The organism is Roseobacter sp. SK209-2-6, assembly GCF_000169455.1.
GTDB lineage: Bacteria > Pseudomonadota > Alphaproteobacteria > Rhodobacterales > Rhodobacteraceae > Pseudophaeobacter.
Window position 1 is genome coordinate 1 of sequence record NZ_AAYC01000002.1, and the last position, 57136, is coordinate 57136.

Sequence of the window (57136 nt, forward strand, 5' to 3'; positions counted from 1 at the left end):
CTGGCCCAAGGCCGTTCAGGTAGGGGCGGCAAAGCTGGCCCTGCGTGCGGGCGCGGGAGGATCTGCCTTTAGGTTATTGGAAGAAAACCAATAATTGGGAGGGGCAGGAGTTTCAGGACCGCGATAGGTTGCCTTTCCTCTCCAAGGCCCTCAGCTTCTGGGGCCGGTTTACCCCTTGGGGGTCAACATGCGCCGGTACAGAGTTTCCAGGTACTCGGGAGCGGCATCAAAGGGGTCTTCCTCACCCATAAGCGTGCGCACCTGTACGTCAAAATCCGCATAATGCTGTGTCAGGGACCAGATCGAAAACAGCAAATGCTTGGGGTGTGCGCGGTTGATTTTTCCGGCATCCATCCAGCTTTGTAGCAACTGGGCCTTCTCTTCGACCAAATCCGAAAGGTCCCCGGCGATTACCTCATGTAGCCGGGGCGCCCCCTGGACAATCTCATTGGCATAGAGGCGGCTTTCGCGTGGGAAATCTCGGCTCATCTGCAGTTTGCGTTGGACATAGGCCAGGATTTCTTCCAGCGGCTCACCCTCTGGGTCAAGTGCTCGAAGGGGGTCCAGCCAGGTGCCCAAAAGCTCCGCCATCAACTCGTTGAAGATCGCTTCCTTGGAGGGGAAATAGTAAAGCAGATTGGGCTTGCTGAGCCCCGCAGCCTTTGCAATCTGATCCACAGTGGAGCCGCGAAACCCATGGGTAGAGAAGACATCCAAGGCGGCCTCCAGAATGGCTGCGCGATTCTTTTTCTGAATGCGGGTGGGCGAACGGTCTTTTGGCATTGTGAAAAAGCGATCCTATCTGGACGAATTGCTCGTGATTTGCGCGTTATGCCCCGAATTCGGGAGTTTTCGGAACCATTGTGACTCAATTTCTTGACTGGTGCCATTCCCGTGATAGCGTGAGTTTGACCAGTTGGTCAAATCCCGTGACGGCAAAGCCGACAAATGGAAGGGCCAACGCTTCAAAGCCACCTCTGGTGCCAAGCCAGGATGAACCCGCGCTTTAGACGGGATGAACAGGAAGGAAGCTGCGATGACGTCTTTGGGACAGAATCTGAAAATCAATGGGGATCGGCTGTGGGACAGCCTGATGGAGATGGCAAAAGTCGGCCCGGGTGTTGCAGGTGGCAACAACCGCCAGACCCTGACCGACGAAGACGCCGAGGGGCGCGCCCTGTTCCAGAAATGGTGCGAAGAGGCTGGCTGCGAGATGGGCCTCGATCAGATGGGCAATATGTTTGCCACCCGCCCTGGAACCGATCCTGAAGCACTGCCGGTCTATGTGGGATCGCATCTGGACACCCAGCCCACCGGCGGCAAATATGATGGGGTGCTGGGGGTGCTGGCGGGGCTGGAGCTGATCCGCTCGCTCAATGATATGGGCATCAAGACCAAGCACCCCATCGTGGCCACCAATTTCACCAATGAAGAAGGCACCCGGTATGCGCCGGCCATGCTTTCTTCCGGGGTCTTTGCGGGTATCCATACCCAGGACTGGGCTTACGACCGCGAAGATGCGGAAGGCAAGAAATTCGGTGATGAGCTGAAACGCATTGGCTGGCGCGGTGATGAGGAAGTCGGCGCGCGTAAGATGCATGCTTTCTTTGAACTGCACATTGAACAGGGCCCCATTCTGGAGGCCGAGGGCAAAGACATCGGTGTTGTCACCCATGGCCAGGGCCTCAGCTGGACCCAGGTGACGGTGACCGGAAAGGACGCCCATACCGGATCTACTCCGATGCCGATGCGCAAGAATGCAGGCCTTGCCATGGCGCGCATCCTTGAGTGCGTGGATGAAATCGCCTGGGGTCATGCCCCCCATGCGGTCGGTGCGGCCGGTCATATCGATGTGTATCCGAACTCGCGCAATGTGATCCCCGGCAAAGCAGTCTTTACCGTTGATTTCCGCAGTCCGGATCTGGACGTGATCACCGATATGGAGAAGCAGCTGCGCGAAAAGGGACAGGAGATCGCCGATGCCATGGGTGTCAGCATTGAGTTTGAGAAAGTCGGCGGCTTTGACCCCGTGGCCTTTGACGAGACTTGCGTGACTGCGGTGCGCAGCGCAGCGGAACGGCTGGGCTATTCACATCACGATATCATCTCCGGCGCAGGCCATGATGCCTGCTGGATCAACGGGGTGGCGCCGACCGCGATGGTGATGTGCCCCTGCGTTGACGGCCTCAGCCACAATGAAGCTGAAGAAATCAGCAAGGAATGGGCCGAGGCCGGCGGCAATGTTCTGTTCCACGCGGTGGTAGAGACGGCAGAGATCATTTCGTGATCCGACTGCGCGCAGGGCGTCTTGGCTTTCTTGGGGTCTTCCTTGTTCTTTCGGCCTGTTTGCAGGCGGAGACGCGGGAAGAACCGGTAGAGGCCGGTTGGAGCGGTATCTCTGATAAGGCGCGTGCTGCGCTGCCTGATCATATCGGCCCCGAGGATGTGCTGCGCGACAACACAGGCTGCTATGCGATCTTTGATCGCGGTGACAATTGGGTCCGCCCCCTGCTGAATGCAGAAGGGGACCAGATCTGCGACTAGCCCGCCAAGAGGCAAAGTCGCTTTCGAAACAGGGAGTTTTGAACCATGAGCAAAGTCATCAAGAACGGCACAATTGTGACCGCTGACCTGACTTATAAATCCGATGTCTTGATCGAAAACGGGGTTATCACCCAGATCGGTCCCAACCTGAAAGGCGATGAGGAGCTGGACGCCACCGGCTGCTACGTCATGCCCGGCGGCATCGATCCCCATACCCATCTGGAAATGCCCTTTATGGGCACCTATTCCTCGGATGATTTTGAAAGCGGCACCCGTGCGGGCCTGGCAGGCGGCACCACCATGGTGGTGGATTTTGCCCTGCCCAATCCGGGTGAGAGCTTGCTTGATGCGCTGAAGCGCTGGGACAACAAATCCACCCGTGCCAATTGCGACTATTCCTTCCACATGGCGGTGACCTGGTGGGGTGAGCAGGTCTTTGACGATATGAAGACCGTGATCGAGACCCGCGGCATCAATACTTTCAAGCACTTCATGGCCTACAAGGGCGCCTTGATGGTGAACGATGATGAGCTCTACTCCAGCTTCCAGCGCCTGGCAGAGCTGGGCGGTATCGCCATGGTCCATGCGGAGAACGGCGACGTGGTTGCCGAGCTTTCGGCGAAACTCCTGGCCGAGGGCAACAATGGACCGGAGGCCCACGCTTATTCCCGTCCGCCGCAGGTGGAGGGCGAGGCCACCAACCGTGCGATCATGATCGCTGATATGGCGGGCGTGCCGCTTTACGTGGTGCATACCTCCTGTGAGGACAGCCACGAGGCCATCCGCCGTGCGCGCATGCAGGGCAAGCGCGTCTGGGGTGAGCCGCTGATCCAGCACTTGACCTTGGATGAAAGTGAGTATTTCAACCAGGATTGGGACCACGCTGCGCGCCGGGTGATGTCGCCGCCCTTCCGCAATAAGCTGCATCAGGATAGCCTGTGGAATGGCTTGCAGTCCGGCTCTCTCTCGGTGGTGGCAACGGATCACTGCGCCTTTACCACCGAACAGAAACGCACCGGGGTGGGCGATTTCACCAAGATCCCCAATGGCACCGGCGGTCTGGAAGACCGGATGCCGATGCTTTGGACTCATGGCGTTGCAACCGGTCGGCTGACGCCGAATGAATTTGTCGCCGTGACCTCGACCAATATCGCCAAGATCCTGAACTGCTACCCGAAAAAAGGTGCAGTATTGGTTGGCGCCGATGCGGATCTGGTGGTTTGGGATCCGGAAAAGAGCAAGACCATCGCAGCCGGCACCCAGCAGAGTGCGATCGACTACAACGTCTTTGAGGGCCATGAGGTCAAAGGCCTACCGCGCTTTACCCTGACACGGGGACAGGTCGCGGTGCATGACGGTGAGATCCGCACCCAGGAAGGCCACGGCCGCTTTGTCGAGCGCGAGGCCAATGCCACGGTGAACAAGTCGCTTTCCACCTGGAAAGAGCTGACCTCCCCGCGCCCGGTAGAGCGTTCTGGCATTCCGGCAACCGGCGTTTAAAGAGAGCAGGGCTGCTGCAGCATTGCGGCGGCCCCCTCACAGTCTGAGCAAGGCAAACACATGAATACTCAAACGACCACCCAGGCCCATGCCATCGCAGATGCACCCGAGGCTGTCGTTGAAGCGAAGAACCTCGATCTGGTTTTTCCCACCAATGACGGACCGGTGCAGGCGCTGAAGGATGTGAACCTCACCATCAACAAGGGCGATTTTGTCAGCTTTATCGGCCCCTCTGGCTGCGGCAAGACCACCTTTTTGCGGGTTATGGCTGCGCTGGAGCACCCCACCGGCGGTAGCATTACCGTCAATGGCATGACCCCGGACGAGGCGCGCAGGAACCGCGCCTATGGCTATGTGTTTCAGGCGGCAGGGCTTTACCCTTGGCGCACCATTGCCAAGAACATCAAACTGCCGCTGGAGATCATGGGATACTCCAAGGCAGAGCAGGACAAGCGCGTCCAGGAGGTGCTGGAACTGGTGGAGCTTGCGGGCTTTGGCGGCAAATACCCCTGGCAGCTTTCGGGGGGCATGCAGCAACGGGCCAGCATCGCGCGGGCGCTGGCCTTTGATGCGGATATCCTCCTAATGGATGAACCCTTTGGGGCGCTGGACGAGATCGTGCGCGATCACCTCAACGAGCAACTGCTGAAGCTCTGGGCGCGCACCAACAAGACCATCGGCTTTGTCACTCATTCGATCCCCGAGGCGGTCTATCTGAGCACAAAGATTGTGGTGATGTCCCCGCGTCCGGGCCGCATTCACGATGTGATCGACAGCACCCTGCCACGCGAACGCCCCCTGGATATCCGAGACAGTCCCGAGTTCATCGAGATCGCCCATCGCGTGCGCGAAGGCCTGCGGGAAGGCCATGCGGATGACTGAAGATTCGGTTAGAAGGGCGACAGAGGCCGATATTCCTGCCATGGCTCAGATCATCTTTGATTGGGAAGAGGCGACAGAATGGATGCCAAAGACCTATAGCCTAAAGGAGTCTGAGGATTTCATTCGGGAGATCATGCCAAAACGGGAAATCTGGGTCTCGGGCGAGCCTGTCAAAGGCTATCTTTCATTTGATCCGGAAAACCAAAGAGTTGGCATGCTTTATTGCAGTGAACGCGGCAAGGGCCATGGCAAATCCCTTATGGATCGCGTGAAAAACGGACGCGGCTTTGTCTGGCTGACCACACAGGCGTGCAATCAGGCGGCGCAGAGCTTCTACAAGCGGGAAGGCTTTGCTGAGACTGGTCCGCACGCGGTAGATCTACCCAACCAGTTGCCGGAAACCCGGATGGAGTGGCGGACATGAAAAGTTTTCTAGCTGTTCTAACCGTTGTCGCCACAATCGTGGTGATCTGGTATCTCGCCTGTATCCCGATGAACATAAAAGGCGTGTTGGATGCGGCCGAACGGGCAGAGGAGCAGGTCATGCCTGCGACTGCCAAGGAACGCCGCAATGCCTCTGCCCTGGGGTTGGTGGCGAAAAACACCTTTGCCATCAACCGGGTCTGGTCGGTGGAGCGCCCGCGTCTGCCCGCACCGCATCAGGTGGCGCAGGAGCTGTGGAAGACCACCGTGCAAAAGAAGATCACCTCAAAGCGCAGCCTGATCTATCACGGCCAGGTGACGCTTTCGGCAACTCTGTTGGGCTTTGTCATCGGCACCGGGCTGGGGATCCTGCTGGCTGTGGGCATCGTGCATTCCAAGGTGATGGATATGTCGGTGATGCCTTGGGCCATCGTTAGTCAGACCATCCCGATCATCGCGCTGGCGCCGATGATCATCGTGGTGCTCTACTCGATCGGGGTGCAGGGGATCATCCCCAAGGCGATCATTTCGGCCTATCTCAGCTTCTTCCCCGTGGTGGTCGGCATGGTCAAAGGGCTGCGTAGTCCTGACGCCATGCAGTTGGATCTGCTGAAGACCTATAGCGCCTCGACCAGTCAGGGGTTCTGGAAACTGCGGCTGCCTTCTTCGATGCCCTATCTCTTTGCCTCGCTGAAGATCGGTATCGCCGCTTCCCTGGTGGGTGCCATCGTGGGGGAGCTTCCAACCGGCGCGGTTGCTGGCCTAGGTGCGCGCCTTTTGGCAGGCAGCTACTATGGGCAGACGGTGCAGATCTGGTCAGCCCTCTTCGCGGCAGCCATTCTGGCGGCTCTGCTGGTGGCGTTGCTTGGCTTTATTGAACGTAACGTGCTGCAGCGGATGGGGATGAGCGCATGACTTTGGTTCTTCTCGCAGTTCTTGCCTGGTGTGCAGGCTGGTGGATCAATAGCCGTCTGGCCAATAGTCCAGCGGCCAAGACCCGCGCGGTGCAGCTCTTGGTGCCTGTAATCTTTGGCGTGACCATTCTGGTGGTCTGGGAACTCTTGGTGCGCGGCCTTGAGGTCTCTCTGGTGATCCTGCCAGCCCCAACACTGATCGCGGAGCGTTTTGCCTCTAGCCTGCCGATCCTCTGGCAGGATTTTGCCCAGACCTTCCTCAAAGGCGCCTTGTCCGGCTACATCATGGGCTGCGGGGCAGCGTTGTTGATGGCGGTGGCGGTTGATCGCAGTGACTTTCTGCGCCGGGGACTGCTGCCGGTGGGCAATTTTGTTGCGGCCTTGCCCATTGTCGGCACCGCGCCCATTCTGGTGATGTGGTTCGGTTTTGACTGGCAGTCCAAGGCGGCAGTGGTTGTGGTAATGGTCTTCTTCCCGATGCTGGTCAATACCGTGGCTGGCCTGCGTGAGACCTCTGCCATGCAGCGCGATCTGATGCAGACATATGCGGCCAGCTATTGGCAAAGCTTCTTTAAACTGCGCCTGCCGGCGGCACTGCCCTTTATCTTCAATGGTCTGAAAATCTCCACCACCTTGGCGCTGGTCGGCGCGATCGTGGCTGAGTTCTTTGGCTCACCCACCGTGGGTATGGGCTTCAGGATCTCCACCAGTGTGGGGCAGCTTGCGCTGGATATGGTCTGGGCCGAGATCCTGGTTGCGGCCCTTGCCGGGTCGCTCTTTTATGGGGTTATCGCTCTGGTTGAGAAGAGCCTGACCTTTTGGCACCCGTCGCAACGGCGTTGATGAGACTACCCCATCCGGATCAGTTGCCGGGTGGGGAGGACCAGAGAGGCGATCTGGTCCGGTGCCTGCGCCGCCTGTGCTAAAAGCGGGCTTTCACCAAAACACGCGCCTCATGCTTGTGCAAAAGGGTAGGATGCTGAAATAAAACAAATAAAAATCTTTGATCGAAGGGTCAAATTCGCGCAAGCTTTTGTCATAACCAATAGGGAGAACATACCAATGAAACACATTTTGACAGCAGCCGCTCTGGCGCTGGGTGCAGCAGGTGCAGCACAAGCGGCAGATGATGTGAAGCTGCAGCTCAAATGGGTGACACAGGCACAGTTCGCTGGCTACTACGTGGCGCTGGACAAGGGATTCTATGAAGAAGAGGACCTGAATGTCACCATCCTGCCCGGTGGTCCGGACATCGCGCCGACCCAGGTGATCGCCGGTGGCGGTGCCGATGTGACGGTTGAATGGATGCCAGCCGCTTTGGCGGCGCGTGAAAAGGGGCTGCCGCTGGTCAATATTGCCCAGCCCTTCAAAAGCTCGGGCATGATGCTGACCTGCTGGAAAGACACCGGCATTGCAGAGCCCAAGGATCTGGCCAACCGCACCTTAGGTGTCTGGTTCTTCGGCAATGAATTCCCCTTTATGAGCTGGATGAGCCAGCTGGGCATTTCCACCGAAGCCAAGGGCGAGGCGGGTGTTGAAGTTCTGAAGCAGGGCTTTAACGTGGATCCGCTGCTGCAGCGCCAGGCCGACTGCATCTCGACCATGACCTACAACGAATACTGGCAGGTCATTGATAGCGGCGTTGGCGCTGATGAGCTGGTCACCTTCAAGTATGAAGATCAGGGGGTCGCAACCCTGGAAGACGGTCTTTATGTTCTGGAAGAGAACCTGAGTGACGCTGCCTTTGTCGGCAAGATGGAGCGCTTTGTGCGTGCCTCTATGAAGGGCTGGAAATATGCCGAAGCACATCCGGATGAGGCGGCTGAAATCGTGCTCGACAATGACGCCTCCGGTGCCCAGACCGAGGTGCACCAAAAACGCATGATGGGTGAGATTGCCAAGCTGACCGCGGGCAGCAATGGCGCCCTGGACCCTGCCGACTATGAGCGCACCGTAAAGACCCTGCTGGATGGTGGATCCTCACCGGTTATCACCAAAGCGCCGGAAGGGGCTTGGAGCCATGTGATCACAGATGCAGCACTGAAGTAAGAATACGAACTTCTAGTGTCAAAGTGAGCCGCCAAGCCTCAAAGCTTGGCGGCTTTATCGTGGCTTTCGAAAAGCTTGCGCAAAAACGAATCAGAATTGAAAATCCTTGAAGCCGAAATCTCCCAGCGTGCTACATTTGCTGTGGGAGATGTGGCATGCGGATAAGCGCAACAAAAGGCAGAGCTCAACCCAGAGACACCGAGGAAGCAAAACAACCGTTCTGCTCCGCAGAAGTGAAACGGCTATGTATCTGCGGGTGTTGTGATTTTGAAACTTTGGATGCGGCGGCGCTGACGCAGAAACGTTACCTCTCGCGTGAATGGCGGCAGCATTCGCGACGCAACTGGTCCACAGATCCCGAAAGCAGCGAGAGAGATCAGCTGGTCTTGCAACAAATTGATGAGATTTGCCGCTCCGCTGCTGTGCGTCGGCAATCGGGGGGGGAGACGCAGATCCTTATATTGCTCCTTCCCGGAGGCAAGCGCCTTTTGGGCCTGTCTACTGGGGGAGAGCCCACGGTTTTTCAAAAACTGAACGCGCTCGCCGCTTCCAATCGTGTGTTTCTGACTTTGTTGGAGATTTGTGACCCCGCGGAGCTGAGCCATCAGGAGCTGCTCTTTATGCTGACAGCTGGGTTTGACCAGGTTTGGTTACAAAGCACCAAGGTGGAAGACGAAATCTCTCCTCAGCGAAGAGAGGTTTCGCTGGCTGCCAGTTTCAGTGGGCGGGGGCGGATTTTCTTGTTTTCGGCACTGACCGGTTTGCTTTCTCAGATCACGTCTGCAGCCCCCTTGTCCCGTCGAGATCGATTTCGCGGCGGAGCAAAGGGATGTAGTTCCAAAACCGTGTGGGAGATGGTTCGCATTCTGCAACCAGAGGGTACTGACCAGGTGGTTCTTCCCAATTTTGCGCCCTATGGGCACATCCGATTGCAAGAGCAGAATTGCAATATGTGCCGGGCCTGTGTCTGGCTTTGCCCGACAGGTGCTTTGGGTCTTTCTGCGGAAGATGGCAGATTGACCCTGACCGAAAACAGCTGCGTGCAATGTGGGATTTGTGTTTCAGCCTGCTCCCAGAAGGCGCTGGATCTCACGCCGGCGCTCTCTCTACAAAAGAGCGCATTGGAAGCGAGACCTCTGAAAACTTCGATGCCCAGCGTTTGTAGTCGTCCAAGCCCCCTTCGGGACCAAACAGCCAGGCAGACCAATGAGGAAGCAGAGGAGGATGTTGACCTCATGACCTGGTCCACAGCTCAATGGGGTTTTTAGAGAGATCGCCGGACGCGCGGTTAGCGCTGGCATGCCAGGGGGAGTGCAGCTTTATCGAGAACTAGGGCTGCTCTAGAAAACCGCCATATTGCCCGCGTTTAAAGATCAAACCCTTTCCAGGTGTGGTGGTTACTGACGTGACCTCTCCCAGAATGATGGTATGATCCCCGCCTGGATAGTCGGCGAATTTCTTGCATTCAAAACGGGCAATAGCACCGGGAAGATAGGGGGTTTTCTCCGCGCTCAGATGCCAATTCACCGTGTCAAAAGCTTCGCCGTTTTTTGCAAAATGCTGAGCCATTTCGAATTGTCCTTCTGCCAGAACATGAATGGCGAAGCGTTCCGCGTTGACAAAGGTGTCATGGCGCAGCGAGCTTTGTGCCGGGCACCATAGCAGAAGCGGAGGGTCCAGCGAGACAGACGTAAAGCTGTTGACAGTAATGGCAAGGGGGCCATCCACAGTCTGCGTGGTGATAACGGTAATGCCAGTGCCAAAGCAGCCCAGGGCATCACGGTAGGCACGGTGGGAGTCCGGGCCGGGAACAAAGGTGACTTCAGGCATGTCGCGCGCCTCGTATCAGGTGGTCGCGTCTGCCTGCCATGTGCTGCCGTGATTGTCCACAGGGTTCAGGTCTTCCAGTAAACGCCCGTGTTGCCGCGTTTGCTCCAGAACCTCGTCCAAGGTTGTAAATCCACGCGCTTCCAGCATGGGCAGCATCCGCAACAGTGCTTCGGCAGTGGCCTGTGCATCCCCCATTGCCGTATGGCGCAGGGCCTCAGGAATGTTAATCTCCAGACGGTCGCAGAGCGCATCCAGAGTATGAGGGACCGAAGCGCCAAAGATCACCGCACTCAGCAAAACAGTGTCGAGAACCATATGATTCCAATCAACTCCTGAAGATTTTGCATGACGCCGCAGGAAAGCGATATCAAAGGGCGCATTATGCGCAACTAAAACGCTATCCTTGCAAAACTGGTGAAAAGCTGCCCCAGCGGTTTTTATCATTGGGGAATTGCGCACCATCTCGGTGGTTACACCATGCACCGCAGTAGAGGCCGCAGGAATGTCAAAGCCGGGGTTCACCAGAGTTTCAAAACCCTCACCATTAACCAAGCGCCCATTGACTACCCGTAGTGCCCCAATCTGAACGATCTCATCCTTGTGAGGCAGCAAGCCTGTGGTCTCGGTGTCAAAAACGGTAAAACTCAGACTCCGGAGGGGCCTTGTTCGCAGACCATTCGTTTGTGTGGCAAGCAGGTCGAAATCATAGACCAATGGGCGTGACTCTTCTGGCGCGATCTCCAAGGAGACGTCTGAAAAGACCAAGACATATCCATTGCCCGCGCCCAATGGCCGCAGACGCAGGTCAAACTGGACCTTCCGCCCGGTGGCTTTTACCTGGGTTTTGACCTCTTTGCCTGTTGCATTCATACAATCATGAGCTTTGATCAGGGCATCTTTCTCTAGGTAGTCGAAAAGGGATGCCGCAAGGCGCGGGGGAGCAACCTGCGCCAAGACAGATGCCGCCTGCATATCATAGAGAACGATCTGATGCTGCGGGCTGATCAGGGCGGTGGCGACTGGGATCTCGCTCAGCAAAGCTGTCAAGTGCTGCTTTTCTGCTTCCAACCTTTGGGTTTCGACCGCGATGCTTTCTGCCGAACGCAAAGAGGCAACCCCCAGCTCTCCGGCCAGCCCCGCAGCCGCAGGGGCTAGGTCGCCCAGGTATCGCGCAGCATCGCTGTCCATCTTGCGGGTTACACCCGCATGCGCCCGGCTGCGCATCTCTGCCGCCAGCATCTCGATGGGTTTGGCGACATGTTCGTCAAACAGGAGCCAGATGCCGGCAACCAGGCCCAGGACTAGAAAGCTGCTCAGCAGCCCGGCAAAGACAAAGGGATCAAGCGGCGTGCCTTCTGCTGCACGTTGGTAGCCACTCCACAGGGCGCCTGCAAAAACCAGCAATGTCCCCATCGCAATCAGGCAAAAGAACAAAAAGACCCTGAGACGCAGGCTGAGCCTATTCAACATGTTATCCCTCCTGGCAGGCTGCCTTTAGCAGGCTGTCCTCTTCTTCTCCCTGGATCCAATCCACCCCTTTGATCGCGCCATCTGTGGTAAAATCCGCCTCTACAGTGATCAGGGCACGGCGCCATTCTTGGCAGTCCATCGCGGCCTGAACCTGATTGACCGGGGCCCATCTGCCAAAGAAGTAAAGGGTTGTCAGCTTGGTTCCCGGATGGGAGCGGTGCTCTTGCAGGTTGAAGGTATCTATTGCCGCAAAGCGATCATAATAGGGAACCAGATAGGTCCAGGGGCGATAGAGGCTCTGGTTTTCAACCTTCTCGACCACCACAAAACCTTCAGGCAGGGCCTGGGCGTTGCGTTGATACCAACCGTATTCGGAAAAAATGGTAGCGGCGATCATGCCAAGACCGGCTGCAACCGGGGCAGACCAGCGTGGCAGCCGCCCACCTGTCACCTTGTTCAGCAACATCACCAGCCCCGCGAGGGCAATACCTGCAAAAATCACCGCGATGAGTTCTAGAAACATCGAAATCCTCGAATCTGCCTTACTGATCTATTGGTCATAGGCTCGGCACATCCGGCCTCTGACGCATTCCACCTAGCTTAGCATTCCTTTTCCGTGGCCCAGGGCCGATTGCATTGTTTTTACCACGACAAAGGCATCCCGAAGATGACTTCGCTCAAAGTCTGAGAGGCTGGAAGGGGAAAGATAGTTATCGGGCGCTTCACCGCGGCGCACCAGGGTGGCTTGATGCTCCAACCGGGTCTGCTGGATCAGGTCATAGGCATCCAAAAGGTCCTGCGCACCGCTGGGGCTTATGGCGCCCAACTCTGCGCCTGCTTCCAGCCGGGCCCTTGTGTTCGCCGCAGTGATGCCGGTTTGTAGGGCATAGATCCGGGCCAGATCCGTTACGGGAACGACCCCGTTGTGTTTTAGATCCAGAGTATTGCGGTGCTCTCCCGACCGAATGGTTGCGAAACCGCGCAGCAACCCCAAGGGAGGCGTATGTTTCAGCGCATTGGAGGCCATATGAGCGGTGAAGATCGAATTGGCACCTGCAAGCGCCAGGACTTCGGCCTGTAGCCCCTCAAACAGGCTCTTGTCGCCGCCGATGGGGCGCAGGTCGAACATGACCGAGGCCAGCATCTGTGCTTCGGGACCGGGCTTGCGGATCCACCCTTCGAAGTAGCCACGCCAAACCGACAGTCGCTGTCTCCAGCGCGGGTTGCTGGCCATCATATCCCCAGGACAAAAGACATAACCGCAGGTGTTGAGACCGTCGCAGACAAAATCCGCCAGGGCTTTGAAATAGGCTTCGTGGTCCGCCGCATAGCGATCATCCAGGATCAGGCAATTGTCTTGATCCGAAACACCGGTCTGCTCCTGACGACCCTGACTGCCGCAGGCCAACCAGAGATAGGGAACCGGGGGCGCTCCGAGAGCCTCTTCCGCCAGAGTGAGCAAACGCCGGGTGGCGGCATCTGCAATGTCAGTGATCAAACGGGTTACAACTTCGTGTCGATTTCCTGCGGCGACCAGTTGCACCAAAAGTTGCGGGATTTCCGCCGTGGCGAGGGCCATTTCGGAAGCACTGCTGGCACGGGCCACGCGGGAAACCAGTTCAGCCGAGTTGACCGCCTGAAAACGGGTCAGGTCGGTCTGGGTCACAATGCCAACAATCTCCTTGCCCTGGGTGATGGGGACATGGCCAATGTGGTGCTCCATCATCGCATGCAAGACATCAGAGCCCAGGGCTGAAGGGGGCAGGGTGATTGGCGCTTGGGTCATCACTTTTGAGACCGGGGTCGAAAAGGGCAGCCCCTCGGCCAGTAATTTCTCAGTCAGATCGCGAGTGGTCAGAATGCCCTGCAGTCCGGCATCTTCGGTGACGCAGAGGCACGAAATATGATGTTGGCGCATCAGTTGCGCGGCACTTTGGCAGGTGAGACCGGTCGAGCAGGTGACCGGATCTTTGGCCATGAAATCCGCGGCGCGGGTTGTGGTGAGGCCGCTGTATTGCGCAGGTTCCGGGCGGCGACGATCAAAAAAACGGGCAACACTGCGCTGCGCCGCCATGAGAGAGAAAAAACCCTCTTTGGGCAGGAGCAACAACAGGCAATCCTCGGTGGCCCGGGCAGAGGTGACGGCCAGTCCATCGCGGATCAGCCCGCGTTCTCCAAAGGAGTTTCGCGGGCCCAGGATAGAGACGGCCATACCGTTCTCATCCAGTACTTCGACTTCACCGCTATAGACCAGATAGAGCCCCATGAGAGGGTCCTGCAACTGGTAGATCTGCGATTGTGAGGGGAAGTCGAGCACCTCAAACTGGGGGGCCAGATCTGCAAGTACCCCTGACTCCAGGCTGTCATAGGGGTGCACCGATGAGAGGAAACGGATCAGGCCAGCAGGGGTGAGGGACATAGGGTACACCTGTCAAAATTGCACAAGGGTCTGGAATGAATGCAACCCGCCCCGGTTAGACCGGGGCGGGACGCCTGAGGAAAGGATGGCCGTTGGGGTGTATGGGCCGGTCCATCCAGGGAGGGATCAGTGATCCTGAGCCGCGCCTGCGCCGCGGGGGATGCGAACACTTTCCACCAGCTCTTCGATTTCAGCCGGGATGGCTGCACTCGATTTCGACACTGCAAAGGCCACCGCAAAGTTCACCATGGCGCCGATCGCACCAAAGGAGGTGGATTTGATGGTGCCCAGCAGAGGATCTGCATCGGTGAAGGAGTTGGTGCCCGGGATGAACAGCCAGCCCTTATGCAGGAAGATATAGATCAGGGTCACAACCAGACCCGCAACCATACCCGCTACCGCACCTTTGTTGTTCACCTTGGTAAAGATGCCCATCATCAGCGCCGGGAAGATCGAAGCCGCCGCGAGACCAAAGGCCAGAGCCACAGTCTGTGCCGCAAAACCCGGAGGGTTGAGGCCCAGGTATGTGGCAACCGCGATAGCAACAGCCATGGCGATACGGGCCGACAGCAGCTCACCTTTTTCCGAGATATTCGGATTGATCGAGCCTTTGATCAGGTCGTGGGATACCGCCGAGGAAATTGCCAGCAAGAGACCCGCAGCCGTAGAAAGCGCCGCCGCCAGGCCGCCAGCAGCCACCAGGCCGATGACCCAGCCCGGAAGGTTGGCAATCTCAGGATTGGCCAGAACCAGGATATCGCGGTTGAACTTGGTCAGTTCATTCCCGGCCCAGCCATTGGCCGCAGCAGTTTCCTGCAGCTCAGCACTCTTGTCGTTGTAGTACTGGATTGCACCGTCGCCGTTCTTGTCTTCCCAAGCCAGAAGGCCGGTTTTCTGCCAGGTGGCCATCCAGTCGTACTTTGGATCGTTTTCGATCTGCTCGACTGTGACAGCGCCGCCTTCGATGCCGCCATTCGGCCACATCATCTCGGTGATGTTGAGACGCGCCATGGCGCCAACAGCCGGAGCGGTCAGATAGAGCAGAGCGATGAAGACCAGCGCCCAGCCAGCGGACCAGCGTGCATCAGCCACTTTTGGCACGGTAAAGAAGCGCATGATAACGTGGGGCAGGCCCGCAGTACCGATCATCAGCGACAGGGTGAAGAGCACCATGTTGAAGGTGTCGGAGTGATGCGCGGTATATTCCTTGAAGCCCAGCTCGGTCACGATGGCGTCCAGTTTCGCCAAGAGCGGCTCACCGGAAGCAGCGTGATCACCAAAGAGGCCAAGTGCTGGCACCGGGTTGCCGGTCAGCTGCAGGGAGATGAAGATGGCCGGAATGGTATAGGCCATGATCAAGACGCAGTACTGTGCCACCTGAGTATAGGTCACACCCTTCATGCCGCCGAAAACCGCATAAGCAAAAACCACACAGGCACCAATCAGCAGACCCGCAGTGTTGGAGACCTCGAGGAAGCGGCCAAAGGCCACGCCAACGCCGGTCATCTGGCCGATCACGTAAGTTGTCGAGGCAACGATCAGGCAGATCACCGCCACAACCCGCGCGGTCGGGGAGTAGAACCGGTCGCCGATGAACTCGGAGACGGTGAATTTGCCGAATTTGCGCAGGTAAGGCGCCAGCAGCAGCGCCAGCAGAACATAGCCGCCGGTCCAGCCCATCAGGAAGGTGGAGTTGTCATAGCCGGTAAAGGCAATGAGGCCCGCCATCGAGATGAAGGAGGCTGCGGACATCCAGTCGGCCGCGGTGGCCATGCCGTTGGTGACGGGGTGAACACCCCGACCGGCTGCATAGAATTCAGATGTGGAACCCGCGCGGGCCCAGATCGCGATGCCGATGTAGAGCGCGAAGGATGCGCCCACAAACAGCAGGTTGATGGTAAACTGATCCATCTTATTCTTCCTCCACGCCGTATTCGCGGTCCAGCTTGTTCATGCGGAAGGCGTAGAAAAAGATCAGGCCCAGAAAGACCAGGATCGATCCCTGCTGGGCAAACCAAAAGCCCAGATCAGTGCCGCCAACTGTGATGCCCGACAGAAGCGGGCGCAGCAGGATGCCAAATCCAAATGAAACGACAGCCCAAATCACCAGGCTGACAAGAATGATACGTACATTTGCAGCCCAATAGCCCTTGTCGGCCTCGGCTACCTCTGCAGCATTTGTGGTACGGTCCGCCATGGCGGCTCCTCCTTCTTCCTCCAACACCTGATTGAGGGGTCAATCAGGCAAAAGCTCTCCCTTTGCCTGCGCCGCCTTTTTCAAGTGAAAGGCGATCCTCAGGCATGGCTCCGCCGGACCGCTGACCTGATGTCAGTGGGGGAGGGCGGGTCTTTCCGGTTTTTGAAGTGGGATCCGGCAGAGCGGGCCGGATCCCTGGAAATGGGTCTTAGCCCGTAACGCTGGTCACGATCTTGGCAAGTCCTTTCGAGATATCCCCGATGTCGCCCATTGCGTCGATCTTCTGCAGCGCATCTTTGCTGTCATAGTAGGCGATCAGCGGGGCAGTCTGTTCGTGGTAGGCAGCCAGACGGCTGGCTACGGTTTCTGCATTGTCGTCGGCGCGGCGGGTCATCTCTGTGCCGCCGCATTTGTCGCATTTGCCCTCTACCGCGGGCTGTTTGAAGCTGTCGTGATAGCCCTCACCGCAGCCGGCACAGGTGTAGCGGCCAGAGATCCGTGTCACCATGGCGCTATCATCCACTTCCAGGCTGATAGCGGCGTTGATCTTCTGTCCGGTTTCCGCCAGCAGCACGTCCAGCGCCTCTGCCTGCACCGTGGTGCGCGGGAAGCCGTCCAGGATCACGCCCTTGGCGCAGTCCGGTTCCGTCAGGCGGTCGCGCAGGATATTGATTACGATCTCATCCGAGACGAGGCCACCGGCCTCCATCACCGCTTTGGCGGCTTTGCCGGCCTCGGTGCCCGCAGCAACCGCCGCGCGAAGGAGGTCGCCGGTGGAAAGCTGCACCAGGCCAAACTCCTGTTCCAGAACGCGGGCCTGGGTGCCCTTCCCGGCGCCGGGCGGGCCGAGAAGGATCAGAACGGCAGGGCGGGTCATTACATCTGTTGTCATACCCTTATCCCTTGTTGGCGCGGTTTTCGATCAGGTCTTCGACCACCGAAGGATCCGCCAAGGTTGAGGTGTCACCCAAACTGCCAAAGTCATTTTCAGCAATCTTGCGCAGGATACGGCGCATGATTTTGCCGGAACGGGTCTTGGGCAGGCCAGGCGCCCATTGGATCACATCAGGAGAAGCAATCGGGCCGATCTCGGTCCGGACCCAGGTGCGCAGCTCTTTCAACAGCTCATCCGAGGGTTCCCGGTCATTCATCAGGGTGACATAGCAATAGATGCCCTGGCCCTTGATCTCATGCGGGTAGCCCACAACGGCGGCCTCGGCCACAGCAGCGTGCGCCACCAGGGCGCTTTCGACTTCTGCGGTGCCCATGCGGTGACCAGAGACATTGATCACGTCATCGACGCGGCCGGTGATCCAGTAGTCCCCGTCGGCGTCGCGCTTACAGCCGTCACCGGTGAAGTAATAGCCTTTGTAATCGGCAAAATAGGTCTTCTGGAAACGCTCATGATCGCCCCAGACGGTGCGCATCTGACCGGGCCAGCTGTCCTTGATGCAGAGAACACCCTCGACATCATTGCCTTCGATCTCAACACCGCTGGTTGGATCCAGAACCACCGGCTGAATGCCAAAGAAAGGCTTCATCGCAGAGCCGGGCTTCATTGCATGGGCGCCGGGCAGCGGCGTCATCAGATGGCCGCCGGTCTCGGTCTGCCACCAGGTGTCGACGATGGGGCATTTGCCGCCGCCAACAACCTCGTTGTACCAGTTCCAGGCTTCGGGGTTGATCGGTTCACCAACGGTGCCAAGGGTGCGCAGATCGGAGAGATCGCATTTCTCGACCCATTCGTTGCCCTGACCCATCAAGGCGCGCAGCGCGGTGGGGGCCGTGTAGAACTGGTTCACCTTGTGCTTTTCGCAGACCTGCCAGAAGCGCGAGGCATCGGGATAGGTCGGAACACCTTCGAACATCAGCGTGGTGGCGCCATTGGCGAGCGGCCCATAGACGATATAGCTGTGGCCGGTGACCCAGCCCACATCCGCAGTACACCAGTAGATATCACCATCATGGTAATCAAAGGTGATCTCATGGGTCATCGCCGCATAGGTCAGATAGCCGCCAGAGGAATGCACAACACCCTTGGGCTGACCAGTTGAGCCAGAGGTATAGAGGATGAACAGCGGATCTTCGGCGTTCATCTCTGCCGGGGCGCAGTAGTCATTCGCCTCCAGAGCCATCTCGTTATAATCGTAGTCGCGCCCGTCAACCCAGGTGGTCTGACCGCCAGTGCGTTTGACCACCAGGCATTTCACCGTGTCCTTGGTGTGCAGCAGGGCGGCATCCGCATTGGATTTCAGCGGTGTCTTGCGGCCACCGCGCGGGGCCTCATCCGCGGTGATTACCACTTTGGCGTCGCAGCCGTTGATCCGGGCCGCCAGCGCATCAGGGGAAAAGCCTGCAAAAACGATGGAGTGGATGGCGCCGATGCGGGCACAGGCCAGCATGGCATAGGCCGCTTCGGGGATCATCGGCAGATAGATCACCACCCGATCGCCTTTGCGCACGCCCATCTCTTCCAGGATATTGGCCATGCGGCAGGTGCGGCGGTGCAGCTCCTTATAAGAGATATGCTGCGCGGCCTCGTTCGGATCATCCGGCTCCCAGATGATGGCGGTCTGGTCGCCACGGGTTTCCAAATGGCGATCAATGCAATTGGCAGAGACATTCAGCGTGCCATCCGCATACCAATTGATGGAGACTTCACCAAAATTGTAGTTCACATCCTTCACCTGGGTGAAGGGCTTGATCCAGTCAATGCGCTGACCCTGCTCGCGCCAGAACCCTTCCGGGTCTTCCAGCGAAGCGGAATACATCTGTTGATACTTGGCACTGTCAACGTGAGCGCGGGCAACGGTTTCGTCTGATGGCGGATATGTCCGGCCTTCGGGCTGCGGTGTCATGCAGGTCTCCTCCCAATAGTCTTATCAGTTTGACACACCACAACTGGTGGGCGTGACTGTCAAACCGTTTCCTTCCTCAGCGCTGATCATAGGGAAAATTGCAAATTTGTGAATAACAGACCGAAAAATAACGATTTGCTTGTAAATGAATTTCCGAACCTGTTCTGATTTTGAAAAGTTTTGCAAGATACTGCCCTGGAAATCCTTTTTTTTATGAGGTTTGAGAGTCAACGTATTCTCTACCCAGTTTTACGGATTTTACAGAATTTCACATGGCTAGGCAGGTGCCACCCTGCAGGGGTTGGCGGTACTGCTGCGGCATTTTGGACATGTGAGCGTAAACAGGGAACGGGATTTAACCACTCTCTGCTTTGGCGCTGCCTGGAAAGCGTTCAGGATTGAGCATTCCGAGCAGAGTAGGAGATCTCTCTACCAGGTCCTCCGGGCGCGCCTGAAACCTGGCCCAAAGGGTGAGACCCTGCCCAAGGAAAGTCCCTGTCATCTGCTACTCAGAAACAGGGGCGCGAGGGTTGAGGCGCGTCCGTTTTCTATCTTAGACCTTGGTTGCGATGCGTGAACCATGAAGCGGCAGGGGCCAATCAGACGGGCTTTATTCCTGGCCTGATTGGCCCTGGGCCCTCTCTGCTGAGTCAGCCAAAATGCAGGGTCTTTACTTCCAGATAGTCTTCCAGCCCCATGTGCCCCCCTTCGCGTCCGTTGCCGGATTGCTTGTAGCCGCCAAAGGGAGAGCCATAGTTGAAGCCGCCGCCGTTGATATGCACAGCACCAGCCCTGAGGCGAGCGGCGACGCGTTCGGCGCGTGCAGCGTCACCGGTTTGCAGATAGGCTGCCAGCCCATAGGGAGTGTCATTGGCGATATCGATGGCTTCTTCCTCTGTATCGAAGGGGATCACCACCAGAACCGGACCAAAGATCTCTTCCTGGGCAATTGCCATCTGGTTGTGCACATCGGCAAAGATGGTGGATTTGCAGAACCAGCCGGTTTCAAAGCCTTCAGGCTTGCCCAGGCCTCCGCTGAGCAGACGCGCGCCTTCGTCCAGGCCGGTCTGGATTTTCTCCTGTACGCGCTCATACTGGATGCGATCAAAGAGAGGGCCGATGTGGTCGCCTTCTTCTGCGGGGTTGCCAACAGCGATACCATCAGCGGTGGCCTTGGCGATTTCCAGTGCCTGATCATAACAGCTGCGCTCCACCAGCAGGCGTGTTGGGGCATCGCAAGACTGGCCAGTGTTATACATCACCTCATGAACAGAGCCCGCCACGCGTTCTTCCAGATCGCAATCGGCAAAGACCAGATTTGGGGATTTCCCACCAAGCTCCAAGGTAACCCGTTTGACCGTATCTGCCGCATCTTTGGTGATGGCGCTGCCTGCACGGGTGGAGCCGGTAAAGGACATCATCTGAATGTCAGGGTGGCGTGACATCGCGGAGCCGACAGAGAGGCCATCACCATAGACTAGATTGAAGACACCAGCAGGATAGCCAGCCTCATGGATGATCTCAGCATAAATGGCAGCCGACATAGGGGTGTGCTCTGAAGGTTTCAGGATGCAGCAACAGCCAGTGGCGAGAGCTGGCACCACCTTGAGCGCAATCTGGTTCATTGGCCAGTTCCATGGGGTGATCAGCCCGCAAATGCCAATAGGCTCACGCAGCAGGATATCGCCATTGGCCAGAGTTTCGCGTGTTGGGAGTTCTTTCATCGCGGCGATGAAACCTTCCAGGTGACCAATTGCGGCATCGGCCTGGGCGTCACGTGCCATGGTGATTGGCGCTCCCATCTCCTGGCTCATTGCCTGGGCCAGATCCTCCTGGCGTGCTTTGGTAACTTCCAGCAGACGATCAAGCAGGGCAAGACGCTCTCCCTGCGAGGTTTGCGAGAAGCTTTCAAAAGCGGACTTGGCGGCCGTTACCGCACGATCGACATCTGCGGCCCCACCCATGGCTAGAGTGCCAATCTGCGTTTCAGTCGCCGGGTTCAGAATTGGCATGCTGGAAGAGGAAGTGGGGGTAACCCATTCACCACCAATGTAAAATTTATCCAGGTTCCGCATGGTTTTCCCTTTCGGTTCAAAGCGTAGTCAGCCTGTTCTTTGGCAGGCAGGATTCTTGTCTCATCGGGGCTGCCCAAGTTTAATGAGAGCCGAATTCAAAGACAGAAGCCAGTAGGATAATTGGGGCAAAACCGGGAAGACTGCGGAAATCGTCAAGGCGTTTGTCAAAGGCGTCACAAGAGCACCGGAGGGTGCTTTGGTAGGGCGATTGGGGTGTGGCGATAGGGTGAATTTCCAGAGAGGCGATTTTGAAGTCCGAGCGGGTTCGAATTGGATTTGATTCTCTTGCTGCCCTGTCTTTCCGGTGCCCGAAACGCGGCTGCGAGATCCGTCTATGGGGATCTGGGGGGCGCGCAAATGTAAGATAGCTGATTTTTTTAGTCAAAAATCAACAGCCAAGCCTCGAAGCTGGGGATTCTCCCTTGACATTGCAGACCTAAATATGAGTTTTTCCCTCAGGATCTAATTCTTGATAAAAATAATCAAGAGTGACAAGGGACAAAACAGAGATGAAATCACTCAAGCTTACAACCTGCCTGGTTGCCACAATGATGTTCGCTGGCACCGCCTACGCTGTTGAAACTTATGGACCTTTCCCGGTCACCGTTTTGGGATACGACGGCGAAAAAGAAAACTCTGTCTCTTACAGCGGGCAAATTGCGCGCCATGTTCTGCATGACAGCTTGAAAAAACTGGCTGGCAAAGGCAATGGTGGCGCCAATGCCGCCGAGCTGGAAGCCCAGATGCTGAGCTACTTCAACGGCTCCGAGACCGACCTGCCGATCATTGCCCCCGCCTCCAAAGATGGCGTTCCTGTAAAACAGACAATGCTGAACGAGATTTCTGCGGGCAAGAACATCGCCGGCAAATTCTACGACGGTTCAATGCCTGCCTGGCCTGGCGAGATGACAGGCAAGGAAGTGATCCTGCACATGATCTCCCACGCGGCCAAGGCTGATGGCGGCTATGATGCGGTAAACGGCTATGACTATGCGCAGCTGATCTCCAAATTCACTATGGGTGCGATGCCTTACAGCCAGGCCGTCGATAACTACCTGGATGAAAAACTGGGTGAAGGTGTCAAGCCGAATGGCCAAGCCTATAAAACTGGCGCCTATTACACCGGCAAAGAGCATGTCTGGGATGAGGCATTTGGCTATTTTGGGGCAGCGAGCCACAGCATGCGCCTGAGTGCCGAAGACAACTACAACGTCGCCAAGCTGCGTGACCTGGGGTCTGCGGATCTTAATGGCGACGGTGTGATCGACCTCAAAACCGAATATGTCTTTGGGCCGGCCTATTATGCTGCTGGTGCCGATAAATCCGGTAAAACCGCCTATATGGAAACCATGATGGGGGCCTTTATCGAAGGTCGTGCGCTGATCACCGGGGCGAATGGTCAAAACCTGACCGACCAAGAACGCGCCAAACTGCAGAGCCACGCCAAGACCATCGCGGACAATTGGGAACTGGTTCTGGCCGAGGCCACCTTTAAGTATGCTGGCTCTGTATACAAAGATATCTCTGCGATTACAGCAGCTTCCAGCGAAGAAGAGCAGGCGAAAGCCTTCCGCAAATATGTAAAGCACTGGGGTGAGCTGAAGGGCTTTGCCATGGCGATGCAAAGCGGCAAAAACGATCTGGGCAAAACCGCTGTCCACCTGAACCGCTTGATCGGTTTTGGTCCGGTCACGCTGGATGGAACCTTTGTCAGCGGCCTGGATGCGGATGGCAATTTTGTCAAAGAGCGTAAGATGTCCTGGAACAGCTATCAGCTGCATATGCTGCGCGTTCAGGAACTACTGGCAAAGAACTTTGCGATTGAAGCACGCGCCAACGATGCCACCGCAGAGCTCGCGGGCCTGCTAGAAAGCCTGAGCGGTGACGGCGGAGCCGAAACCGACTAAATTCAACACATTGGTAGCGCCGCCTTCTGGCGCTACCTCTCCTGCCTTGTTGAGGCCCGGCCCGTGGAATTTCTAGAGCAGCTCCCGGCACTATTTTCCGATTTTGCCAACCCAAAGAAGCGGATCTTCTTTGGGTATCTTGCTTTGTCGGTGCTGATTGCGCTGGGGTGGCTCACGCTGGTACGCAAGACCTCCATCGCAGAGGCACTGCGTCGGATCTTTGATCGTCGCGTTTTCTTTTCCGGCTCCGCAATTGCCGATTACAAGATCTTTGTGATCAACAGGATTTTCACCTTTTTCATCTCACCAATGCTGCTCAGTCAGGTGGCGATTGCCACTGGGATCTATTTCTTTCTGCACAGTCTGGATTTCTTGAACCCTGCGGCATTTACCGGGGTAAATCAGGCCACTGTTGTGGTGCTGTTCACCCTCACGCTTTTCTTGTTCGATGATTTCTCCAAGTATCTGGTGCATCGCTGGATGCATCGCTTCCCGGTGCTTTGGGCTTTGCATAGGGTGCATCATTCAGCGACGGAACTGACACCGGTAACGGTCTACCGGGTTCATCCCCTGGAGGGGGTGCTTTACACGCTGCGCGGTGTCGTTGTGCAGGGGGTTACTATCCCGACATTCTACTACCTCTTTGGCAGTGCAGTCAGTCTTTACACCGTGGTTGGTGTGAATGTGCTGGTGTTTATCTTTCACGTGAGCGGATCGAACCTGCGCCACACCCATATCAGCATCAGCTATTGGCCCTGGTTGGAACATCTGTTGATTTCACCAGCGCAGCATCAGCTGCACCATTCCGTGGCTGAGCGGCACTTTGACAAAAATTTTGGCGCCGCCTTGGCGATCTGGGACTGGATGTTCCACTCGCTGCATCTCTCCAGCGGGGAAGGGGAGTTGGTCTTTGGTCTGGATGCCTCCGAGGGGAGTTCCGCATCCAGTCTCAAAACCTTATACCTGCAGCCCTTCCACGATATTTTCAGAATCCTTCGCAGGAGAGTTCGCGGGTTTTATGGTCTTGCTCAGCGCCTTATGACGCGCGTTTGAACCCGCAGAATGCCGACAGCCGAAGGAAGCGCTTTGCAGAGTTGAGACACTGGTCAACCCTTCGCCGCTGAAAAACTGCCAATTCTCTCAGGCGGAGATTCCTCTGGAATGCTATGGGCTTGGCCTCTTTGTGCGATGTATCAAGCTTTGCGCCATGAAGCTTTTGAGGGGAGAGTGAAAAAAAATCGATCTGGTTGATTTTTCCTCTGGACCTGCCTCGAGGCCAAAGCTATACCGCCCCCACATTCCGGCGTAGCTCAGCGGTAGAGCAGTTGACTGTTAATCAATTGGTCGTAGGTTCGATCCCTACCGCCGGAGCCATGAAAAGCCCTTAAGTCGTAAAGACTTGAGGGATTTTTTGGTTAGTGCGACAAGTGTTCTAACTTTTGTGCACTGGTGCAGTGAACCTACCCAAAGTCGGCAATCGTAGCCAACTGAGGCAAACTCTATCGACCTGCAGGTTCTAGAGAAAGCTCCGGGCCCGCATCGCCATGGGCCAATGCATCTCAGTAGTCCTACCATTCATCAAATCTTGTAAGCATAGGCAGTTTGCTGCAGCAAAGTCTGACCTTCGCAGCAAGAGAACCTTAAACCAGGGTCGAACAAATAGATCGCGGATAACAACAGATTTAATTGCGACTGCACCTTTGGCCGCTTTTTGGAAACGTCTGCAAAGATACTGCCCCGCAGCCGGAGCTTTGCCAGGGGGCAGTTGAAAGGAACCTAGTTCGCTTCAAAGATGCGAATTTCTGGCTCTCCAGCAAACAGGGGTGACAGCTTGGTCACGATATCTTCCTGAAACATGCCACTTTCCAAATAAGCTGCCGCGTTTTCAACAGTATCGAAACCATGCAGAACCTGAATATCATCCATTCGGACAAGAAGGCTTTTCTGTTCTGCACCATCGATGGTTGTCAAGAATGGCTCTTTGTAGTCGAAATAGACAGCGGCTGCAGCAGCACGATTTTCATTTTCAATCGCCACAGTAATTTGAAGGTATGCACCAGGTTCCGCGAAGGCGGGCATAGCAACAATAGCAAGGGCGGTTGCAGCAACAAGAGATTTCATTTTTTGGTCCTTTGATTGAAAACTGTGTCGTGCTGCTGAATGTGCAGATGACGGACCACCATGAGAAATTCTGTTATCTTATGAAGGTATTTCTAATCCGAATTTATTCGATGCGATCAGACGGGCTATAACCCAAACGACTGGCAACTTAGCTCCGGGGCTCTTTGAGATGAACTTCCAACACCTTCGATTTGCTATTTCCGTCGCCGAAACAGGTTCGTTCACACGAGCGGCTGATATTTGCTGCGTGACACAACCTGCGCTCTCAAACGCGATTGGACAGTTAGAAGAAGAACTTGGAGGTCGCCTATTTGATCGCACAACGCGTTCGGTCACAACGACGGAGTTTGGAGCCGTGATGGTCGATAAGATGCGCGACGTCGTTTCCGCGCGTCAAAGCCTTCTAAGCAGCGCGTCAGACTTTCTTGCCCGTCATGACAACGTCGTTCGGATCGGTCTATCCCCATTGGTCAGTGTGGATTTCTCAAGGGCAATGCTTGCGCGCGCCACACAGCATGATTTGGAGCTGGTGTTGACGGAAATGAATAAGGCCGACATTTACCCAGCGCTTCAAAGCGGAACAATTGATTTTGGGCTCTGCCCATCACCGCAAGTCAGCACAAATCTCCGGTCTACAAAGATCTACTCGGAACCTTTGTTCGTAGTTTCGGATCAATTGAACGCGCATGAATTTGATTCATTTCCCTTAACAGACCTTGCCGATAGGAAAATACTGCTAGTTCCTGATGATTGCGGCTTGTCTGATACCGTGCGATTTCTGTTCCAAAATCAGAAACTGAAATTGCATGCCTATGAGGGGCGCGCTCTGGCCTATCATGTTTTGGAGCACTGGGCTCATTTAGGCATTGGCACTACCATTCTCCCTGCATCTCAGGTGACAAAACCTGAATTTGCCTGCCCTCTCGGGGCCACGGTAGATAACATTGTCTCGATCAAATTCGAGGCACATTGGATGGCCAGCCAAGAGCAACGAACGAGCTTCAACACTATTATGTCTTGCCTGGGTGTGCCGACCGGGTGACACCCTCAATGTCGCCTTTCGGATGCCACCTGCATGTTGAAGTTGCCAAGCAAACAGCTTGCGACATCTCATATGGTGGGCGCTCTACCCCTGGTTCTGACCTGGTATCTTCGTTTGCTAGAAAACGCCTTCAACACCAGAAACTAGGCTCCATAGCTCATGGGTTTTTTCCACGAACCGGCCCCCCAGCGTTTTTCACAAGCTGGATAAAGGTTTTCACCACCAGGTTTGGCTCTTCACCGCGTTTGCGCACCAGCTTGATTTCGGACTTCAGGTCGAACATGCCATCACCCACCGAGCGCATCTTTCCCTCGCGCATCCAGATCGCGGCAAAGCTTTCCGGCAGATACCCGATGTAGCCTCCGGTTAGCACCAGCATGGCAATGCCCTCGATCTGATGGGCGCTGGCGTTCGAGGGTAGCCCGCGGGACACCGGGGCCACCAGATCCTCGTTCAGATAGGCGCGCTTGCAGAAGTTGGCCTGGGGCAGCAGCGTTTCGACCTCTGCCGGCGTGTCTGCCTTGAACAGCGGATGACCGGGGCTGCAGTAAAGCCCGATGCGCTCGAACCCCAGGGTTTCATAAATCAGGCCGGGCTTGTGCTTGTGGAACACCCCGACCCCGATAGCGATCTGACCGTCCTGCACCGCCATTTCGATGTCATCCGGTGCCAGGGAGTGCATTTCGATTGCCACCTCGGGCGCGATCCGGGTGAATTCGCTCAAGGCCCCCATAACCGGGGCTTCATTGTTGAAAACCCAATTGTCGATCGCAGCAACCGTCAGGCGCCCTACCAGCTTGCCGCGGGTGCCGTCTACGGTTTCGCCGAACTGATCCAGCGCGGCAAACAGTTTGTGCGAGGCGGCATAGACGATCTCGCCCTTGTCGGTCAGCCGGAATCCTTTGCGGCCGCGTTGGCACAGGCGCATGCCCAGGCGGGTTTCTAGATCGGCAATCTGCCGCGAGATGGTAGAGGCCGAGACATTTAGGGCGATTTGTGCCGCCGAAAACCCGCGCGCCTCGACTACGGCGCAGAAGACATACAGTAGGTGCAAATCGGCTTTGGACAGGGCAGGGGGCAGCATGGGGCCACCATACTTGCAAACTTATAAAAGTTAAATCCCTTAGTTTGTAATTTAATAAAAGCTAGTTCCGTCCGATCCTGCCGCCCAAGCATGTATTGACTGGGAAGGTTGGGCAGCATGGACGCAAGCACCGCAACGGCCAAGCGCTGGGGGATCAACAACGACTATGCCAAGCTGACGGATGTTCTGCTGGGCAAGCCGGAGTATTTCAAATGGGTTGAAGCCGGCCCGCTGATCGGACGCACCCTGGCCAATGCCCATAAGACCGGCGTGCAGTTCGACCTGCAGCTGGCGATGAAACAGCACTCTGAGATGGTCTCGATCTACGAGGGGGCCGGTGTTACCTGCCACTATCTGGACAGCGACGAGGTGCTGCACCGCAACTTCTTTGCCCGTGATAGCTCAGCGATGACGCCCTGGGGCGCCTTGATCTGCCATATGCAGCTGAAATGCCGCCGGGCGGATTATGCCACCGCGATCAAATTCTATCAGGACAACGATATTCCGATCTGGAAATTTGCCACCGCGGGCCATTTTGAGGGCGGTGATTTCAACATCATCGAGCCGGGCCGGGTGTTGATTGGCTATTGCGGCGAGCGGTCCGAGAAAGAGGGCTCGGAACAGGTGGCGGAATTTGTCCGCGCCGAAGGCTGGGAGGCCGTGGTGGCGCCGATTAGCCGCGAGTTTGTGCATATGGACGGGCTGATCGTGCCGCTGGCCGAAAAGCTGGCGGTTGCTTGTATCGACGCGATGGAGCCTTGGCTGGTGGATATTGTCAAAGGCTGGGGGATCGAGATCGTCAATGTTTCCTATGCTGAGGCCAAGAATCTGGGCGTGAATCTTGTGGCCTTGGGCGATGGCGAGGTGCTGTCGATGGCCGGCGCCAAAGATCTGAATGCCAAGATGCGGGCGCTGGGGTTTGAGGTTTTTGATCCCGATATGTCTATGTTCACCCTGGGCGGCGGCGGCGTGCATTGCCTGAGCCAGGCCCTCTGCCGGGAAGACACGGGCCGCCAAGACGCCCCCCAAAGCACATGAGCAGCAACCAGTGCATAAACGGCGCCCGGCTGTGGCAGAGCATCATGGAAATGGCCAAGATCGATGCCTTGCCGGGGGGCGGCTGTGGGCGGCTGACGCTGACGGATGGCGATCTGGAAGCCCGTGCGCTTTTCAACCGCTGGTGCGAGGACGCGGGCTGCACGGTAACCTATGACCGGCTGGGCAACATGTTTGCCCGCCGCGAAGGCCGCGAACTAGATGCGCTGCCGATTGCCATCGGCAGTCATCTGGACACCCAGCCGCACGGCGGCAAGTTCGATGGTGTCTATGGCGTGCTAGCGGGCCTCGAGGTGGTACGCACCCTGAACGATTTGGGGCTGGAGACCGATGCCCCCATCGAAATCGTCAACTGGACCAACGAGGAAGGCGCGCGCTTTGCGCCTGCGATGCTGTGTTCCGGGGTCTATGCCGGGCTGTTTGATCTGGAATTTGCCCTCAGCCGCGAAGACGCCGACGGCAAGCGGTTCGGCGATGAGCTGGCACGGATAGGCTATGCCGGGTCTGAGCCCTGCGGTGCGCATCGGTTCGGCGCCTTCCTGGAGGCTCATATTGAACAAGGCCCGGTGCTGGAACGCCATGATGAGGTGATTGGCGTTGTCACCGGCGGCCAGGGCCAGCGATGGTATGATGTCACTGTCACCGGGCGCGATGCCCATTCCGGTTCCACTCCGATGCCGGGGCGCCGCGACGCGCTGGTCTCCGCGGCGCGTATGATCCAGGAGGTGCAGCGGATTGCCCTGGCCTATGGCCCCGACGGGGTCGGCACCGTGGGTGCGCTGCAGGTCAGCCCCAATTCGCGCAACACCATCCCCGGCGAGGTGCGGTTCACCATCGACTTCCGCCACCCCGACGACGCGCTGCTGAGCGGCATGGACAACGCCATCCGCCGCGCTGCCCTCGAGGAGCAGGAGGCCTGGGTCGCGCTGGATATGATCTGGCACAATCCGCCGGTGAAATTTGACGAGGTTTGCATCGACGCAATCGAAACGGCGGCCAAGGACATCGGTCAGCCCTGGCGCCGGATGGTGTCCGGTGCGGGCCATGACGCCTGCCAGCTGGCGCGCAAGGTGCCCGCGGCGATGGTGTTTGTACCCTGCCGCGATGGCCTCAGCCACAACGAGGGTGAATGGGCCGAACCGGATCATCTGGAGGCCGGCTGCAATGTGCTGCTGCAGGCTGCTCTTACTCTTTCAAAACAAATGGCACCGGTAACGTGATCACGCGCCGGGTGCTGAAACAAAAAACAAAGTGATCAGCCAACAAGGGAGAAGAAATATGACAACAGCAAAGACTTTGGCCGCCGCCGCACTGGCCGCCACTCTCGGCAGCACTGCCATGGCGCAGGACGTGGTGATCGGGGTGCCGAACTGGGCCTCGGTCCGCGGCACCGCTCATATCCTGAAAGTGGCGCTGGAAGACAACCTGGGCCTGTCAGTAGGACTGCAGAACGGCACCAACCCGATCATCTTTGAGGCGATGGATTCTGGTGCTATGCATGTGCACCCGGAGGTTTGGTTGCCGAACCAGCAAAACCTGCATGACACCTTTGTCACCGGTAAGGGCTCGGTTGCCCTGAACCCAAATGCGGTTCTTTCCGATCAGCATATTTGCGTCACCAAGGATACGCAGGAACGCACGGGTATTTCGGCGCTTAGCGATCTGACCGACCCGGATATGGCGGCCAACTTCGACACCGATGGCGACGGGCGTGGCGAGGTTTGGATCGGCGGGGCAGGCTGGGCCTCGACCAATGTCGAGAAGATCCGCGCCAAATCCTATGGCTACTCCGAGACCATGAACCTGATGGAGATGGATGAGACCCTGGCGCTGGCCCAGGTCGACAATGCCGTGGCGCAGGGGCAGAACATCGTTTTCTACTGCTACACGCCGCACCATATGTTCTCGCTTTACGATCTGGTGCCGCTGTCCGAGCCTGCCTATGACGCCGCCGAATGGGATGTGAAACAGCCCACGGATGACCCGAACTGGCTGGAGAATTCCAAGGCCGGCACCGCCTGGGACGCAGCCAAGTTGCATGTCTTCTACGCCTCCGGCCTGGCCGAGAGCCAGCCAGAAGCGGCTGCCATGCTGGGCAAGGTCGCGCTGACCACCGAGCAGGTCAATGCAGTGGTCTATGCCCTGTCGGTTGATGGACAAGATCCCGCGGAGTTTGCCCGCAAGTGGGTGGATGAACATTCCGATCTGGTCGACTCCTGGTTCCAGTAAACAGCGGAGCAACAGGCGCCATCCGGCGGGCGACGTGCAGCTGCCCGCCACAGACACCGGGACAACCGGAGACGGAAGATGACTGAGCATGTGATCACGCTGGACGGCGTGTGGAAGATATTCGGTGCCAACTCAGGCGCTGCGATGGAGGCAATCCGCAAGCGCGGGTTGGGCAAGGCTGAGGTGCTGGAAGAATTCAACTGCGTGGTCGGTATTGCCGATGTGTCCTTTGAGGTGAAGCGCGGCGAGATTTTCTGCGTGATGGGGCTGTCGGGCTCTGGTAAATCCACCATGGTGCGGCATCTGAACCGGCTGATTGAGCCGACCACCGGGAACATCTCGGTGATGGGCCGCGACATGCTGACCCTGTCGGACGCCGACCTGCGCGAGATGCGGGCGATGAATATCGGCATGGTGTTCCAGCACATGGCGCTGCTGCCCCACCGCACCGTGCGCGACAATGTGGGCTTTCCGCTGCAGGTGCGCGGCGAGCCGAAATCCACCCGCTGGGAAGTCTCGCAGCGCTGCCTGGACAAGGTGAACCTGACGGGATTTGAGGACCGGTTTCCAGCAGAGCTGTCAGGCGGCATGCAGCAGCGGGTCGGGCTGGCGCGTGCGCTCGCCTCGGATCCGGATGTGCTGCTGATGGATGAGCCGTTTTCGGCGCTGGATCCGCTGATCCGGAGGCAATTGCAGGATCAGTTCATGAAGCTCTCGGCCGAGCTGAACAAGACCACCGTTTTCATCACCCACGACCTGGACGAGGCGATCCGCATCGGCAACCGCATCGCCATCATGAAGGACGGCCGCATTGTGCAGATCGGCACGCCGGAGGAGATCGTGACGCAGCCTGCCGACGATTATGTGCGCGACTTTGTCGAGGGTATTTCCAAGCTGAAACTGGTCTTTGCCCATTCGATCATGGTGCCGATCAGCGAATACCAGCCCACCCGGCCCGTCGATTTCGACGAAAGCCCGCGGGCGCATCACGGCACCGATCTGGATCAGCTGATCGACATCGCCACCTCCACTGAAAACGTGATTGTCATCACCGGTGACGATGGCACCGATATCGGCGTGGTTGACCGCGCGACGTTGCTGAAAGGCATTCAGGGAGGCAAGGCATGAAGGATACGGCTTACCAATCCCCTGATCTGAGTGTTGAAGAATTTGCTGTTGAGAACGGCAGCTACTACGCTCACGAATTTGCCCGCATCCAGGGCAAGACCGGCTTTTCCTGGTCGTGGAACACCATGGCTGCGGTCTGCGGCCCTTTGTGGGGTGCTGCCCGCGGTGCCTGGGGGTTCTTCTGGATGTTTCTGGTGCTGGAGCTGTTTGCTCTGGTGCAGATCGGCCGGGGCCTGTGGGGCGAACTTGGTGCGGATCAGCTTGCCCGCTATGAGCGGCTCTTGTCCAATATCGCCAAGCGCGAGGCGCAGGCGGCAGACCTGACCGCCGCAGGCGATGCCGCCGGGGCCGCCGCCAAGCTGAAGATCGCCGACAACTTGCGTGCGGCTGCTGATAAGGCGCTGGAGGCTGCCACTGCCGCCAACAGCACCGCAGTCGCCATTCTGCTGACCGGTCTTGCCCTGATGGCGGCGATCAAACTGGCCGAGGGTTTTTATGCCAACACCGCCTATGAGGCGCAGTATCTGCGCTGGCGCTCGGGCCAGAAGGCGCAGTCGGGGATGAGCCGCAACGGGCTGATTTTTGGCGCCATAGGCCTCTTGGCGATCTGGCCGCTGACCCTGGTGCGTTTTACCGTTGCCAAACCTGACGAGGCCCTGGCCAATGTCACAGGCGGGCTGCTGGGAGGACGGCTGCCGATCACCGAATTCCCCGTCGGCAAAGAATACTTCGCCGCACTGTCTAAGAAAGGCGATGCCGGGTTTGACTGGCTGGCCAACAACTTTGGCGATGTCTTCGACGGGGTCACTGTCGGCATCCGCTGGGTACTGGACGGGCTTGAGGTGCTGTTGATCCAGACTCCTTGGCCGGTGGTGATGTTTGTGACTGTTGTTATGGCGCTGCGCCTGGCCGGGCCGCGTGTGGCGATCTTTACCGCAGCCTCTCTTGCCTATCTTGCCTTCATGGGCCTGTGGGAACTGGCGATGATCACTGTGGCGCTGATCGGGGCAGGGGCCTTCCTCTGTGTGGCGATCGGCATTCCGCTGGGAATCTGGTTTGGCAAGTCCAAACGCGCCTATGCGATTGCAGAACCGGTGCTGGACTTCATGCAGACCATGCCGGCCTTTGTCTATCTGATCCCGATCATTGCCTTTTTCGGCACCGGCAAGCCGCCTGGGGTGCTGGCCACGCTGGTCTTTGCGATGCCACCGGTGATCCGCCTGACTGCCCTTGGCATGCGCGGTGTGCCCGAGGCCACCAAGGAAGCCGCCGTGGCATTCGGCTGCTCACGCCGTCAGCTCTTGTTCAACGTCGAGCTGCCCTTGGCGCTACCCTCGATCATGACCGGCATCAACCAGACCATCCTAATGTCGCTGTCGATGGTGGTGATCGCCTCGTTGATCGGTGCTGAAGGCCTGGGTGCGCTGATCCTGGAAGCGCTGCAATACGCGGCCAAAGGCCAGGGTCTGCTGGGCGGTCTCGCCATCCTGTTCTGCGCCATGGTCATCGACCGGATCGCACAGGGTGCATACCGCCAGAAAACCGGTGGGCACTGACTGACACTCCCTCTGACTGCCCCGGCGTGCACACCCTGGCGCCGGGGGCCTTTTATAGACAAGACCGAAAGGCTGAAAATGGCTGACGAACATCTGAAATCCATGATGGAGAACCTTTACTGGTGGGGCATTCCCACCATGTTCCGCTGCCCCAACGAAGGGCCGGAAAACCAAGATATCGCTCTGGTGGGTGTGCCCCATTCAACTGGCAACGGCACCACCGAGCGCGACCAGCACCTGGGCCCTCGCGCGCTGCGCAATGTCTCTGCTGTGGGCCGGCGGATGCATGGCGAATTCCAACTGAATCCCTGGGAGGCTGCCAAAATTGTAGATGTCGGCGACGTGCCTTTCCCGCGCGCCAATGACAATGAGGACTGCATCGAGCAAATCACCCGATTCTATCAAGAGATCGACGCGGCCGGCGCCCGCCCTGTGTCCATCGGCGGCGACCACTCGATCACCGGCGGCATCGTGCAGGCCTTGGGCTGCGGCAAGATCACCAAGCGCGAGCCGGTCTGCTTTTTGCATTTTGATGCCCACACGGATGTCTTCACCAAGGTTGACCACTTCCTGGGTGCCAAAAAATCCGCCGCCCATTGGGGCGCCTACCTGGCGGACCAAGGCAAGGTCGACCCGCATCATTCCATGCAGATCGGTATCCGTGGCCATGCCCGCACCCTAGACTGGCTGGAGCCCTCTTATGACTATGGCTACAACGTTGTCACCATGAAGGAGTTCCGCAAACGCGGGGTCGAGGATGTGGTGGCCCAGATCAAGGAGGTGATGGCGGGAAGGCCTGTTTACATCACTTTTGACCTCGACAGTCTGGACCCGACGATTGCACCGGCGGTGTCCAATCTGGAGCCGGGCGAAAAGGGGTTTGACATCGACGAAGCGGTTGCCCTGCTGCATGCCGTGCGCGGCATGAATATTGTTGGCGGAGATATTGTCTGCATGATGCCGACCAAGGACAGCCCCAACCAGATCACCGCGCTGACCGCCTCGGCGATCATGTTCGAGATGATCTCGATGATTGCGGAAAACGTGAAAAACGGAGCAACGGCATGACCCAGACAGGTGATGATTTCTTTCAACCGGTATCCGCCATGGATCTGCCGCGGTTTGCAGGCGTGCCTACCTTCATGCGACTGCCGTCGCTGACGCCGGATCATCCGCGCTATGGCGAGGTGCAGATGGGGCTGGTGGGCGTGCCCTGGGACGGCGGCACCACCAACCGCCCCGGAGCGCGGCACGGGCCCCGCCAGCTGCGCGATTTCTCCACCATGATCCGGGCGATGAACCCGGTGACGGGCGTGAACCCTTTCACTAGCGTCAACTGTGCCGATCTGGGCGATGTGCCGCCCAATCCGGTGGACATCCAGGACTGCCTGGAGCGGATCACCGCCTATTATGCCGACCTCAAGGCTGCGGGCATCACCCCGATGACCGCAGGCGGCGATCATCTGATCTCCCTGCCGATCCTGCGTGCCTTAGCGGCGGACGGTCCGTTGGGGCTGGTGCAATTCGACAGCCACACCGACCTCTTCGACAGCTATTTCGGCGGCTATAAATACACCCACGGCACGCCATTCCGCCGCGCGGTGGAGGAAGGGCTGGTCGACCCCAAACGCTTTGTCCAGGTTGGCATCCGTGGCACCGCCTATAACACCAAAGACATCGAATGGGGCCTGGAGCAGGGCATCCGCATCATCCGCATCGAAGAGCTGTTTGATCGCGGTATCAAGGATGTGATGGAAGAGGTGCGCGGTATCTTGGGCAGCCGGCCGGCCTACTGCACCTATGATATTGATTTTGTTGATCCCACTTACGCGCCCGGCACCGGCACGCCGGAAATCGGCGGTCCCAACAGCTTTCAGGCACAGCAGGTGATCCGCGAGCTGGCGGGCGTCAACCTGATCGGCGCCGATCTGGTCGAAGTGGCGCCGCCCTTTGACGAGTCTGGAAGCACCGCATGGCTAGGCATTTCGCTGATGTTCGAACTTATGTGCGTGCTCTCTCAGGCGATGGGCCGACAAACGGGTGGCGTCCAGAGTTAATCCTCCCGGACCGTAATGATTGGCGCTCCTGGCCTAAAAAGACGAGGGACAAGGATGGGCACCTATCGGAGAAAACCAAAAGAGATTGTCGTGTAGTCGCTGCTAGCTAAGGAGCAGTTCCGCCGGTGAAACTTGGCGATATGAGCGAAATGGCCGCTGAACTCAGCCGAAGGAACCGGCGCCCAGTTCGTATGTTTCATCATCATGCAGAGAGCAACAGCATTCAAACGATCCGGAAACGGCCTGTTTCACAGACTGGAGCTGCCGACTGGGTTAAATCACAGCACAGGAAAACAACGGAGGCCGGTTGAGCGCCAGGATTGGATCTTGGTTTGGGCGGTTAGGCCCAAACCAGTTTTTGACCGCTCAAACATCCAGCAATGGAATCTTCTGGCAGCTGGCCCGTTTGCTCAAAAGCAGAGAAGAGGTTTAGCAGGCTACGTAAGCCGGTAATCTTCCCCCCTTCGATCAGAAACAAGACCGTGCCTTGCACCTTCAGGGGCTGCTCAACATCAGGTCGGGGCGCCAGGAGGTTGAAACAGCAACAGATCCAATCTCCTTCCTCTAGGAACATATCGATTTCCACCTTCGGAGGCCCCATCATTCCATGCAGCACTTCGACGAGAATCGGGATATCTTCCGGCGATTTGACCACCGATCCATCTAGGGCTTCAGGGCTGAAATTCGCCGCCATCAACTCTTCAATGGCTGCCAAATTCCCCTTTTCCCAGATCTCTGAAAACCAGAGCCGAACAATTTCGCGCTTGTCCTTTGGCGTCTGCGGCGTCTTCGCCATTCTGTTCACCACTTCAATTCAAAACAGCTCATAGGAGCAGGTCCCGATCCACACGCTGGCTCACCGTCAGGCATGCTCAACGCGATACAGTTTTCGGGTCTTTTGGACACAGAAGTCCGCACCTAACGTGCGATTACAATATCTGCAAGCAACCCGCCCAGATCAGGGCTGCGCGCCAGTCGAAGCGTGCCCCCATGGGCGCGCGCAATATCGGTCACAATTGCCAATCCCAGCCCAACACCCGTGCCAAGGTCCTGGTTGCGCGCCGGATCCAATCGCGCAAAGGGGCGCACCGCTTCCTGGCGCAGGTCCGCTGCAATGCCCGGACCGTCATCCTCGACCCGCAAACGCAGGGTACGCTCTGTCAGAGCGACGGAAACCCGTGCCCGTGTCCCATAGCGCACAGCATTCGAGATGAGATTTTCTAGTGCTCGGCGAATGGGCTGCTGTCGCAGCTCCACAAGACCAGATCCGCTCAACTCGCCGAGCATAACATCCTTCCCCTGACGGCGCCAATCCTCCACGATGGAGTGAACCAGCGCCTGCGGGTCCGTCGGTTCCGGGGCGGCGGTAGAGGCCCCGCGCGAAAAATCCAAAAATGCATCCAGCAGCGCCTGCATTTCACTCACATCGCGCAGCATTGGCTCGGCCTCTTCCTCGTCGATCATGGCCAGGCTCAGTTTCAGTCGTGTCAGTGGTGTGCGCAAATCGTGACTGACCCCAGAGAGCATCAAGGTCCGCTGCTCAATCTGGCGCTCAATACGCGCGCGCATATCTAAAAAGGCACTGCCAGCTGCGCGCACCTCTGTGGCACCTCTTGGGGAATAGGGCATATTGCGCCCCCGGCCAAAGGCCTGCGCCGCCTCTGCCAGCTTTTTGATCGGCCGCAGCTGGTTGCGCATGTAGACAAAGGCAATCACCGTCATCAGAAAACCAAAGAAGACCATGGTCACGATGAGCTGGTGCGGCGCCGCCGCGGTCACCCGCCGCCGATCCAACTGAAGTTCCAGAAAGCCAGCCGGTGTCTCTAGGTAGAGCAGGAACAAATGCCCCTGCGGGAATCGCACCGCCACATAGCCAGGCAGTTCCCTTTGCATTTTGTCACGTACGATGCGGCCGGAAAACTCGTTCCATGACAGCTCATCCGCAGGCCTGCCCGCATCGGTGGGCAAGATCCGTGCGCGCATGGTCAAGGGGCCAAGATAGGGCGATAAGCGATCCAGAATGTCCTCCGCTTCTTGTGCCCCCTCCGTGACATTCAGCAATAGGTGTATCTCGCGCAGAACCGTTGCGGTCATCTGGGTGGTGACATCCTCCAGATCTCTCTTGATGAAAACAACAGAGACAATCAGCTGCAATGCAACAATTGGCAGAACGAGGATCAGCGCCGCACGGGCATAGAGACTGCGCGGAAGATATTGTTTGAGCCATTGGAAGAACATAGGGTCACCTTACAGCCGCGCTTCAGGACTGTGAAGGCAGAGAAATCAGCCCGCTATAGCCCCTGGTTTGGCCGAAAATAACGTGACAGAGGATAAGAGCTCATGCAGGTGCAAGACGACTTCAACCCGCTACCCGGGGTGGTAGAAGAGCTGGAACCAGGCCTGCGCCGCATTCTCGCGCCAAACCCCTCTCCGATGACCTATCGTGGCACCAATACCTATCTCGTCGGTACACAGAAGCTGGCGATAATTGACCCCGGCCCGGAGGATCCAAGACACATGCAGGCCATATTGGATGCGGTCGCACCGGGGCAGGAGGTTAGCCATATCATCGTGACCCACAGCCATTTGGATCACTCGCCCCTTGCCCGCCCCCTATCGCAACAATGCAATGCGCCGGTCTATGCCTTTGGCCCCAGCGACGCCGGTCGCAGCCGCGTCATGCAAGAGCTGATCGAGCAGGGCATGCAGGGCGGTGGTGAAGGGATCGATACCTCCTTCGCCCCGGATATTTTGCTGAAGGATGGTGAGATCCTTGAACAGCACGACTGGCAACTGGAGGTCATTCACACCCCCGGCCATCTTGGCAATCATATTGCCCTGGCTCTTGGGGATGCTTGCTTTACCGCAGATCACATCATGGGCTGGGCTAGCTCCCTGGTTTCCCCGCCCGATGGGGATCTGACTGATTTCATGGCGTCCTGCGAAAAGCTCAAAACGCGGAACTGGCGGGTGTTTTATCCGGGCCACGGTGCTCCGGTAGATCAACCTGCCGCCCGCCTTGATTGGCTGATCGCTCACCGCAAAGGCCGCGAGGCGGAGATCCTAGCGGAACTGGAGAAGGGCCCAGCCACCACTGCGCAACTGGCGCGAGATATCTATACAGAAACCCCAGAGGCTCTCTTGCCCGCGGCCGAGCGCAATGTCTTTGCACATCTCTTGGACCTCTCCAATCGCGCACTGGTAAAGGCCCAGCCCCCACTGTCTCAGCAAAGTTCATTTGCCCTGCACAAAGCGCTGTGATTTTTTTGAAAAAAGGCGCATCTCCCCTCTGGACCTCTGCAAATCTCCCCGCTATATCGCCTCTACCGTTCCGGCGTAGCTCAGCGGTAGAGCAGTTGACTGTTAATCAATTGGTCGTAGGTTCGATCCCTACCGCCGGAGCCAATCATCCCTTAAGGGATTGATTTCAAAGAAGAAGCGACCCCTAGCAGGGTCGCTTTTCTCGTTTCTGGCACTGCGAATGGCACACCGCTTGGCACGTTGTGGGACATGGGAGAGACAGTCATGCCTTGTTCATGCAGAATTCCCCACCTCGAGTATCGTCGCTCCGGATACGTTTGGCGCCGCAGATGGCCAAAGAGTCTCTCCGAGAGATCGTCGGATTCAGAACCTTATGTATCTGCAACCGAACCGAATCCTCTGATCTTCAAATCCTCTAGACGAGAAATGGGGCCTATGGGGTATACCATGCAGCATCGCGTAGTTTGGGCTCAGACCTGCCTTGCGACGGTGCAGCAGCCCGTCTACATTGAGTTTTCATGTGATAGCGATTGCCCTGGGACCGCTCCCGGCCCATTCCTGCCGTTCGTCCATAAAGATCGTCGCTGTGGTACGGCCCGTCGAACCAGCCATTCGCTGCGCTGGTGAAATCCGACGGCAGTAGAACTCACAGCCTGCGGACAATGCGACCACTCACCTGTTTTGGGGACTGGGACCGCAGGCAGCCCGATGCTGTCATTCGTTGAACCAACGGCGGGCGTCAAGTTTGAGCCCAAAGCGGTCCTTAGTTGGACGCTCTGCCTCATGGATGCCGCAACTGCAAAACCTTCAGCCAATCTTACCGAAAACGGCCCTTCGTCGGCCTTGGTGAACGCTCCCCAGTGCTGCAACCTACACCAGTGTCAGAGAGGCGCAGAAAGCGGGCTTTGCAAAGTCGCGAGAACTTATGGTTTGGCCTTGGCCGAATGCCACAGTAGCACTGGAAAAAGCAGCCCTTTGCTACACCTGCAGCCAGACGCCATGATCGAGAGGCAATGATGCAGGAGATTGCTGACATTCGCTGCAAGTGCGGCTCTTGTAGCTCGGTGACAGCAGTTAAACTATTGCACCTCAGGCATTCGGAAGGGAAAGAAAAGAAGGTTTTTCCTCAGGTTTCGCCAAATTTGAGAGCAGCAATTGGCCTTCGTGAGATTTAAGTTCAATGCGCGCTATCGGGCCATAGCCTTCGAAATCCGCCATAAGCTCCAGCACCTCACGCCTCGTTTCATCATCAAAAGACCCAAGAGTCTCAGCTCCAGGATGATAGCTCTCAGTCTCGAGGCCGTTGCTGCGGAGGATTTCATGCTCATCAAACAACAAGTGTACATAGGTCACCTTTTGGCCATCCGCCCGCACGCGGATCGTTGTGTCGTTCACCAGATGCTTCGCCTTTACCAGGACTTCGGAATGCCCAAATAATAGCTCTGACAGCTCAGAAGAAATCAAAACCCGATGATTTTGCGACACGGCGATACGGTCATGAGCGCCAAGTGCATTAGCGGCAAAAACCACCGGCGCACAACGCCCCGTTGCCTGGCGGGTACTGAACCCAATCCAACGAAGGGGCTGCAGACCATGATCCCGGGTCATCACCTCGGTTCCCACCTCTAGGTCCTCGACAGCGACAGTACCATATCCAGTATCTATCTGCGTGCCTGCCACGAAACACGGTGGGGCACCTCCAATGGTTTTGACTGATACTGAGCCGAGGTCATTGTTTCCTTGGTCATCGGCAACTGTGTAGGAGAACGTATTGGTTTCGGAAACAGCACTGTCGTTGATAATCGATAGGGTGCCGTCCGGGTTCAAAGTGACGACTTCGCCGCTGCTCAGCGTTACGGACCCGCCCGGCGAAACAGCCTGCCCGTCAATATGGGTGAGCGTCAGGCTGCTGCCGGCGCCATGAAGGTCATTGTCCAGAACGTTCAATACCTCGGATCCATCACCCGAGATTTGAAAGAAATCACTGTTTGCGACCAGATACGGTTCAAATGGTCCCGTCATCGTATCGATGTCCGAGTTCCAGACCAGATCCCCGAGCAATCCGCCATCCGGCAGGTTCGAGAAGTCGACGATCATCGTGGTATAGAGGTCTCCGACAGCCTCGCTTCCGGACAAATTCACAATTCCGGTATAGGTCGCTGTGATGTTCCCTGACAGGTCCTCATATTCTGGAGCTACTTTGAACGGGAAGCCGTTCTTGGACGTTGGCGTGGATCCCCCGCCAGGATCATCGTCCATGGCAAAGGTCGTATCAAACACAGAGCTGGCCGGGGCAAGGTCGATCTGAAGCGAGGTCAGCAGCTTCGTCGCCGATAGTTCGTGCCAGCTGTAGCCGAAGAACATATCGATGTTTTCGCCCGAGGCCCCGCCCGTGGTGTACGGATCCAAAGCATGCCAAGTCAGGGTTTCCGTTGTGCCATCGACATAGGTTGCCGTTATCTGAGCGCCTTCCAGATCCACCCCGCGAGAGGATGTGTCGGCGCGAACAGTATAGGTACTTTCATGCGGGTCTTCAGTAAGTCGGACAATATCAATCGTAGGCATAACCTAAGAGTCTTTCGAATGGGGGCGGCCCCGGCCACCTTGACTGCTGAGCCGATAGTAATAGTCGGCCTTGAAAACACATCTGGTTACCATGAACATCCAATATGGCGTCACAGAGGCATAAACTCAGCAGAGTTAGGGCAGGAAATGCGGATTGAGATCTGCTCATCGGTGTGCAGCCTCATCTGACTGGTCCAAGTTGATTGTTAGGCTCTGGACCCATTGATTTGGTTGCGGTCTCCGCGCGATCTTGATTCAAGCTCCCAAGCTTTAGGGGGCGTGATGAGCAATCTTTTCTGGCTGACTGACGAGCAGATGGCGCGGCTCCGGCCATACTTTCCGAAGAGCCATGGCAAGCCACGCGTCGATGATAGGCGTGTTCTGAGTGGCATTATCTTCATCAATCGCAATGGCTTGCGTTGGAGCGATGCACCAGGGGAATATGGTCCGCCCAAGACACTCTACAATCGCTGGAAACGGTGGAGCGACATGGGCGTGTTTGCTCGGATCATGGAAGGGTTGGCGGCGGAAGCCGCTGATCACAAGACCATCATGATTGATGCCACTTACCTCAAGGCTCACCGCACGGCTTCCAGCCTGCGGTTAAAAAAGGGGGGCGTGGCAGGCTGATTGGCCGAACAAAGGGGGAGATGAACACCAAGCTGCATGCGGTCACTGACACCAACGGTCGTCCGATCCGCTTCTTTATGACGGCCGGTCAAATCAGCGACTACACCGGAGCCAGGGCTTTGGTCAGCAGCCTGCCATCAGCCGATTGGCTGTTGGGAGACCGCGGTTATGACGCGGACTGGTTCCGCGAAGCCCTTGTAGATAAGGGGATCAAGCCCTGCATTCCAGGGCGGAAGTCACGCGACAAAACCATCCGATATGACAAGCGGCGCTACAAACGACGCAACCGGATCGAGATCATGTTCGGACGCCTGAAGGACTGGCGTCGTGTCGCCACCCGCTATGACAGATGCCCAAAGGTGTTCCTATCAGCCATAGCACTTGCAGCCACGGTCTTGTTCTGGCTGTAAATCAATGAGTCTGGAACCTAGATGGACGAAAGTGGTTGAACCCTCAGTTTTCTGTATTTTGGTTGACTATGTATCTGGGAGAAACGGCGGAGGGCGAAGGTCGAAGAAAGCCGGCGAAACCGCGGTACACCTTCTTCATAACCCGTTGAAACTTAATGAGCGCGAAAGGTGAGGTGCGGTACAACTTTGTCTTTGAAAACATTGTATTTTTGTGGCGAGTGGTAGGCCCGGCAGGATTTGAACCCGCAACCAAAGCGTTATGAGCGCTCTGCTCTAACCGTTGAGCTACAGGCCCGCCTGTCCTGTGGTTAGAAAAAGGTGGCGGGAAGGTCAAGCGGTGATTGCGCTTGGCGGTTGCTGTCTGGCCAAAAAGGCCGTCTGCATCGCAGCAAGCTTGTCCTGCAGCCCTTGGATGATCACCTCATGGCGTCTGTCAAAGCTGTGCCGAGAGGGATAGACTGCAAAAATGGGTTTGGGCGGCACTCTGTAGGCGGGCAGGATCTCTTCAAAGCGGCCATCCTCCAGGCCTTCTTGCAGAAACAGGCGCGGCGCGCGGGCATAACCGGTCTGGTTGCTGACCGCCCGGATGATCAGATCCGGGTCATCGGCGGTAAAGCCAACGCGCACGGGGGCCTGAAACTCTATGCCCTCGCGGGTCAGGGGGAAGTAGCCGCCAGTCTGGTCTTCGTGGTGCTGGATGAATTTGAGCCGTTTGAGGTCTTCCGGCGTTTCTGGTCGACCGCATTCATCCAGATATTCCGGGGTGGCGAACAGAATGTTGTCCATCTCGGCAATCTTGCGGGCCGCGCCTTCGGTTTCTCCCAGGGTGCCGGAGCGGATGGCAAGATCGATGTTCTCCCGGATCACATCCACCAGCCGGTCCTCCAGCTTCATGACGATATCCAGGTCCGGGTAGGCCTGGTTGATGTCCAAGAGAACCGGCCCCAGCACGATGCGGCCAAAAAAGGTGCTGGTGCTGACCCGGAAGGTGCCGGACACCCGGTCCTCCAGCGCGCTCAGCTCGGCGCACATGCGGTCGTATCCCGCCAAAAGCCCCTGCGCCTGGGCATAGACCAGCTCTCCGGGGCGGGTCGGTTTGACCCCGCTAGAGGTGCGGATCAGCAGCTCTTGCTTCAGCAGGCCTTCTAGTTGCTTGATTTGCAGGCTCATCGCGGGCTGCGAGATGCCACGGCGCTGCGCGGCCCGGTTCAGGCTGCCCTCATCCAGGGCGATCACAAAGCTTTCAAGCAAAGCGAGACGATCCATATGCTATAACTACCTCTTATATCCTTCATTGGCATTTTCAGCCTACTGAAGGGGTATTGCCAGAATTATTTTGCTGAAGCGGGTCAGGAATGACCAGGAAATATTGGAGATACTTATGACGATCAATCGCAGAACCCTTTTGGCTGGTCTCTCGGCTGCTCCGGCGGCGGCTTTGGTCTCTGCCCCGGGTGTGGTCCTGGCGGGTAGCGCTGAGGAACGCCGGCCAGTGCTTCATCAGTACAGCCTTGGCGCGGCAAAGGTGACTGTCTTCCTTGATGGGCACCTGCCATTGGGGACACAGCTTTTTGCCGCTTATGACGAAGAGGCGGCACAGGCGGCTCTGTCAAAGGGGTTGCATCGGATGACACCCGAAGGATTGAACATCCCGGTGAATGGCTACCTGATCGAACAGGCCGGGCAGAAGATCCTTGTCGATGCCGGGACCTCAGACTTGCTGGGGCCGAACCTGGGGGCGATGGGCGATGCTCTCCTGGCTGCGGGCACCCGCCCGGAGGAGATCGATTTGGTTTTGCTAACCCACATGCATCCGGATCATTCCGGTGGCCTGTCCACCGCTGATGGCGAAGCTGTCTATCCCAATGCGGAGTTGGCAGTGTCAGAGGTGGAGTGGGGGTTCTGGCATGATGACGCGATCATGGCTTCGGTTCCCGAAGGCAGTCAGGGATTCTTTCTGATGGCGCGCAAAACCGTTGCGCCCTATGCGGACCGGCTGCGCCTGTTCAAAGGTGAAGTAGAACTGGGGGCCGGGTTCACCTCTCTGCCTTTGCCGGGGCATACGCCGGGCCACACAGGTTTCATGCTGGACAGCGGCGGTGAGCAGCTCTTGTTCTGGGGCGATGTGATTCACAGCGTCGCACTGCAATTTGCCTATCCGGACTGGACCATTGCCTTTGACACTGATCCGGCGATGACTGCTGAGACCCGTCGCAAGATGTTTGACCGCGCAGTGGCGGACAATCTGCTGCTGACGGGTGCCCATATCGATTTCCCGGGGCTGGGCCGGGTGCTGAAGCAGGATGGGGCCTATGCCTATCAGGCAGCCCCCTGGCAATTCGGGCTCTGAGCCGAAAACCGGACGTCTTGGACGCCCTTCACCGCAGGGCTTTGGCTCTGCGGTGGATTCCCTTGTTTCCTTCCTGCGCGCCTTGCGATAAAGGCTCTGCAACAATTCCAAGGAGCCAAGAGATGACCAGCGGCAAGAACGGTTTGACCTATGCGGATGCAGGTGTGGATATTGACGCGGGCAACGCGCTGGTTGACCGGATCAAACCGGCTGCCAAGCGGACCAACCGCTCAGGTGTGATGAGCGGGCTGGGTGGCTTTGGCGCCCTGTTTGACCTCAAGGATGCGGGCTATAGCGACCCAATTCTGGTCGGCGCCACCGACGGCGTCGGCACCAAGCTGCGCATCGCCATCGACACAGGTGTGGTGGATGGTGTGGGCATCGATTTGGTGGCCATGTGTGTGAATGACCTGGTCTGTCAGGGCGCCGAGCCGCTCTTCTTCCTCGACTATTTCGCCACCGGCAAGCTGGAGACAGAGGTCGCGGCCCGTATCATTGAAGGCATTGCCGAGGGCTGCGTGCGCTCTGGCTGCGCGCTGATTGGCGGTGAAACTGCTGAAATGCCCGGCATGTACCCAAAAGGCGATTTTGATCTTGCGGGTTTTGCAGTGGGCGCCATGGAACGCGGCACCGCCCTGCCAGCAGGTGTTCAAGAGGGCGATGTCCTACTGGGGCTGGCCTCTGACGGGGTGCATTCCAATGGCTATTCGCTGGTGCGCAAACTGGTAGAGGTCTCCGGCCTGGGCTGGGATGCGGATTGTCCCTTTGGTGAGGGCACATTGGGTGAGGCGCTGCTGACGCCCACGCGTCTTTATGTAAAGCAATGCCTGGCGGCTGTACGGGCAGGGGGTGTGCATGCGCTGGCCCATATCACCGGTGGTGGCCTGACAGAAAACCTGCCGCGCGTGCTACCAGAGGATCTGGGGGCGGATATCGACCTCGGCGCCTGGGACCTGCCACCTGTGTTCAAATGGATGGCAGAGACCGGCGGTATCGCTGAGGCTGAGATGCTGAAGACCTTCAATTGCGGCATTGGCATGATTCTTTCTGTCTCCGCTGACCGTGCCGATGCGCTGGTTGAAGTGCTGGAAGCAGAAGGCGAAACAGTCAGCCGTCTGGGCACCGTGACCGCAGGTGCAGGCATGCGCTACTCGGGTAAGCTGCTGTGAGCCACAAGAAGGTCGCCATATTGGTCTCGGGGGGCGGTTCCAACATGGTGGCGCTGGTCGAGAGCATGACCGGCGACCATCCGGCGCGCCCCTGTCTGGTCCTGTCCAATGATGCTGGCGCGGGCGGTTTGAAAAAGGCCGCTGCCGCGGGCATCGCGACAGCTGCGGTGGATCACCGGCCCTTCAAGGGCGATCGCACCGCCTTTGAGGCCGAACTGGTAAAACCGATTCTCGAAGCGGGCGCCGACATTGTCTGTCTGGCAGGCTTTATGCGCGTGCTGACCGAGGGCTTTGTGTCGCAGTTTCAGGGGCGGATGCTGAACATTCACCCTTCGCTCCTGCCAAAATACAAGGGTCTCAACACCCATGCCCGCGCGCTAGAGGCAGGAGATGTCGAGGCAGGCTGTACCGTGCATGAGGTGACGCCAGCCCTGGATGATGGGCCGATTTTGGGGCAGGCAAGGGTGCCAGTTCTTGCCGGAGACACGGCAGAGACGCTGGCCGCGCGGGTTCTGGTACAGGAACATCGGCTTTATCCGGCCGTGTTGCGCCGCTTCGCAGCAGGCGATCCTTCACCGGTTCTGCTTGAGGGCTAAGAGCAAATTTGCATTGCGGCTTGCAAGCGCGTATCACCATGCTTGAGCCTGAGAAACGGGCGCCAAGTAGAGTAGAACACAAAAAAAGTCGCGATTTATGAAAATCATTACCACCACCGATGAGCTGCAGTCCTTTTGTGAAGAGGCAGCACAGTATGCCTATGTCACGGTGGACACCGAGTTTCTGCGCGAACGGACCTATTATTCCAAACTCTGTCTGATCCAGTTGGCCTTTGCCGGAGATGGCGAAGAGGACGCGGTTCTGGTTGATCCCCTGGCAGAAGGCCTCGCCCTTGATCCGCTTTATGATCTGTTTCGCAATGAAGCGGTGGTCAAGGTCTTCCATGCCGCCCGCCAGGACCTAGAGATTTTCTGGGTGGACGCCGGCGTATTCCCCAAGCCGCTCTTTGATACCCAAGTTGCGGCTATGGTCTGCGGTTTTGGCGAACAGGTTGGCTATGAAACCCTGGTACGTAAGATTGCCAAGCAGAGCCTGGATAAAAGCTCTCGCTTTACCGATTGGTCCCGTCGCCCTCTGAGTGGGGCGCAGAAGACCTATGCTCTGGCGGATGTGACCCACCTGCGGCGCATCTATGAATTTCTGGCCAAAGAGCTGGAAAAGAGCGGCCGCTCTCATTGGGTGGCGGAAGAGCTGAAGGTGCTCACCGATCCGGCGACTTATGATATCCGCCCTGAAGAGGCCTGGCGGCGGGTAAAGACCCGCACCTCCTCGGGTAAGTTTCTTGCGGTCGTGCGTGAGCTTGCTGCATTCCGTGAGGATCATGCGCAGCGCAACAATGTGCCGCGCAATAGGGTCTTCAAAGATGATGCCCTGGTTGAGCTGGCCTCCACCAAGCCGCGAACGGCCTCTGATCTAGGTGGATCGCGCCTGCTCTTGCGCGAAGCCCGCAAAGGCGCCATCGCCGAGGGCATTCTGGAGTCGGTCACCAAGGGCATTAACTGCCCCGCGGAAAAACACCCCAAACCAGATCGCAGCCGTGAGAAGATCCAGGTAAATCCAGCACTTGCGGATCTTTTGCGGGTTCTGTTGAAAGCCAAGACAGAAAGTGCCGGCGTTGCCGCCAAGCTGATCGCGCCAAGTGCGGATCTGGATGCCATTGCCGCCGGTGAACGAGATGTCCCAGCGCTGACCGGCTGGCGCTATGAGGTCTTTGGTGAGGATGCCCTGCGTCTCTGCGAAGGGAAAATCGCCCTGGCTGCCAAAGGCCAATCGGTGAAAGTGGTAAAGCTGACGGACGAATAGTCGAGCGGTGGGATTTTCTCTCAGCGCAATTCGAACTTAAGCCTTGCCCAGTGCCGCTATCTTGATCGAAATGGGGCTTGTTCGAAATGTGTAAGATGCCGAAATGGGTAAGCTGGTAAAGTAGGCTGCCACATAGGCCTAAATGTAAAAAACCCGAAGCGCAGGCTTCGGGTTTTTTGCTTCTTCAAGGCACTTACTAGACTACAAGCGAAAAAAGTCAGCGGCGGCGTGTTTCGCGAATGTTGCTGGAGCCTTTTACTCGGATGAGCTTTGTGCCGCGTAGATCCTGTTTTGAAAGGGTCACGGCGACATTGAGTGTGCGGCTGTGCGTGCTGCCCGTCTGAGTTGCTGACTCGGGGTAAATCACCCGGAATTCATACTCCAAAACGGAAGGGTCTTCGGTTTCAATGGCGCGGAGAGCCAGTTTGTGAGCGCCCTGTCGCGCGCCCAAAGCTGTTGCATGAATGATGGCCCCAGCAGGTGTAGGTTCAACTTTCAAAGCGAGAATCTCTTTAGCCAGAACACTTTTGTCCTCTGCTTCGGCCCGCGCGAAGAGACCTATCCGATCCGTTACAGGGATCAGGGGATTAGTGGCTTCGGTGGATGTGCTTGCAACTTCAACCGAGCGGGATTTTCCGAACCAGTTCAGCGGATTTACGCGTGAATCTCGAAAGCCGCAGCTCGACACCGCCAGGGTGCCGACCAGGAAGATTACCAAGGATTTGCGCATAAGGACCCACCTGTCAAAATTCTTGTAGTTCGTGGTTACCCGATTGTGCCGCGCTTGAAAAGCTGTTGAAAATCCTTCCGCTCCGGCATAGGTCCGTGCGGGTGAAACCAGTCAGCAGGAAGGGGACGCAGGGCCATGGCCAGCGCCGCATTTGAAGAGATCGTCGAAGACTTCGAATTCCTGGAGGATTGGGAAGATCGCTACCGCCATGTGATCGAGCAGGGCAAGGCAATGGCGCCGCTGGAAGACGCATTGAAAGTGCCCGCAACCAAGGTGGATGGCTGCGCCAGCCAGGTTTGGCTGCACCCGGTGATCGAGGGGGGCAAGTTCCATTTCGATGGTGACAGCGATGCCTTGATTGTGCGGGGGCTGATTGCGGTCCTGCGCTGTCTCTACAATGGTCTGACCCTGGCCGAGGTTGTGGCGGTGGATGCGCGTTCTGAACTGGAACGCCTGGGTCTCAACGAACATCTCTCGGCTCAGCGTTCCAACGGGGTGCGCGCCATGATCGAACGGATCCGTGAGACCGCAGCAGCGCAGCTGTAACATTGCGGAACCTTCGGGCGTTGGGGCGGAGTTGAGCCTGACGCTAAGCCCAGTCCTGCGATCAAGGCTCCAGCGACCTCGGCGCGTCACCCCAGGCGCCGCCGATCAAGCGATTTGAGATAGGCCACATAGTCCCGCAATAGGGGAACCCGTCGGGGCCGAAAGCTGTCTGCCGTTTTTTGGTAGTTCTCGATTCGGGTGACATGGAACATGCGGAAATCGGTGCGCTTGCAGCACCAGGCCAGCAACATGATCGCCCTGTCATGATAGGATAGCGCAAGCGGGTAGATGCGGCGCTCCGTTCGGGCTTCCTTTAGGTCGCGGTAAGTTATGTCCAGTGCCTCTTCGGCCCACATTGCTTCGCGCAGCTCTGTCATATCTATTGCGGGCTTCAACGGGGCCGTCATCCTGTGGACAAGAGTAACCGCATGCGCCGCCTGCCGTTGCTGACGCTCTGGGAGGGTGGCCAGGATCTTGATCAGAGCGTCCTGAGCGGCCTGTGCCAGGTCCGGATCCCCCCTTTGCCCGACGTCCGCCAACCCCAGAGTGAGCGCCTCTATCTCGATCTGCGTAAAGGTTTGCGGCGGTAACGCCGGATCTTCGACCATGGTATAGCCAAGTCCTGCCTCACCTTCGATCCGGGCCCCCGCGGCACGCAGGCTGTCGATGTCGCGATAGATCGTCCGCTCTGACACCTCCAGGGCGGCTGCGAGTCTGGCAGCGGTCACCGGAGGGGTGAGGCCGCGGATCAAATGCAGCAGGCGAAAGAGACGATCGGATTTGGCCATAGGGATATACTCGGCGAATGATACTGACAGAAACTGGCAAGAGCCTAGCGTCATAACCCGGCTATCGACAATCGATAGTTTTGAAAAGGAGCTCTCTTATGCCAACTCTCTATCATTCTCCGCAGTCCCGGTCCTCGCGCGTTATCGCGCAACTGATGCTGATGGGGAAACTTGATGCGGTTGATGTGATCAACGTAGACATCATCAAAAACGATGGCAGCGGTCGCATAGACCCAAAGAACGCGCACCCAGAGGGAAAAGTTCCCTTTCTGGTGACGGATGAGGGCGAAGAGATCCGCGAAAGTGCGGCCATCATGATCTATCTGGATGAGCTGTTCGGCCAACCGCTGAGCCCCAAGCAGGGCGAGCCGGGACGCGGCAGCTATCTGACATGGATGGCCTATTCCGGCGGCGTGATGGAACCCGCGCTGGTGGCGCATTTTGCCGGGTTGGACCACCCTGCTCTGACCGGCACCTTTCGCACCATGAAAGAGGTTGGCGCACAGCTGGAGCGCGGGCTGAAAGGCCGGTCCTTCCTTCTGGGCGAGGAGCTGACGGTTGCTGACCTTCTCATGGCCTCTGCCTTTCAATGGGCGCCGCATCTCACCCCGGATATTCCCATGGTCAAAGCCTGGGTTGAACGGGTGACATCGGCGCTGGACAATGAGGGGCTGGCGGCTTTTGAGGCCAAAGCAGAAGAAGAGCTGAGGCAGAAGGAACTGACCTGACCTGAGGTAGACCTGGGGCAGGCCGGGAGAACAATCAGTAGAAGGCGCATGAGCCCATGCTTCAGGCCTTGGGCTTGCCCCAATCCATAAGGGTGCTTTGCAGCTCCCCATAGCCGGTGTGGCGGTGTTCAAACTCCAGCCCCATCCGGTTGGCGCAGTCACGGGCCTTGTCCAAAAGGGCAGGGTCCTTGAGCTGCGATTGATAGACCAGCTTGGTATAATTGCCAAAAATCATGTCGCGCAGTTCCGGGTTCTTATCCAGTCCCATGGGCCGCCAAATAAAGGCGTCAAACTGCTTGACCAGAAAATCGGTCAGATAGAAGGCTGTGATTTCCCCGGCTTCACTATGGGCTTCAAAGACCTCATTGCCCTCAAAGAAGGAATAACAATGGGGCCCGGCCACCATCTCAACACCCAGTTCTGCACATTTGCGTTCCAGCGCGCCGCCGGTTCCGCAATCCGCATAGACCACATAGATCTGGTCATAGACGGCGGAATGCTTGGCGACGGCGCCCTCGACGCAATCGACAATCTGTTCGGGATAGAGGTGCAGCTTGGCAGGCAGGCAGGTCAGATCCATATGATCCAAGGCGTTCTGCTCTTTGATGGCCAGGATTTCGCGCGCCAGGGCGCCACAGGCGATCAACAGGATACGGCCCAGCTTCTTTTCCGGGGCGGCGAGGCCCTGTTCGGTGAGGGAGCTTTCCTCAAGCGTCCGCCCGGTCGGGGGACGGAAGGCAGCCCGCTCATTCAAGCGGGCTGCGCGTCCTTTGCGTGCCAAATCAGGCGCTCATCGAGTTGTGCTTGCGCGCAACGAAGTCTTTTGCAGTTTCAACTGCAACAGCCGCGTCACGGCAGTAAGCGTCGGCGCCGATGGCCTTGCCGAACTCTTCGTTCAGTGGCGCGCCACCAACCAGCACGATGTAGTCGTCGCGCTTGCCTTGTTCGACCATGGTGTCGATGACGACCTTCATGTAGGGCATGGTGGTGGTCAAGAGAGCGGACATGCCGAGGATGTCGGGCTTATGCTCTTCCATCGCTTCCAGGTAGTTCTCAACCGGGTTGTTGATGCCGATGTCGACAACTTCAAAGCCCGCGCCTTCCATCATCATGGAAACCAGGTTCTTGCCGATGTCGTGAATGTCGCCCTTAACGGTGCCGATGACCATCGAACCCATGCGCGGTGCGCCGGTTGCGGCCAGAAGTGGCTTCAGGATGGCCATGCCGCCCTTCATGGCGTTTGCTGCCAAGAGAACTTCTGGGACAAAGAGGATACCGTCGCGGAAGTCGGCACCAACGATGGTCATGCCGCCAACCAGCGCCTCGGTCAGGACCTTGTAGGGAGCCCAATCGCGGGACAGAAGGATGTTCACACCCTCTTCGATTTCTTCCTTCAGACCATCATAGAGGTCATCAAACATCTGCTGGACAAGTTCTTCATCGTCCAGATCCGCCAGGATGATATCTTCTTCTTCCGACATGCGCCTATTCCTTGACTGGGCCGGGAATCCCCGGCGTGGCCTTGCAGTGATTTAACGACTATTGGGCCAGAATGCCGCTTTGAAACTGCATTATTTGCGACATCGCCTTAGCTTGTACCGACGTATAGGTGCAAAAAATGCAGAATGATAATGAAGATTTCGCAAGGAAATCTTCGATTTTGCGCGCTTGTTCTTCATTTGTTCCAAAATCGGTGTCATTCTGCCCGAATGAGCTATTTGATTCACCAAAGTAAGGAACGTCGCAAAGCGCGTGCCAGTCTGAGCAATGCGCCAGGGCGGTTTGACCTCTCGCGTGAGCGTTTTGAGGATGAGTGGTATCAAGACCCTGAAACCGATGTCATCCGAACCACGATCCGGCAGGAACAGGCGCGTAGCATTATCTCTTATAATCGCTCGCCGGATCTGCCTTTTGATCGCTCGGTCAACCCTTATCGCGGTTGCGAACATGGGTGCATCTATTGTTTCGCCCGCCCTAGCCATGCCTATCTGGGCCTTTCTCCTGGGTTGGATTTTGAAACGCAGCTGATTGCGCGCCCCAATGCGGCGGAGGTCCTGCGCCAAGAACTTTCCAAGCCGCGCTATCGGGTGGCGACCTTGGCTCTGGGCACCAATACGGATCCTTATCAGCCCTGTGAGCGGGATTTGGGGATCATGCGCGACTGTCTGGAAGTCCTGCGGGATTTCAACCATCCCATTGCCATCGTGACCAAGGGCAGCCTGATTGAACGGGATATCGATATTCTGTCGGAAATGGCTGCCAAGGGATTGGTTCGGGTTGGTATTTCCCTCACCACATTAGATCCCGATCTCTCCCGCCGGATGGAGCCGCGCGCCCCGGCGCCCGCACGTCGGTTGGCAGTGATCCGTCGCCTTTCTGATGCGGGCATTCCCGTCCGGGTGATGACCTCTCCCGTGGTGCCGGGCCTGACGGACCATGAGCTGGAGGCCCTTTTGGCCGCCGGGGCGGAGGCAGGGGCGGATACCGCCAGCTGGATCATGCTGCGGCTCCCGCGCGAGGTGTCACAGCTCTGGCAGGATTGGCTGGCCGAGCATGAACCAGGGCGCGCTGAGAAGGTCATGACGAGGCTGCGTGAAATGCATGGAGGGCGCGATTACGACCCACGGTGGGGGCAGCGCATGCGCGGAGAGGGGCGCTATGCAGAGATGATCGCACAGCGGTTCAAATCGGCCTGCAAGCGGTTGGGGTTGCAAGAAAAAGCGACTGACCTCAGAAACGATCTGTTTCGCGTGCCGCCGCAGGCGGGGGACCAGCTGGCCCTGTTTTGATGTCTTGGCCGAGCTGGCCTAGTCACAGTCCATGAACTCAGTCCCATAGACCTGAGCAAAAAGAGATCTCACGGCACTTAGAACGCCCCGCTAGATCAGGCCAATGGACTGACTGATGGCCTGGCCTTGATTGATGGCTTGATAAGCCGGACGTAGAGGTTTTTGGCTGAGGTCAACTGAGCGGGAGACCCACTGCCGTTCTTCCAGCTGACCCAAGGACTGGGAGAGAGCCCGGTCAGTGATCTGTCCAAGATCCGATTTGATTTCGGTAAAACGCCGTGGTGCGGTTGTGATGGCCAAAACCGGAAGAGTCCAGCTGCGGCGCAAAAGGCCAAACTCGTCTTTGTCCGGGGCAAGGGAAACGATCTTGGCTGCGATCTTAGCTGCGTCCTGGCCCACAGGGGTCAGGCGGAATTCCGGCCGCAGAGGGTGGCCGTGACCGGGGTTTCTCTCCAGCAGATGCAATTGGACCAAATGTTCCAGGCTGGCGGCAAAGGCTGTGCGGCTGGCTCCGGTCGCCGCCAGCAAGGGGGCCTGACGTCCGGGGATGCCTTGGTGAAGTGCGGCCAGAATGCTCATCGACCAGGCGCGTGAAGTCAGGTTGACAAGAAGTTTTATGTCCATAAAGTATAGTAACTATATTTTGTGAAAAAGGGAAGACCAATGGCAGTAGCTGCGCTTGAAAAAACGATTACCTTGGCACTTTCTGTTCGTGACCGTCACAAAAGTGCCAGTTGGTACAATGAGATGCTGGGGTTTTCCCTGCTCTATCACGCGGATGAGGCCGGATGGAGTGAGCTGCAGACGCTGACAGAGGGGGTGACGCTGGGCCTTGGCGAACAGACGGAACCAGTGCCGGGCAATATGGTGCCTGTGTTCGGAGTGAGTGATATCGTGACAGCCCGCAGCGCCTTGGAGGCGGCAGGGCTGCGTTTTGATGGACCGACCGAAACCATTGAGGGAATGGTGAGTACGGCCACCTTTTATGACCCTGATGAAAATGCCCTGATGCTGGCGCAGGATTTGACCTCAGCGCAATAGCGGCAACCCCAAAATCCACGTTTGGGTCTCTGAAACAGGTCACTCTAACGCATGCCTCTTTTCCGGGACTACGCTGGACGCTGAAACCGACGAGCCAATGCATGAAAAACGCCCGGCCCAATGAAGGGCCGGGCGTTTCTGTAGTGGTATCTTAAAAACTGGCTCGATGCAGTGACACAGGTGCTGAAGCGCTGGAGACTTTGGCTTACCTCTGCGGGGATTAACCTCTGCGGCGACCGCGACCTCTGCGGCGCTCTGCACCCTCGGCGGCATCCTCTCCGGTGCCATCGCTGGCAGAGGTGAAGGGGCCCAGGACCTCGACGATTTTCTCAAGGGCCGGGCGCTCGCCGCGGGGACGCGTGTCAAGTGCTTCACGCATGCTGCTCAGATGCTCAGGCATGGTGCCGCAGCAGCCGCCAATGATCTTGGCGCCGGAATCGCGAGCCATAACCGCATATTCGCCCATCAGTTCAGGGGTGCCGTCATAGTGAATATGACCATCCACATATTTGGGGATGCCCGCGTTGCCTTTGGAGATGATCGGGCGCTCGGTGCCTTGGGCGGCAAAACCCAGTACCGTGCGCAGAATGTCGGAAGCGCCGGTGCCGCAGTTGGCGCCAAATGCCACAGGGGCATTATCGAACTCTTCGACCAATTGAGCGAGGTCGGCAGAGGTCACACCCATCATGGTGCGCCCGGCGGTGTCAAAGCTCATGGTGCCGCACCAGGTCATATCCGCCAGCTTAAAGGCCTCAGCCGCAGCGCGGAATTCTTCAGGAGCAGAAATAGTCTCCAGCCAGAGCACATCGGCGCCACCTTCCTTCAGGGCTTCGGCCTGCTCGTGGAACATCTCGACCGCCAGGGCGTGGGTCATGGGGCCAACCGGCTCAAAGATCTCGCCGGTCGGGCCGACGGAACCGGCAACCGCGATCTTGCGCTCTGATTTGTCCGCCACCTCACGGCCCAGCTCTGCTGCGGCCTGGTTAAGTTCGCGCACACGTTTCTGAGCATCATGTAGTTTCAGGCGTGCTGCCGTACCACCAAAACTATTGGTCAGAAACAGGTCGCTGCCCGCATCCACAGAGCCCTGATAGAGCGCCATGATTTTCTTGGGCTCATCCGTGTTCCAGAGTTCTGGCGCATCGCCGGATTGCAGACCCATCTTGAACAGATTGGTTCCGGTGGCGCCATCGGCCAACAGCGCGTCTTTCTCTGCCAGAAGAGTTTTGAATGTGTTTGTCATCTTTGGATCCTGATCAATGCGATGGCAGGCACTAAGCCCACTGGCGGGGCCCAGCGGCGGGGCCCGGTGAAAGGGGGGGTGATGCCCAAGTTAAACGTCCTGTGTCATGACCTGCCGTTTCGGGCAATCGCAGAATCTTCAACTTCATTATGAAACTTGCGCAAATAGCTGTCGGCGTAGTTGGAATAGGAGAGATGCGCCGCAAACTCCTGGTCTTCTTCTGCGGCGCTTTCGGTCCAATCCGCATTCGGTTCTGTTACGGGCAATGGAGGGGCAGGGCGGTGGACCAGACGGGTCATCTCCGCCAGGGCGGCCAGGACCTCGGGCCAACTTGGTGCGGCGATATATCGAGCTTCCCAATGTGGCGCAAAACAGGCTTTGAACCGGCGTAACCCAGGGTCCAGGCTTTTGGACCACCGGTGTTCCGGGACAGCAGCAAGGGACAGGCGCCGGACTCCGTCTTCTGCCGCAGCGGCGATTGCGCTGCGGACCAGGCTATGTCCGGTCCCATCGGGCGCATCAGGTAGGATCCTGACCAGATCGAGACACCATTCCTGAGGCGTTTCATGCAGGCTGATAAAGCCAATGATCCGGTCATGTTTCCAGGCGAGGAAGACCCTCTGATGTTGCAGATAGCCTGCCTCGAATTGGCCCATTGTTGTGCCATAAGCACGACCATGGCGGTCTTGCCACAGCTTGTCGACGCGTTGCATCTGCTCTAGCGGCAACTGCATTGGTGCAGGCAGGATGGTCACATCTGCCTTTTGAGTGTGGCGCAATTTGCGTCGGAGCTGCCGGTGACAGGATCCGCTCTCGCTGAACTCCACCGGGTTCAGAATCGCCTCGGATGCAATCCGCATTACCGCCCAACCCGATTTGCGAGCCTCTAGAGCGGGTTTCGAGGAAATCTTATAAAAACAAGCAAGTGCATTGCGCTTGCGTGCATAAGACTTCATCGGCTGCAGCGTTTCGCCAAGATCACCGGAGATGGGATCAAAGAGGGAGACAGATATCTGGGGGCTGTCTAGCAAAGCCAATTGGTTGAGACCGAAGGCACGGATATGTCCGCCGTTTTGCCCGATGACAGCTGTTTCAGCCACCGGACGTTGGGTGGGAAGGTCATGCGCAGGACGTTGCTGCGTTCCCAGAAGGGCCTCTGTCCTGTTCTGAGGGAGCTCTGGGCCTGTCTTTGCATCCGGAGAAGCCTTGCGTGGAAGGAACAACATGGCTGTCGCCAAGAGCGCAGGGAGCGCATAATAGACCAGTCGGAAGGCCAGAAGGCCAGCCAGAAGCGCGCCGCTATCTGCCACGCTGAGAAGCGACAAGATTGTCAGCTCCAATGGCCCAGTTCCCCCCGGTGCAGAGGAGAGGATCGCGGCCCCCAAGGCGAGGGTGTAGACCGCCAGCAGGCTCCCGAAGGGAACGGTTGCTCCCTCTGGCAATAAGAGCCACAGCGCGGTTCCGGCCGCTGCGATGTCCAGAAAGGCCCAGAAGGTCAGCGCAACCATGGCTGCTATGGATGGCCAACGCATTTTGAAGCGCCCAAACCGCATTTCAGGTTTCAAAAAGCTGAAGGCCGCTGCAATCAAGGAGGCGCTGACAAGAAATGAGCCCAGGGCCACATATAGCGGTGAAGGTGCAAAAACCAGCATGGAACAGCCGCTGATAAAGATCAGGGCCATCAT

The 57136-nt window shown here is 57.6% G+C and carries 52 protein-coding genes and 3 tRNA genes (1 of these 55 cut by a window edge); 31 read left to right on the plus strand and 24 right to left on the minus strand.

All coding sequences use genetic code 11. From position 1 onward, the window contains the following. Positions 1-168: 168 nt before the first annotated feature. Complete coding sequence (locus RSK20926_RS03180; RefSeq protein WP_008204356.1) at positions 169-783, minus strand: TetR family transcriptional regulator C-terminal domain-containing protein; 615 nt, start codon at positions 781-783, stop codon at positions 169-171. Between the two features lie 253 nt (positions 784-1036). Between RSK20926_RS03180 and RSK20926_RS03185 the strand changes: the two genes are divergently transcribed. From RSK20926_RS03185 to RSK20926_RS03225, 9 genes are all read left to right on the plus strand, one after another. Beyond that, positions 1037-2287 (plus strand): Zn-dependent hydrolase, encoded by a 1251-nt coding sequence (locus RSK20926_RS03185; protein ID WP_037253656.1) that lies wholly within the window; start codon positions 1037-1039, stop codon positions 2285-2287. Further along, positions 2284-2544, plus strand: a complete 261-nt coding sequence (locus tag RSK20926_RS03190; RefSeq protein ID WP_008204360.1) for a hypothetical protein — start codon at positions 2284-2286, stop codon at positions 2542-2544. The genes RSK20926_RS03185 and RSK20926_RS03190 overlap by 4 nt, the downstream gene beginning before the upstream one ends. 45 nt (positions 2545-2589) lie before the next feature. After that, positions 2590-4044, plus strand: coding sequence for a dihydropyrimidinase (hydA, locus tag RSK20926_RS03195; RefSeq protein WP_008204362.1), 1455 nt, complete (start codon positions 2590-2592; stop codon positions 4042-4044). A gap of 60 nt (positions 4045-4104) precedes the next feature. Next, entirely contained in the window at positions 4105-4926 is an 822-nt protein-coding gene (locus RSK20926_RS03200) for an ABC transporter ATP-binding protein (protein ID WP_008204363.1), read from the plus strand. Next, positions 4919-5350 carry a GNAT family N-acetyltransferase gene (locus RSK20926_RS03205; RefSeq protein WP_037253659.1) on the plus strand — a complete coding sequence of 144 codons (432 nt, stop codon included), beginning with the start codon at positions 4919-4921 and terminating at the stop codon, positions 5348-5350. Before RSK20926_RS03200 ends, RSK20926_RS03205 begins: the two co-directional genes overlap by 8 nt. Beyond that, positions 5347-6264, plus strand: a complete 918-nt coding sequence (locus RSK20926_RS03210; RefSeq protein ID WP_008204365.1) for an ABC transporter permease — start codon at positions 5347-5349, stop codon at positions 6262-6264. The genes RSK20926_RS03205 and RSK20926_RS03210 overlap by 4 nt, the downstream gene beginning before the upstream one ends. Further along, positions 6261-7106 (plus strand): ABC transporter permease, encoded by an 846-nt coding sequence (locus tag RSK20926_RS03215; protein ID WP_008204366.1) that lies wholly within the window; start codon positions 6261-6263, stop codon positions 7104-7106. The genes RSK20926_RS03210 and RSK20926_RS03215 overlap by 4 nt, the downstream gene beginning before the upstream one ends. Positions 7107-7325: 219 nt before the next feature. After that, the gene (locus tag RSK20926_RS03220) at positions 7326-8312 is read left to right on the plus strand and encodes an ABC transporter substrate-binding protein (protein WP_008204367.1); all 987 of its coding nucleotides are present in this window, start codon (positions 7326-7328) and stop codon (positions 8310-8312) included. Positions 8313-8587: 275 nt separating this feature from the next. Next, positions 8588-9580 (plus strand): 4Fe-4S dicluster domain-containing protein, encoded by a 993-nt coding sequence (locus RSK20926_RS03225; RefSeq protein WP_008204368.1) that lies wholly within the window; start codon positions 8588-8590, stop codon positions 9578-9580. Between the two features lie 61 nt (positions 9581-9641). Here RSK20926_RS03225 and RSK20926_RS03230 read toward each other — a convergent pair whose 3' ends face one another. The 9 genes from RSK20926_RS03230 to RSK20926_RS03270 form a co-directional block, all read right to left on the minus strand. Beyond that, complete coding sequence (locus RSK20926_RS03230; protein ID WP_008204369.1) at positions 9642-10142, minus strand: flavin reductase family protein; 501 nt, start codon at positions 10140-10142, stop codon at positions 9642-9644. Between the two features lie 15 nt (positions 10143-10157). Next, positions 10158-11612: a 3'-5' exonuclease gene (locus RSK20926_RS03235; RefSeq protein ID WP_037253661.1), complete on the minus strand. Its 1455-nt coding sequence runs from the start codon at positions 11610-11612 to the stop codon at positions 10158-10160. Between the two features lies 1 nt (position 11613). Further along, a complete protein-coding gene (locus RSK20926_RS03240) occupies positions 11614-12135 on the minus strand; it encodes a hypothetical protein (protein WP_008204371.1) in 522 nt (173 codons plus the stop codon). Between the two features lie 72 nt (positions 12136-12207). Further along, positions 12208-14031, minus strand: coding sequence for a DUF294 nucleotidyltransferase-like domain-containing protein (locus RSK20926_RS03245; protein ID WP_008204372.1), 1824 nt, complete (start codon positions 14029-14031; stop codon positions 12208-12210). A gap of 126 nt (positions 14032-14157) precedes the next feature. Beyond that, on the minus strand, positions 14158-15942 hold the full coding sequence (locus tag RSK20926_RS03250; protein WP_008204373.1) for a sodium:solute symporter family protein: 1785 nt from the start codon (positions 15940-15942) through the stop codon (positions 14158-14160). A 1-nt stretch (position 15943) separates the two neighbouring features. Next, the gene (locus RSK20926_RS03255) at positions 15944-16228 is read right to left on the minus strand and encodes a DUF4212 domain-containing protein (protein WP_037253663.1); all 285 of its coding nucleotides are present in this window, start codon (positions 16226-16228) and stop codon (positions 15944-15946) included. A 208-nt stretch (positions 16229-16436) separates the two neighbouring features. Beyond that, the gene (locus RSK20926_RS03260; RefSeq protein ID WP_008204376.1) at positions 16437-17120 is read right to left on the minus strand and encodes an adenylate kinase; all 684 of its coding nucleotides are present in this window, start codon (positions 17118-17120) and stop codon (positions 16437-16439) included. Between the two features lie 4 nt (positions 17121-17124). Continuing rightward, the gene (gene acs, locus RSK20926_RS03265; protein ID WP_008204378.1) at positions 17125-19086 is read right to left on the minus strand and encodes an acetate--CoA ligase; all 1962 of its coding nucleotides are present in this window, start codon (positions 19084-19086) and stop codon (positions 17125-17127) included. Positions 19087-19736: 650 nt separating this feature from the next. Further along, positions 19737-21161, minus strand: a complete 1425-nt coding sequence (locus tag RSK20926_RS03270) for an aldehyde dehydrogenase family protein (RefSeq protein ID WP_008204379.1) — start codon at positions 21159-21161, stop codon at positions 19737-19739. A 509-nt stretch (positions 21162-21670) separates the two neighbouring features. Between RSK20926_RS03270 and RSK20926_RS03275 the strand changes: the two genes are divergently transcribed. From RSK20926_RS03275 to RSK20926_RS03285, 3 genes are all read left to right on the plus strand, one after another. Then, complete coding sequence (locus tag RSK20926_RS03275) at positions 21671-23068, plus strand: DUF4856 domain-containing protein (protein WP_008204380.1); 1398 nt, start codon at positions 21671-21673, stop codon at positions 23066-23068. 63 nt (positions 23069-23131) lie between these two features. Next, entirely contained in the window at positions 23132-24121 is a 990-nt protein-coding gene (locus RSK20926_RS03280; RefSeq protein WP_008204381.1) for a sterol desaturase family protein, read from the plus strand. Positions 24122-24367: 246 nt separating this feature from the next. Continuing rightward, positions 24368-24442 (plus strand) — tRNA-Asn (locus RSK20926_RS03285). 402 nt (positions 24443-24844) lie between these two features. Here the strand turns inward: RSK20926_RS03285 and RSK20926_RS03290 are convergent. Continuing rightward, positions 24845-25189, minus strand: a complete 345-nt coding sequence (locus RSK20926_RS03290; protein ID WP_008204382.1) for a hypothetical protein — start codon at positions 25187-25189, stop codon at positions 24845-24847. Between the two features lie 169 nt (positions 25190-25358). On the opposite strand from RSK20926_RS03290, the gene RSK20926_RS22350 reads away from it, so the two are divergent. Further along, positions 25359-26231 (plus strand): LysR family transcriptional regulator, encoded by an 873-nt coding sequence (locus RSK20926_RS22350; RefSeq protein WP_083805726.1) that lies wholly within the window; start codon positions 25359-25361, stop codon positions 26229-26231. 157 nt (positions 26232-26388) lie between these two features. On the opposite strand, the gene RSK20926_RS03300 is transcribed toward RSK20926_RS22350, so the two are convergent. After that, positions 26389-27315 (minus strand): LysR family transcriptional regulator, encoded by a 927-nt coding sequence (locus RSK20926_RS03300; RefSeq protein ID WP_008204384.1) that lies wholly within the window; start codon positions 27313-27315, stop codon positions 26389-26391. Positions 27316-27432: 117 nt separating this feature from the next. Here RSK20926_RS03300 and RSK20926_RS03305 point away from each other — a divergent pair, with 117 nt between their 5' ends. The 7 genes from RSK20926_RS03305 (at position 27433) to speB (ending at position 35341) form a co-directional block, all read left to right on the plus strand. Continuing rightward, positions 27433-28353 (plus strand): dimethylarginine dimethylaminohydrolase family protein, encoded by a 921-nt coding sequence (locus tag RSK20926_RS03305; RefSeq protein ID WP_008204385.1) that lies wholly within the window; start codon positions 27433-27435, stop codon positions 28351-28353. After that, a complete protein-coding gene (locus RSK20926_RS03310) occupies positions 28350-29591 on the plus strand; it encodes a Zn-dependent hydrolase (RefSeq protein WP_008204386.1) in 1242 nt (413 codons plus the stop codon). The genes RSK20926_RS03305 and RSK20926_RS03310 overlap by 4 nt, the downstream gene beginning before the upstream one ends. A 58-nt stretch (positions 29592-29649) precedes the next feature. After that, a complete protein-coding gene (locus RSK20926_RS03315; RefSeq protein WP_037253666.1) occupies positions 29650-30600 on the plus strand; it encodes an ABC transporter substrate-binding protein in 951 nt (316 codons plus the stop codon). Between the two features lie 78 nt (positions 30601-30678). Further along, a complete protein-coding gene (locus RSK20926_RS03320) occupies positions 30679-31728 on the plus strand; it encodes a quaternary amine ABC transporter ATP-binding protein (protein WP_008204390.1) in 1050 nt (349 codons plus the stop codon). Continuing rightward, positions 31725-33284 (plus strand): ABC transporter permease, encoded by a 1560-nt coding sequence (locus RSK20926_RS03325; RefSeq protein WP_008204391.1) that lies wholly within the window; start codon positions 31725-31727, stop codon positions 33282-33284. Before RSK20926_RS03320 ends, RSK20926_RS03325 begins: the two co-directional genes overlap by 4 nt. Before the next feature lie 78 nt (positions 33285-33362). Further along, positions 33363-34352 (plus strand): arginase family protein, encoded by a 990-nt coding sequence (locus RSK20926_RS03330; protein WP_008204392.1) that lies wholly within the window; start codon positions 33363-33365, stop codon positions 34350-34352. Beyond that, entirely contained in the window at positions 34349-35341 is a 993-nt protein-coding gene (gene speB, locus RSK20926_RS03335; RefSeq protein WP_008204393.1) for an agmatinase, read from the plus strand. Before RSK20926_RS03330 ends, speB begins: the two co-directional genes overlap by 4 nt. Before the next feature lie 340 nt (positions 35342-35681). On the opposite strand, the gene RSK20926_RS03340 is transcribed toward speB, so the two are convergent. After that, complete coding sequence (locus RSK20926_RS03340) at positions 35682-36137, minus strand: nuclear transport factor 2 family protein (RefSeq protein WP_008204394.1); 456 nt, start codon at positions 36135-36137, stop codon at positions 35682-35684. Positions 36138-36259: 122 nt separating this feature from the next. Further along, positions 36260-37579 carry an ATP-binding protein gene (locus tag RSK20926_RS03345; protein ID WP_008204395.1) on the minus strand — a complete coding sequence of 440 codons (1320 nt, stop codon included), beginning with the start codon at positions 37577-37579 and terminating at the stop codon, positions 36260-36262. Positions 37580-37681: 102 nt separating this feature from the next. Here RSK20926_RS03345 and RSK20926_RS03350 point away from each other — a divergent pair, with 102 nt between their 5' ends. Then, positions 37682-38602 carry an MBL fold metallo-hydrolase gene (locus RSK20926_RS03350; protein WP_008204396.1) on the plus strand — a complete coding sequence of 307 codons (921 nt, stop codon included), beginning with the start codon at positions 37682-37684 and terminating at the stop codon, positions 38600-38602. 69 nt (positions 38603-38671) lie between these two features. Further along, positions 38672-38746: transfer RNA gene (locus RSK20926_RS03355), tRNA-Asn, on the plus strand. A gap of 945 nt (positions 38747-39691) precedes the next feature. On the opposite strand, the gene RSK20926_RS03360 is transcribed toward RSK20926_RS03355, so the two are convergent. After that, the gene (locus RSK20926_RS03360) at positions 39692-41167 is read right to left on the minus strand and encodes a Hint domain-containing protein (protein WP_008204397.1); all 1476 of its coding nucleotides are present in this window, start codon (positions 41165-41167) and stop codon (positions 39692-39694) included. 282 nt (positions 41168-41449) lie between these two features. On the opposite strand from RSK20926_RS03360, the gene RSK20926_RS22355 reads away from it, so the two are divergent. Continuing rightward, a protein-coding gene (locus RSK20926_RS22355) for an IS5 family transposase (RefSeq protein WP_085979695.1) occupies positions 41450-42207 on the plus strand; the annotation gives its coding sequence in 2 pieces (ribosomal slippage) (positions 41450-41771 and positions 41771-42207; 759 coding nt in all). Positions 42208-42426: 219 nt separating this feature from the next. Here the strand turns inward: RSK20926_RS22355 and RSK20926_RS03375 are convergent. Further along, positions 42427-42502, minus strand: a tRNA-Ile gene (locus tag RSK20926_RS03375). 35 nt (positions 42503-42537) lie between these two features. Beyond that, the gene (locus RSK20926_RS03380) at positions 42538-43473 is read right to left on the minus strand and encodes a LysR family transcriptional regulator (RefSeq protein ID WP_008204399.1); all 936 of its coding nucleotides are present in this window, start codon (positions 43471-43473) and stop codon (positions 42538-42540) included. A 115-nt stretch (positions 43474-43588) separates the two neighbouring features. On the opposite strand from RSK20926_RS03380, the gene RSK20926_RS03385 reads away from it, so the two are divergent. From RSK20926_RS03385 to rnd, 4 genes are all read left to right on the plus strand, one after another. Further along, positions 43589-44557 (plus strand): MBL fold metallo-hydrolase, encoded by a 969-nt coding sequence (locus RSK20926_RS03385; RefSeq protein WP_008204400.1) that lies wholly within the window; start codon positions 43589-43591, stop codon positions 44555-44557. Between the two features lie 122 nt (positions 44558-44679). Continuing rightward, a complete protein-coding gene (gene purM, locus RSK20926_RS03390; RefSeq protein ID WP_008204401.1) occupies positions 44680-45726 on the plus strand; it encodes a phosphoribosylformylglycinamidine cyclo-ligase in 1047 nt (348 codons plus the stop codon). Next, a complete protein-coding gene (gene purN / locus RSK20926_RS03395; RefSeq protein WP_037253669.1) occupies positions 45723-46322 on the plus strand; it encodes a phosphoribosylglycinamide formyltransferase in 600 nt (199 codons plus the stop codon). Before purM ends, purN begins: the two co-directional genes overlap by 4 nt. Positions 46323-46419: 97 nt before the next feature. Next, the gene (rnd, locus tag RSK20926_RS03400) at positions 46420-47586 is read left to right on the plus strand and encodes a ribonuclease D (RefSeq protein ID WP_008204403.1); all 1167 of its coding nucleotides are present in this window, start codon (positions 46420-46422) and stop codon (positions 47584-47586) included. A 217-nt stretch (positions 47587-47803) separates the two neighbouring features. On the opposite strand, the gene RSK20926_RS03405 is transcribed toward rnd, so the two are convergent. Continuing rightward, positions 47804-48316 carry a hypothetical protein gene (locus RSK20926_RS03405; protein WP_008204404.1) on the minus strand — a complete coding sequence of 171 codons (513 nt, stop codon included), beginning with the start codon at positions 48314-48316 and terminating at the stop codon, positions 47804-47806. A gap of 135 nt (positions 48317-48451) precedes the next feature. Here RSK20926_RS03405 and RSK20926_RS03410 point away from each other — a divergent pair, with 135 nt between their 5' ends. Next, a complete protein-coding gene (locus RSK20926_RS03410; RefSeq protein ID WP_008204407.1) occupies positions 48452-48862 on the plus strand; it encodes a SufE family protein in 411 nt (136 codons plus the stop codon). Positions 48863-48948: 86 nt separating this feature from the next. Here the strand turns inward: RSK20926_RS03410 and RSK20926_RS03415 are convergent, their stop codons facing one another. Beyond that, complete coding sequence (locus RSK20926_RS03415; RefSeq protein ID WP_008204408.1) at positions 48949-49650, minus strand: helix-turn-helix transcriptional regulator; 702 nt, start codon at positions 49648-49650, stop codon at positions 48949-48951. A 98-nt stretch (positions 49651-49748) separates the two neighbouring features. Between RSK20926_RS03415 and RSK20926_RS03420 the strand changes: the two genes are divergently transcribed. Continuing rightward, positions 49749-50378, plus strand: a complete 630-nt coding sequence (locus tag RSK20926_RS03420) for a glutathione S-transferase family protein (protein WP_008204409.1) — start codon at positions 49749-49751, stop codon at positions 50376-50378. A gap of 61 nt (positions 50379-50439) precedes the next feature. Here the strand turns inward: RSK20926_RS03420 and RSK20926_RS03425 are convergent, their stop codons facing one another. Both RSK20926_RS03425 and RSK20926_RS03430 read right to left on the minus strand, forming a co-directional pair. Then, positions 50440-51159 carry a DUF1638 domain-containing protein gene (locus RSK20926_RS03425; protein WP_008204410.1) on the minus strand — a complete coding sequence of 240 codons (720 nt, stop codon included), beginning with the start codon at positions 51157-51159 and terminating at the stop codon, positions 50440-50442. 1 nt (position 51160) lies between these two features. Beyond that, a complete protein-coding gene (locus RSK20926_RS03430; RefSeq protein WP_008204411.1) occupies positions 51161-51859 on the minus strand; it encodes a corrinoid protein in 699 nt (232 codons plus the stop codon). A 228-nt stretch (positions 51860-52087) separates the two neighbouring features. Between RSK20926_RS03430 and RSK20926_RS03435 the strand changes: the two genes are divergently transcribed. Continuing rightward, positions 52088-53167 carry a PA0069 family radical SAM protein gene (locus RSK20926_RS03435; protein WP_008204412.1) on the plus strand — a complete coding sequence of 360 codons (1080 nt, stop codon included), beginning with the start codon at positions 52088-52090 and terminating at the stop codon, positions 53165-53167. Between the two features lie 90 nt (positions 53168-53257). On the opposite strand, the gene RSK20926_RS03440 is transcribed toward RSK20926_RS03435, so the two are convergent. Beyond that, positions 53258-53791, minus strand: coding sequence for a winged helix-turn-helix transcriptional regulator (locus RSK20926_RS03440; RefSeq protein WP_008204413.1), 534 nt, complete (start codon positions 53789-53791; stop codon positions 53258-53260). Between the two features lie 39 nt (positions 53792-53830). Here RSK20926_RS03440 and RSK20926_RS03445 point away from each other — a divergent pair, with 39 nt between their 5' ends. After that, the gene (locus RSK20926_RS03445) at positions 53831-54208 is read left to right on the plus strand and encodes a VOC family protein (protein ID WP_008204414.1); all 378 of its coding nucleotides are present in this window, start codon (positions 53831-53833) and stop codon (positions 54206-54208) included. 220 nt (positions 54209-54428) lie between these two features. On the opposite strand, the gene bmt is transcribed toward RSK20926_RS03445, so the two are convergent. Then, positions 54429-55451: a betaine--homocysteine S-methyltransferase gene (gene bmt / locus RSK20926_RS03450; RefSeq protein WP_008204415.1), complete on the minus strand. Its 1023-nt coding sequence runs from the start codon at positions 55449-55451 to the stop codon at positions 54429-54431. A gap of 104 nt (positions 55452-55555) precedes the next feature. Beyond that, positions 55556-57136, minus strand: the 3' portion of a protein-coding gene (locus RSK20926_RS03455; protein ID WP_037253671.1) for a phosphatidylglycerol lysyltransferase domain-containing protein. Its footprint extends 414 nt past the window's final position; only the last 1581 of its 1995 coding nucleotides appear in the window; the start codon falls outside the window, past its right edge; it ends in the stop codon at positions 55556-55558.

Bases quoted from the DNA above. Each gene is read 5' to 3' on its own strand.
- RSK20926_RS03180 (WP_008204356.1), bottom strand. From the start codon at position 783: ATGCCAAAAGACCGTTCGCCCACCCGCATTCAGAAAAAGAATCGCGCA.
- RSK20926_RS03185 (WP_037253656.1), top strand. From the start codon at position 1,037: ATGACGTCTTTGGGACAGAATCTGAAAATCAATGGGGATCGGCTGTGG.
- hydA (WP_008204362.1), top strand. From the start codon at position 2,590: ATGAGCAAAGTCATCAAGAACGGCACAATTGTGACCGCTGACCTGACT.
- RSK20926_RS03200 (WP_008204363.1), top strand. From the start codon at position 4,105: ATGAATACTCAAACGACCACCCAGGCCCATGCCATCGCAGATGCACCC.
- RSK20926_RS03205 (WP_037253659.1), top strand. From the start codon at position 4,919: ATGACTGAAGATTCGGTTAGAAGGGCGACAGAGGCCGATATTCCTGCC.
- RSK20926_RS03210 (WP_008204365.1), top strand. From the start codon at position 5,347: ATGAAAAGTTTTCTAGCTGTTCTAACCGTTGTCGCCACAATCGTGGTG.
- RSK20926_RS03215 (WP_008204366.1), top strand. From the start codon at position 6,261: ATGACTTTGGTTCTTCTCGCAGTTCTTGCCTGGTGTGCAGGCTGGTGG.
- RSK20926_RS03220 (WP_008204367.1), top strand. From the start codon at position 7,326: ATGAAACACATTTTGACAGCAGCCGCTCTGGCGCTGGGTGCAGCAGGT.
- RSK20926_RS03230 (WP_008204369.1), bottom strand. From the start codon at position 10,142: ATGCCTGAAGTCACCTTTGTTCCCGGCCCGGACTCCCACCGTGCCTAC.
- RSK20926_RS03235 (WP_037253661.1), bottom strand. From the start codon at position 11,612: ATGTTGAATAGGCTCAGCCTGCGTCTCAGGGTCTTTTTGTTCTTTTGC.
- RSK20926_RS03240 (WP_008204371.1), bottom strand. From the start codon at position 12,135: ATGTTTCTAGAACTCATCGCGGTGATTTTTGCAGGTATTGCCCTCGCG.
- RSK20926_RS03245 (WP_008204372.1), bottom strand. From the start codon at position 14,031: ATGTCCCTCACCCCTGCTGGCCTGATCCGTTTCCTCTCATCGGTGCAC.
- RSK20926_RS03250 (WP_008204373.1), bottom strand. From the start codon at position 15,942: ATGGATCAGTTTACCATCAACCTGCTGTTTGTGGGCGCATCCTTCGCG.
- RSK20926_RS03255 (WP_037253663.1), bottom strand. From the start codon at position 16,228: ATGGCGGACCGTACCACAAATGCTGCAGAGGTAGCCGAGGCCGACAAG.
- RSK20926_RS03260 (WP_008204376.1), bottom strand. From the start codon at position 17,120: ATGACAACAGATGTAATGACCCGCCCTGCCGTTCTGATCCTTCTCGGC.
- acs (WP_008204378.1), bottom strand. From the start codon at position 19,086: ATGACACCGCAGCCCGAAGGCCGGACATATCCGCCATCAGACGAAACC.
- RSK20926_RS03270 (WP_008204379.1), bottom strand. From the start codon at position 21,161: ATGCGGAACCTGGATAAATTTTACATTGGTGGTGAATGGGTTACCCCC.
- RSK20926_RS03275 (WP_008204380.1), top strand. From the start codon at position 21,671: ATGAAATCACTCAAGCTTACAACCTGCCTGGTTGCCACAATGATGTTC.
- RSK20926_RS03290 (WP_008204382.1), bottom strand. From the start codon at position 25,189: ATGAAATCTCTTGTTGCTGCAACCGCCCTTGCTATTGTTGCTATGCCC.
- RSK20926_RS22350 (WP_083805726.1), top strand. From the start codon at position 25,359: ATGAACTTCCAACACCTTCGATTTGCTATTTCCGTCGCCGAAACAGGT.
- RSK20926_RS03300 (WP_008204384.1), bottom strand. From the start codon at position 27,315: ATGCTGCCCCCTGCCCTGTCCAAAGCCGATTTGCACCTACTGTATGTC.
- RSK20926_RS03305 (WP_008204385.1), top strand. From the start codon at position 27,433: ATGGACGCAAGCACCGCAACGGCCAAGCGCTGGGGGATCAACAACGAC.
- RSK20926_RS03310 (WP_008204386.1), top strand. From the start codon at position 28,350: ATGAGCAGCAACCAGTGCATAAACGGCGCCCGGCTGTGGCAGAGCATC.
- RSK20926_RS03315 (WP_037253666.1), top strand. From the start codon at position 29,650: ATGACAACAGCAAAGACTTTGGCCGCCGCCGCACTGGCCGCCACTCTC.
- RSK20926_RS03320 (WP_008204390.1), top strand. From the start codon at position 30,679: ATGACTGAGCATGTGATCACGCTGGACGGCGTGTGGAAGATATTCGGT.
- RSK20926_RS03325 (WP_008204391.1), top strand. From the start codon at position 31,725: ATGAAGGATACGGCTTACCAATCCCCTGATCTGAGTGTTGAAGAATTT.
- RSK20926_RS03330 (WP_008204392.1), top strand. From the start codon at position 33,363: ATGGCTGACGAACATCTGAAATCCATGATGGAGAACCTTTACTGGTGG.
- speB (WP_008204393.1), top strand. From the start codon at position 34,349: ATGACCCAGACAGGTGATGATTTCTTTCAACCGGTATCCGCCATGGAT.
- RSK20926_RS03340 (WP_008204394.1), bottom strand. From the start codon at position 36,137: ATGGCGAAGACGCCGCAGACGCCAAAGGACAAGCGCGAAATTGTTCGG.
- RSK20926_RS03345 (WP_008204395.1), bottom strand. From the start codon at position 37,579: ATGTTCTTCCAATGGCTCAAACAATATCTTCCGCGCAGTCTCTATGCC.
- RSK20926_RS03350 (WP_008204396.1), top strand. From the start codon at position 37,682: ATGCAGGTGCAAGACGACTTCAACCCGCTACCCGGGGTGGTAGAAGAG.
- RSK20926_RS03360 (WP_008204397.1), bottom strand. From the start codon at position 41,167: ATGCCTACGATTGATATTGTCCGACTTACTGAAGACCCGCATGAAAGT.
- RSK20926_RS03380 (WP_008204399.1), bottom strand. From the start codon at position 43,473: ATGGATCGTCTCGCTTTGCTTGAAAGCTTTGTGATCGCCCTGGATGAG.
- RSK20926_RS03385 (WP_008204400.1), top strand. From the start codon at position 43,589: ATGACGATCAATCGCAGAACCCTTTTGGCTGGTCTCTCGGCTGCTCCG.
- purM (WP_008204401.1), top strand. From the start codon at position 44,680: ATGACCAGCGGCAAGAACGGTTTGACCTATGCGGATGCAGGTGTGGAT.
- rnd (WP_008204403.1), top strand. From the start codon at position 46,420: ATGAAAATCATTACCACCACCGATGAGCTGCAGTCCTTTTGTGAAGAG.
- RSK20926_RS03405 (WP_008204404.1), bottom strand. From the start codon at position 48,316: ATGCGCAAATCCTTGGTAATCTTCCTGGTCGGCACCCTGGCGGTGTCG.
- RSK20926_RS03410 (WP_008204407.1), top strand. From the start codon at position 48,452: ATGGCCAGCGCCGCATTTGAAGAGATCGTCGAAGACTTCGAATTCCTG.
- RSK20926_RS03415 (WP_008204408.1), bottom strand. From the start codon at position 49,650: ATGGCCAAATCCGATCGTCTCTTTCGCCTGCTGCATTTGATCCGCGGC.
- RSK20926_RS03420 (WP_008204409.1), top strand. From the start codon at position 49,749: ATGCCAACTCTCTATCATTCTCCGCAGTCCCGGTCCTCGCGCGTTATC.
- RSK20926_RS03430 (WP_008204411.1), bottom strand. From the start codon at position 51,859: ATGTCGGAAGAAGAAGATATCATCCTGGCGGATCTGGACGATGAAGAA.
- RSK20926_RS03435 (WP_008204412.1), top strand. From the start codon at position 52,088: ATGAGCTATTTGATTCACCAAAGTAAGGAACGTCGCAAAGCGCGTGCC.
- RSK20926_RS03440 (WP_008204413.1), bottom strand. From the start codon at position 53,791: ATGGACATAAAACTTCTTGTCAACCTGACTTCACGCGCCTGGTCGATG.
- RSK20926_RS03445 (WP_008204414.1), top strand. From the start codon at position 53,831: ATGGCAGTAGCTGCGCTTGAAAAAACGATTACCTTGGCACTTTCTGTT.
- bmt (WP_008204415.1), bottom strand. From the start codon at position 55,451: ATGACAAACACATTCAAAACTCTTCTGGCAGAGAAAGACGCGCTGTTG.